The organism is Gimesia fumaroli, from assembly GCF_007754425.1.
Taxonomy (GTDB): domain Bacteria; phylum Planctomycetota; class Planctomycetia; order Planctomycetales; family Planctomycetaceae; genus Gimesia; species Gimesia fumaroli.
Genome location: NZ_CP037452.1, coordinates 5857777 through 5915447, shown reverse-complemented (window position 1 = coordinate 5915447; position 57671 = coordinate 5857777). Strand labels below are relative to the sequence as shown.

Here is a 57671-nt window from a genome sequence, read left to right as displayed (position 1 = left end):
CCGCACGCCGCTGGACAGACGACATACAACGGTTCCCACTTGGACAATCAGGGACAGACCGTGGTTCGGGAAAGTTAATGAAGTTTCAACGAAACGGGGGAAGCGGTTTGAGAATCAAACGGGTCGGGGCTAATCGTCTTGTGCTTCCAGGGCCCGAATTTTCGTTTCGATCATGTCGAGCAGATGTTCTCCGTCTTCACCGGTCATTTCGCTGAACTGCTCCCGTACTGGCTGACTGGCTTGACGGAATAATTCGCGTTGTTCGGGTGTGAGTTCAATGACGATTTTCAGCTTAGGTTTATTCTCACGAATCAAGTCCAGACGCTCACGGTTGAACTGTTTCTGTACTTCAAGAATGTAACCGTTCAATTCGTTGACGACTCCTGTGATCAATTTCTGGCGTTCCGGGGGAAGTGAGTCGAAGAATTCCCGATTGGTGACCGAAGTGGAAATGAACGGGGCATGCCGGGCGAAGATCATCCAGTCCGTGACTTCATAGAAACTCATTTCCTGAATGGCAAACACTGGATTTTCCTGGCCGTCGATCATATTCAACTGCAGTGCTGAATAGACTTCGGAATAAGGCAGGGGAGTCGGGCTGGCCCCGTAGGCTGCATAGGCGGCGAGCAGTAACGGTGAGGTCATCACACGCATTTTGACGCCTTTGAAATCATCGGGGGTCTGAATCGATTTCTTGGTCGTCCAGACCTGCCAGCCTTCCGAGAAGATGGAGAGTAGTTTCAAATTCTTGCGAGCGTAAAGTTCGTTGAACGTTTCCCGCAGCTCGGGATCTTCATTCAGAACTTTGTTATTGATTTCGTCATCGTCCGAAAAGAGGAAGTGTAAGAGAAAGACCTGTACTTCAGGTATCAGCTTGCCGAGATGCCCCGGGGACGCCATGGCAAATTGAATCACGCCCATATCGACCAGTTCGGTAATCTGATCTGATGTTCCGAGCGTTCCATAAGGGTAAATCGTAACTTCAATATTTCCTTCGGAGCGTGCTTCGACGAGTTCCTTGAATTTGAGTGCGTATTTGTGCTGGACGCTGCCGACGGTTTCTTCAATTGCAAAGCGCCACTGAACCGGTTTTCTTGATTGCGACATCGTTTCTGAACTGCAGGCAGGTAGCAGGGCAATCAAGGTCAAAAGACTGACAGTGAGGAAAGATCTATAAAGAGGCGAAAGATTCATGTCGTGTCCACTTCGATCAACCAAAGGCAAGATTGCGCAGAAACAGGGAAATGCCGGGGAAGGCAATCAGCAACACGGCTGCAAATAACAGGATGGCAATAAATGGGGGAGTACCTCGAATGACTTCAAGATAGGGGCGTCGGAAGATGGCAATCGCCGTAAAGATATCACAGCCAAACGGAGGCGTCGCGGACCCGATGGCGACTTGCAGTGTGACGACGATTCCCACCAATACGGGATCAATACCGGCGGCAGCGGCCACAGGATGGAAGATGGGAGTCAGGATCAAAATCACTACGATCGGGTCGACAAACATGCAACCGATGAAATAAGCGATGGCAATTGTCAGCATGATCGTCCAGTAACCAGAGGCGGCAGAGAGCCCCAGCCAGTCATTGATGAGTGCATCGGGTAGCTGTGCAAATGAGATCACCCAACTGAAGGCGGCTCCTGATCCTACGAGGATAAACACCACGGCTGTGACTAAGCCGGTCGAAAGGGCAATTTCCGGGATGTCTTTCAGCGAAAGTTCGCGGAAAAAGAGGATTTCCAGAATCGCAGCATACAGCACCGAAACGGCTGCTGCTTCTATGGGGCTGAATATTCCTGAATAGATGCCGCCAATGATGATCAGGGGGAACCCCAGCGGGAGCAGGGCGCGTTTGGCTGCTGATTTGCGTGTGGATGAATCAGCTTTGGGTTGTCGCGGAATCTGCATCCGTATCGAAGCGATCCAGCAATAGACACAAAACAGGAACAGCACCAGCAGTCCGGGGCCGATTCCGGCGATAAACAGTTCCCCGATCGAAGTGCCGGATACAACGCCATACACAATCATGCCGATACTGGGGGGAATGAGCAGGGCGATATCGCTGGCATTGATAATCAGAGCGGTAGTGAAAGAATCAGAATAGCCGGCTTTTAAAAGCTGCGGACGTAGCGGCCCGCCTATCGCGACCACGGTGGCCTGTGTTGAACCTGACATCGCACCGAACAGCGTACAACTGATGGCGCTGGCAATTGGCAATCCGCCGCGCAGGTGTCCCACGAACGCCGTCACAAGATCCAGTAACCGATTCGCCGAGTGTCCGCGCGTCATAATGTCGGCAGCGAAAATGAACATCGGAACGGCTAATAACGCAGCCGGTTTAATCCCGCCGATCATTTGCTGAATCAGGACGGCCGGTGTGACATCCGGATGGAAGACCAGTAGAACAGCGAAGGCTGCTGTAATGAGCGGGACCTTCATTGGGAATCCGGACATCAGCAGTATGAGCATAACCCCGATGATGAGTAACGCTTCCACGGAATTACCTCTGTTCGGAAAAGTTCAAGTTACACTTCTCCGATGACAGGGGATTCATATTCGTCTTTCTGATTGAACGAAATATAAACGTCGGGAGAAATTACGTTACGCACAGCCGTTAACGTGTATTGGATGGCGGAAAACGTGAAACCCAGTGGGACGCATAAATAAACCAGATACAGGGGGACCTGTAAAACGGGAGAGACCGTCTCGAGGAAATAGACGGTGGAAATATACTCAAATGAGTACCAGGTCAAAGCAAACATCAACAGTGCAGTGAAAATGCAGATGAGAATCATCAATCTCTTCTGCCAGCGTTTGTTGAGTTGGTCGTAGAGGGCCGTCATCCGAATGTGTCTGCCGCGGCTGGTCGCATAACTCAGACCGATGAATGTGACGATGATGATGAGAAATTGAGAGAGTTCGCCGGTGAAGGCCAAGCTGAAGCCGAGGAACGCGCGACAAAATACATTACCGATAGACAGGACGGCAATCGCGATGATCGACCAGGCAAGTAGAAACGCTTCAATACGCTGTATGATTTGGGAGAGTCGGTGCATCACAGGCCAGCCTTGGATTTGGGGAGCGTATCAGGATAAATGATCGTCCCGTGATTTCCGATATGGGATTCGAGGCGGATCGCACTCGTATAACAGAACGCGAACTTCATCGAAATTTCAGAAGATGAGACTGGCATCAAGGTCGCTTTCCTGCTGGTCGTTGATAAAACGGGACTGCCTGATTAATCATGAGTGATGGTTTGTGGTACAATCGGTTCGCAATCTTCACGCGATGCGATGAATTCCGGTCTTTGGTTCTGGTTGCCAAAGGGTTGGACCAGATAGTTTGATGTGCTGTTGTAAACAAAAAACAGATTGGAACGTGGCAGTGGGGTAATATTACTGTTGGAGCCATGCATGATGTTGCAGTCGAATAGAAGAATCGAACCTGCCGGGCCAACGCCTTGCACGATGCCGTATTGGTTTACCATTTCATCCAGCGACTGGTGATCCGGAATACCGACTTCCTGACGACGCAATGAATTCTGATAGTGGTCATCGGGAGTCTCACCGACGCAGGCAATATACTCTTGCTGAGATCCGGGAACCAACATCAATGGTGCATTGAATTCGTCGTTCTGATCCAGGAGTAAGGAGCAACTGACGGCACGCATGCGAGGCATTCCGTCTTCAACGTGCCAGGTTTCGAAATCGGAATGCCAAAAAAATTCTTTGCCGGCAAAGCCTGGTTTTAGGTTCACACGCGACTGGTGAATATAGACCTCACTCCCGAGAATCTGATTTGTCATCTGGACAATTCGTTTGTCAGATGCCACTTTGGAAAACAGGGGGCTGATTTCTGGTCTGTGAACGGAAAATAATGAGCGCAGTTCAGAATGATCTGGTTCCAGAATCGCTTCGGGTTTTTGTTTCGTTTCCTGGCAATCTCGTAAGGCAGACAGTTCTGCACGAAATGCTGCCACTTCATGATCTGAGAAAAATGCGGGTAAAATCAGGAAGCCATCACGCTCATACTGATTCAACTGTTCCTCGGTCAGCGGGCCATCTTGTGCAGTGCCATAGACCACCGGGTCCTGCCTGTCTAACGTTTCCGGATATGATTTCACTCGGGAAGGATAGAGATCTTCGAAGTTCGTCGTGGCAGCTGGTGTGGTTCTCGCGGTCATCGCCTTTCCCTTTTCTCGATGTGGCCACGTATCTGTTGTTTCTTGATTTTATGTGTCGTGCCTGCAGATGAGACAATCTAAAATCACGCGTCAGTCGCAGCAGCAGCCGGGTAGGCGCCGTTTTCATCATGGACTTCCTGCCCGGTAACGGGTGGGTTAAAGACACAGATCATGCGCAGCTGCGTTTTGGCTCTTAACAGATGACGATCATTCTCATCGAGCGCATACATCATGCCGGGAGAAATCGGATGCGTGGGGCCATCGGGGATGAGTTCAATCTCGCCTTCCCCTTCAATGCAATAGACGGCTTCCAGGTGATTCTGGTACCAGATTTCCGTTTCGGTTCCCGGATGAATAATCGTATCGTGCAGGGAAAATCCCATGTTTTCATTCGCGAGCAGTAACCGTCGGCTATTCCAGGTTTTGGCCTTGATATCGCGTTCGGTTCCGAGAATGTCATTCAGTTGACGTACAATCATGATGTATGGCTCTCTTCTTATCTTATTTTCTATACTGAGATCAGTCTGCGTGTACCAGACCCAGTTCTTCCAGAATGCTGTCATCGTTGAGTACCGCTTTGAGGCTGTCCGCAACAATATCCAGTCCTTGCAGAAGTTGGTCATCTTCGATGGTTAATGGCGGGAGAATTTTCAAGACGTGGCTGTCTGTGCCACTGGTTTCGATAATCAATCCGCGTTCGAATGCCGCTGCCGAGATTTTTTCAGGTAACGCAGGACATTCCTGGCAGGCCAGTCCCCAGATCATGCCGGTACCGCGCACTTCCAGTTCAACGTCGTTCACGTTTTCCGCAATCTCTTCCAGTCGATTCTTAATCAAGGCTCCTTTTTGAAGGACTTCGCGTGCGAAGCGGTAATCGCTCCAGTACAGTTCAATCGCTTCGGCTGCTGAGACAAAAGCCAAGTTGTTGCCACGGAAGGTTCCGTTGTGCTCACCTGGTTCCCATTGATCCAGGTCCGATTTCATCAGCACCAGCGACATGGGTAAACCATAGGCGCTCAGAGATTTCGAAAGCGTGACGATGTCAGGTACGATGCCCGCTTTTTCAAAGCTGAAAAAGTTCCCCGTTCGTCCACAGCCAACCTGGATATCATCGATAATCAACAGAATGCCGTGTTCCTGGCAGAGTGTTTCCAGTTGTTGCAGCCATTCTGTACTGGCGACATTCACACCACCTTCGCCTTGTACCGTTTCTACAATCACGGCTGCAGGCAGGTCCAAACCGCTACTGCTGTCTTTGAGAATAGTTTCAAAGTATTCCAGTGTATCCATGTTGGAGCCCATGTAACCGTAGTAGGGCATAAAGGTCACATTATTCAGTGGAGTACCTGCGGCATCACGAAAATGGCTGTTTCCCGTAGCGGCAACTGATCCCAGGCTTACGCCATGAAAACCATTGGTGAAGGAAATCACGTTCGTCCGTCCGGTTACTTTTCGCGCCAGCTTTAATGCGGCTTCAACCGCGTTTGTTCCTGTTGGTCCAGTGAACTGAACTTTGTAATCGAGTTCCAGTGGCGAGAGAATTCGTTTTTCAAATACTTCCAGGAAGCGAGCTTTCGCATCCGTTTGCATGTCGAGTCCATGTAACATTCCATCTCGTTCCAGGAACTCGATGAGTTTCGCTTTCAGTTTTGGATTGTTATGGCCGTAGTTTAAGGTTCCCGCGCCCGCAAGAAAGTCGATAAATTCGTTACCCTCAGCATCGCGCAAATTGGCGTTCTGGGCTTTAGTAAATGTGGTAGGGAATGAGCGACAGTAACCGCGAACGTTTGATTCGAGTCGGTTGAATATAGTCATGATACTGGTGATTTCTCTCCGTAATTAGGTTTTAGTGAGAAGGGGCCAATCTGGTACAATTCTTCGGGTTCGTGTTCTTCAGCTTCACCAAACAATTCCGAAGAAAAGCCATTACAAGTTCGGCACTCCGTGTTAAGCCGTTTTGCGAGTGAGCGAAACAGCTTTTGGGACGATTGATTCGAGGGAGTAATCGTCGTTTCCAGGTAATTCACATGGGAGTTGATCTGGCGGGATAGCAGAGCGTCAAGCATTCGCGATGCAACACCGCAGGAACGCGCGCTGCGATCAACGGCGGCTTGCCAGATGAAAATTGTGTTCTCTTGTTGAGGAGGGTGATAAGCAGAAAGAAAACCGACGATTTTCGAATCGGATTCTGCAATCACGCAAGTGTCATGAAAATCACGACACAACAAGAGCGAGACGTAATGGGAGTTAACGTCAAGGGGGGGGCAACTCTTGATCAGGTTGGTTATTGCGAGGGCATCGGTCAGCCGGGGCTCGCGAAAAATCAATTGGGTGGCCTGTTCCATTGGGCTATTTACTTATCAGCTTCTGAGAAAAATTCTCGTTCGATAAGATATTTAGTGTCCAAAATATATATGGGGGTTTATTTCTTCATTGCTTAATAAATTAGTTTGTGACCAATAAAAGGCGTTTTGCTCTTTTATTCAGTTAAAATGCTTTTATGTATGGTGTTAAGGAAAATTCTGTATTGAACTAACAGAACGTATGTTCTGTTTAAAAGCTTTGTGTGCAATGTTTTGTATGCAAATAATATGGGAATGTCAACCCCTACTATTTTTAAATGCACATGAAAGTGACATCTCACTACTTGAATCGGAGTGACTCTGAGTGCAAAAAGAATGCGCAGAAAATGATGTTTGAGAAACCGAGAGAGCGAGTGATTACTCGTTTAGGTAAGCGGTGTTTTCGTCTTCTGCAGTCGGTGTGACTTCACCGGCTGACAAGACGGGCGATGCATCGATATCTTCTGCGTCCATCATGGAAGCGATCCGCTGTAAGGTAGACAGCATCTGGGTCTGTTCCCATTCCTGCAGTCGCAGCAGTTCACGCCGAAATCGGTCTTGTAACAGGGAAGGAGCATTTTTCAGCATTGCCTGACCTTCTTCGGTGAGTTCGACAACAACCGTACGTTTGTCCGTACCTCTCCGCGAGCGGGAAACGAGGTTGCGTGTTTCCAGTCGACTAAGAATACCGGTTATTGTGGCCTGACTTAGATGAATTGATTTTGCGAGTGCCCCTACCGTGATGGGTTGCATACGGGCGATGGTTTGCAAAGATGCCAATTGGGGGGCTGTGAGTCCGATTTCCTGCATCAGGCCGCGGGAGTGTAAGTCAATCGCACGCGTAATTCGTCGCAGCGCGACTAGGACCTGATCCTCAATGCTGAGAGGCGACATGGGATTCTCGATATTTTCAATAGATAAATAAAGCGCAGAGCAAAGCGTACTCGATATTATGCACACAAAGCAATTGTTTTCAACTTGGTTCGAGACCTGATGTAAAAAGCGATCTGAACAAGACGCACGACCGTTGTTTGATGGAACTGCGCTTAGGCCATCAAAAACAGAAACGCCTCGTCGGCTTTTTGCTTTGTATTGTCATTTTCGATGAAACGCCGGATCGTGTAATACCCATACAGTGTTTTGATGCGGTGTGTCAGGCGGGCTTCATCCCGTTTCAGCATGCCTTCCCAATAAGCTGGCTTGCGGGGATCATGTGCGGATTTGACCTGCGCTCCAAGCTCACTCTCGACATTTGGCAGTGAACGCCACAAGCGGATGTGCTGATGATGCGCTGGTAACGCCAATTCAGCCACCTTTTCATAGCCGAAACGGTTCAGTTCGGTAATTGCAGCGGCATGGTTGATGATATGCCATAACCCGCCGAAGCCCTGCTTCTTGATCGCAGCGCTTGAAATCAACTCGGCGATTGTTACATCGACCATACCTTGAACGGAACCGTACATGGGAAAGTTGTCGATCTCAGCAAGCTTGATCTGTCTGCCGGTCCGCCAGCCTTTCTCTTTGCCGTAATAACCACGGCCGGCATGTGCTTTGTTGAAACCCGCGGTCAATTTACGGATACCCTCAATGATTTGAGGCGTGGCAAAATCACTGTGGTCATGCAGTGCACGGATGCCGATGGAAGCGAAAATAATATTATGTCCCGATTGCCGGGTCTCTCCGACATTCTTTTGCAGGGTTCGCACAATTGAGTTGATTGCGGCTTCATTGGATGCTTCTTTGGGGTATGGCTTGAACAGCTCGGTGGGCGTGATGCCTGCTTTTTTCGCGTTGAACCAGAATGATTCCTCACCCGCGATAATGCGTTTCAATTCTCCGGTGATACCGATGAAGACTTCATCGGGGAGCTGACTCTGATCTTCGCCGAAGAAATATCCGGCGGCGACCGCAGCACCCAGATGCCCGGCCATCTCTCCTGCCTGGTGTGAATGGGCCAGTCCGCAGACGCCTTTATACAGATATTCGAACTCAATCATGGTTTTGCGCTCCCGTTGATCTTGTATTATATCAATCATCGCTTATCGGTTGATGGTGGTCAAGCAATTTACGGATGCGAAACCTTTTTACTTTAGTTTCTGGCTGCTTTCTGTTTGAGTACAGCCCGTAAGTCCAGAGGAAAGTCGGTGAGAATCGCATCAATGCCCACCGTCGCTGCTTCTTGCCAGTTTTTGGGCATCTTCCCGCCTACGGTCGGTCCCGCGATGAAGGCCCGTTTGCCGGCTGCATGCACGCGTTTGATTTCTGAAGCGGAAGGGATGTAGCGGACATAGACCCAGTCGGCACTGGTGTCGGCCAATGCCGCAGGAAACTCAGTTGTATTATTGGCGACGGCTGCTGTTTCGGCTTTCGCAGAAGTCGCTTTGATGTTAGCGCGGACCTGGGGTTCTTGAATTGTTCTGCCGATGAAAATCAGGTGGCTTAAGATATCATGTTTTTTTGCGAGACGAACGACGTCCTGTTCGACGTTCGCATCTTTGAAATCGACGGCGATCAAAATCGGGTGTTGGTTAAAATCAGAGGCCAACTGCAGAACCTGCTCTACCGTTGGCACTTTTTCACCTGCGAAGCGAGGATCAAACCAGCTTCCTGCGTCAAGCTGCTTGACTTCTGCCAGTGTCAAGTCACTCACGTTTCCGGAGCCGTTTGTTGTGCGGTTGACAGTACTGTCGTGGATGCAAACCAGATGACCGTCTTTTGTGCGCTGTACGTCAAATTCAAAACCGAGCCGCAATTCCAGGCACGCTCGGAAATTCGACAGCGTGTTCTCAGGGGCGGCTTTTAACAGTCCTCGATGTGCGACGATCAAAGGTGGAGCGGCATTGGCAGAATGGACGTTCAGAGTTAAGCAGAGAACTGCAATTGACGGAATCAAAAATGGAAAAAGCCGGCTCATGTTTGCTTACTTTCTTCGTGGTTGCAATTGGTGTTTTCGTTCAAACAGATGGATTCAGCCTACTTCTATAGAAGCAATTGTTCAATCATCTGAATGTGAAATTTGGTGGTCTGAAACGCTAACTCAAAAACCTGCTGGTATTTGGAGATCGTTTCTTGTCTAAAAGCCTGGGATGTCTAGAATTTGACGAGAATCATTTTGGGGGCAGACGGGCGTAAGTTTTGTGGGAGGTCATGTCGGAAATGGACGATAGATAATAAAAGCTTGCTACAGCGGTTTAGTCGTCATGTGTTTATGTTATCTGTGGTTTCCAAATACTTCGTATACGAAGTATTTGGGCTTTGTTCTTTTTCTGCTGGAGAACGTATTAGCAGGTTCTGTTGAATGTTTCGCAGAGGATCAAGTTCCTGACACACTTTCTTTTCTAATCTTGTACTTACGAAATTTTCATGTCGACCTTACAACCTGACAACGCGGACAATTCAGCAGACGCTGATCGAAAGTCGGTCCAGACCGACATCAAAGCGGCCGCCTGGCTGTTTGAGCAACTGGCCGTGGATGCCGGTCACTCTGCTGATCGATCACGGATTCGACGTGCATTGATCGAGGCAGCGTCTGCAAGGACATCTAAAACAGACGACGACTGGTGGAATTGGTTAGTCGAAGCCAGCCAGAGTTTAGAGCTGCAATACAAGGTCATGGATTGTACCTTCCGTGAACTGGTCGCGATCACCAGTGAAGGGGGACGGGTGATAACTCGTGTCGGCGAAGAGCATCGCTGGACTGCCATTCTTTCCACCAAGCGTCGACGCTTCCAGATTCTACAGCCTCAACGGGATCGAACCCGGATCTGGATTAGTGCCCGCAGAATGCGGAGTACGTTAGAGGTTTCAAGTCGAGAAGATGTGGTCCGTTGTCTGGTTATCGAACCGGAACTTACTGCTTCCGATATGAATTCGGGAGAAATACACGAGCATAGTCCGCTCGATCGGGTGCTGAGATTATTAAAACCGGAATTCTCGGATATCTGGATCATCATGGTTTTTGCGCTCGTTACCGGGTTGTTGGCTTTGGCGACGCCTTTAGCAGTGGAGACTTTAGTTAACACTGTTGCCTTCGGTCGGTTGCTTCAGCCCGTGATCATTTTGGCTTTGATGCTGCTGGCTTTTCTTTCTTTTTCAGCAGCGTTGCTTGGCTTGCAGACTTATGTGGCAGAAATCATTCAACGACGACTTTTTGCGCGCGTCGCCGCTGATCTATCTTATCGCTTGCCGCGAGTGGTTCCTGCTGCACTGGATGGTCAATCGGGGCGGGAACTGGTGAATCGCTTCTTTGATGTCATCACAGTTCAAAAAGCAACCGCATCACTCCTGCTGGACGGAATCTCGCTGGTACTGAGCACGTTGATTGGTATGACGGTATTGGCTTTTTATCATCCCTGGTTGTTGGGCTTTGATATCGTTTTGCTGGCGTTGATTGCCTTTGTGATTTTAGTTTTAGGGCGCGGCGCTGTTAACAGTAGTATCAAAGAGTCTAAGGCAAAGTACAAAGTGGCTGCCTGGCTGGAAAACCTGGTGAGCTGTTCGACAGCGTTTCGTTATCGGGGAGCTGCAGAGTATGCTTTGGATCAAGCCGACCATTTAACCTTTGAATATCTGAGTGCCCGCAAGAAACATTTCCGGATTGTAATGCGCCAGATTATTTTTGCTCTGGGCATGCAGGCAGTCGCGAGTACTGCTTTACTAGGCTTAGGTGGATGGCTGGTTATTTCAGGTCAATTGACCCTCGGGCAGCTTGTGGCAGCCGAGTTGATCGTGACGGTGATCGTCGGTTCTTTTGCCAAGTTGGGAAAACATATGCAGAGCTATTACGATCTCTTAGCTTCAGTGGATAAGCTGGGGGCATTGTTTGATTTGCCTATGGAACGCCGGGATGGGCTTCTCAAAATGTCTCATGACAAACCAGCAGAAGTGACGTCCAGCAATGTCAGTTGTGCAATGCAACATCATTCCGACCATGGGGCACAGATTAACCTGAATGTTGAGAGTGGGGCGAGACTGATGCTGATGGGGCCCAGTGGAACAGGAAAGAGTCTGTTTCTGGATTTATTATTTGGATTAAGAACGCCTGCGGATGGACATGTTTCAATTAATGGAATTGATCCCCGTGATCTGCGACCTGACGCTCTCAGAAAACATGTTGCTCTGGCCCGGGACATTGAAATATTTTCAGGGTCTCTGGAAGAGAACGTGCATCTGGAACGTCCTTCTGTTTCCACCAGTGATGTCCGTGAAGCATTGGAACGAGTCGGACTGATTGATGATATTTTAAGTCTTCCCGAAGGGCTGAATACGCACCTTGTCGAGACTGGTTACCCGCTGACATCAAATCAGGCGCGCAAGTTAATGCTGGCACGGGCCATTGTTGGTCGTCCCAGATTGTTATTGATTGACGGTCTGGTTGATGCGTTACCCGATCAGGAAGCGGAACGGTTGACACAAATGCTGGTCGATCCAGAGCGTCTCTGGACTCTGATTATGGTCACGGGGCGGAGAAGTCTTGCCGAACTGGGAACAGACGTTTATGAATTAGGCGAACCTGCCATTGCATCTGCAGAAGGGAGTGGTCATGGCAGCTAAAAAACCGCTTGATACGCCCGCATCCCAGACAGAGCAACAACGTTGGTCAATGCTGGTGCCGGTGGCTTATAGTGAATCCAGTATGCCCGCGTTGAGGTTGGCAAGATCATCACGCCTGGCGCGTCGGATCGCCCGTTATTTATTTGTGACGCTTGTATTATCGATCATATTGATGGCATTTGCTCCCTGGCAGCAATCGGTAACCGGAACAGGAAATGTTCTGGCGTATGCCCCCGATCAGCGACAGCAGGTCATTCAAGCACCGATTAAAGGAAGGCTGGCTCAATGGGGAGAGGGGATCTTTGAAAATGCCCGGGTCAAAAAAGGGCAGGAAATTGCTGAAATTCGTGATTTGGACGAATCGTATGCAGCTCGTCTGGATCTGCAGTTGATGAATTCCCAGCAGGGAGTAACGGCATCAGGCCAGCAACTGGAAGCCAGTCAGCGCGCGCTGGACGCAGCGAAGACAATCGTCGAATCCTATCAGGCCCAAGTTCAGGCTTATGAAACTGTCAAGCGGGAGACGATTGACGCCCAGGATGCTTATATTGAAATGGCCGCTAAGAAAGTCAAGGCCGAGAATCAGAAACTGGTTGAATATGAGGCCGCATTACCTCAGTTGCAGGCCGAGTATAACCGAATGAAAACTCTTCAGGCTGAGAATAATATCTCTCTACAGAAATTGCAGGAAGTGAGTCGGAAGCTGAAAGAAGCAACCAGCAAAGCAAAGGGGGCTGAGTTCTATTATGGTGCTGCTCAAGATGAATTGTCTGGTAAGCAGAGTGAGCGAAAAGCCAAAATTGAAAAAGCGCAGGCCGATATCGATAAAGCCAAGGCGCTGCTGCGTAAAGCAAACGGGGATGTTTCAAAAGCAGAAAGCGACATCGCCAAGGCGCAGCAGGAGCTGAATAAAGCCGAGAAGGAACTACTTGATATGAAGGTCAAGGTTTCGCGGCAGGAAAAACGGGTGATCAAGGCTCCCTTTGATGGTTATATTGTTCAGATCACGCCCAATCTCGGAACCGCAATCTTAAAACAGGGAGATCCCATCTGCACCATCGTACCTTACACGACGGATCGTTCGGTTCAGGTTTGGCTCGATGGAAATGATGCACCACTGGTTGAGCCGGGGCGACCTGTGAGGCTGCAGTTTGAAGGTTGGCCTGCAATCCAATTTGCCGGTTGGCCTTCGGTAGCCGTTGGGACCTTTGGGGGAACGGTGGTTTCTGTCGATGCGACCGACAATGGGAATGGAAAGTTTCGAATACTGGTCCGCCCGGATCCCTCAGATGAACCCTGGCCTCAAGATCGATTCCTCAGACAGGGGGTTCGCGCCAATGCGTGGGTTCTGCTCAAACGCGTTCCTCTCTGGTATGAAGTCTGGCGAAAATTAAATGGCTTCCCGCCCGCAGTCTCAATCGATGAGCCAGGTCAGAAAAGCAGCAAATCAAAGCCTCCAAAGTTGCCGAAGTAGGTATGGGTAGAATAGGTTGTGTTTGCTGCCTTCGTCGTCTGTTGCGAAAAACCTGCAGTTTTCTGCAGTATCGTGGAGAGTAGCCTGACTCTGAATCAATCCGCCCTTCTACTTATGCCGAATTCTAAGAGAGAAGGCTTTGTGCCGATTATAATAGCTGTATTAATAATTCAGGTTGCTGGTTGAACCGGCGGGTAGAGTGATTAAGTAATGTTCAGAGTTTTAGTCCCATTAATGTCCGCAATGGCAATCGGATGTGCTGGCACACAACAGAAAGTCTCTCAGACTGATTCTGAAGTGCCTGCAGCTGTTGCGCGGATTTCGCTTGGGCCTGCACCGACTGAACCGGTTGAGTTGTCACAAGTTCCACCGAACATACAGCGTGATGAGGAAGCGCTGGCCAAATTTGAAGAGAAAAGTGAGCTACCACAGACTTCGCAGGAAGTGTCTCTCGTTTCATCTGAAGCGATTAATGAGGAAGTCATCGCCATTCCTCAAATTCCTCCTTTACCAGACGAAAACTTTGCTCCCAGCCGAACGGGTCTGGCTCTCGAAGAGGTCATCGATTCAGTTTATCAAAGCTACCCATTGCTTGATGCGGCCCTTTATTCCCGTGAGGTTGCTGCTGGTGATCGTTTGCAAACATTAGGAGAATTTGACCGTAAATTCAAAGCGGCAACTGAAAACGGGCCGATGGGGTATTACAAAACGTATCGTCAGCATATCGGTCTGGTGAAGCCCTTGTATCAAGGGGGAGAAGTCTTTGCCGGCTATAAAATTGGTCGGGGAAATTTTCAGCCCTGGTATAAAGAACGACAGACAAATGAAGCAGGGGAGTTTAAAGCAGGCTTTTCGGTGCCACTCTCTCGAAATCGGGATATTGATGCTCGACGGGCTGCGTTGTGGCGTGCGACGTTTGGCGTCGATGCTGTTGAGCCGGATATCCAGGCGCAACTCATCGGGTTCGTTCAGGAAGGGACCTATGCTTATTGGGATTGGGTCGCAGCGGGGGCCAAGCTTGTGATAGCCGATCAAATTCTCAAGCTGGCTGAATCGCGGACGGACCGGATTCGGAGTCAGGTTGAGAATGGATTTCTTGATCCACCAGAATTAACCGATAACCTACGATTGGTTGCTGAGCGTTCGGGGAAGCGTGCTTTTGCCGAACGAAAACTCCAGCAAGCAGCTGTGAAACTCTCCTTGTATTATCGTGATGCGTATGGCAACCCGCTGATTCCAGGACCTGATAAGATACCGACCTTTCCCGATTTAAAATTGATCGATCCAGAACAGGTAGAGCATGATTCCCTATTAGCACTGGAACGACGGCCGGAAATTTATGCGCTGGATCTCTTTCAGCGTCAATTAGACATTGATCATTCTGAGGCGATGAATGACTGTCTTCCTGCAGTGGATTTAGTGATGGCGGCCGCTCAGGATGTGGGTTATCGAACCGATCCCAAGAATGATAAAGGCCCTTTTCAACTTGATGCAATGCTGTATGTGGATGTTCCCATCGAACGTCGTAAAGCCCGCGGTAAGATTCAGTCGGTGAGTGGCAAGATCTCCCAGCTCAATGCAAAGCGAAAATTAACTGAAGAGAAAATTGTTGCCGAAGTCGAATCTGCCTACGCCGGGTTGATCGGAGCTTTTAAACAGGCCAAACAGGCAGAGCAGGCCGTGGGATACGCGGAAGATCTGGCACGACGTGAACGCCGCAATTTTGAAGAAGGGTTGTCTGATCTGTTAAAAGTAACGTTGCGGGAACAATACGCAGTTGAGTCAGCAGAAAAAGCAGTGGATGCGAAACTACTGTATTTCAAAGAGCAGGCGGACTACAGAGCCGCACTGGCAGAAGATCAGCTTCCGGCTTCTCGAGGTGAGTGACAGTCATCGTATCGTTCAGTTGAGATTCGTTGATCAAGATCAGTCAGGTTGTTGACTAGACAGATAAAATGTTCAGCAGAGAGCCATCACGATGATGAGACATCGGATCCACCATTTGCTCTACCTGTTGATATTTGGTTCAATTTGTTATCACCCTGTATTATTGCTTGCAGACAGCGAACCGGTTTTGTTTGAGCAGAGCCTCTTGGGGAAAATGTGGGAAGAGACAGGCGAAACGGATTGTCAAATCTGTATTGAAAAGGGGCTCTTCTATGCTCCAGAATGCGGGACGCTGTTTCAGTGGACCGCAGGCTGTGGTTGCGCGGGAGGCCCGCAACTCGATGAACCTTTGCAGACGGATCGTCCGAATTTCACTTCGACTTCAGTCACCGTAGGAAAAGGCGTTACACAGCTCGAATTTGGTTACACGTTTGCCGACGACAGCCCAGCAGGGCAAGAAGTCAGCTATCAGTCGTTTGGAGAATTTCTGTATCGGCGAGGAATACTGGCGGACTGGCTCGAATTTCGTCTTGGCTTTTCACCTCTACAGCAAACGGAGCAATTGGGTGCGTTTCAGAATACCACAGCCGGAAGCGAAGACCTGTCTGTTGCACTCCAGTTTGCATTGACACCCCAGTCGAGGCTCTTGCCGGAATCGGCGCTGATTGTACAAATGAGTGTGCCGACTGGCAGTACTGCATTTACTTCGAATCAAATTGAGCCGGGAGTCAACTGGATTTATGCCTGGAAAGCGAATGATTTCATTTCACTTTCCGGCTCCACGCAGGGTAATCGCAGTTTCGATGAAAATCACCGTTCCTATCTGGAGATGGCACAGTCCTGGAATGTGAATTACACATTGACGAAGCAGTTGAGCGTCTTTACCGAATGGTTCGCACTGATTCCCTGCGGCTCGAATACCGAACAGACCGAACATTATATGGACGGCGGTTTCACGTATCTGATTAACAATAACCTGCAGCTTGATCTCAGTGCCGGCGTGGGGCTGAACGAAGCCGCCATCGATTATTTTGTCGGCGCAGGTTGTTCGATTCGCTTTCCCTGAAACAACATGGAGACCGGTTGAATCAGCGTTTAACGCCTTCAATGATGCTGAGTTCGGTTGCAGTGGGGAAAATCGTTGTCAGTTTGAAGCCGGCTTGCTGAAACAGAGATCGGAATTGTTCCGCCTTGCGTTCCTTACCGCCTGTGACCAGTAGCATGACCAGATCGACGAATTTACCCATGAAGGGATCGTTGCCTGGATTGATGACACTTTCCAGGATCAGTAGTTTTCCGTTCTCAGGCAGGGCGTTATGACAGTTTTTGAGAATAGTGAGCGATTTTTCGTCGTTCCAGTCATGGATGATGTGACGCAGGAGACAGGTGTCTGCTCCCTGGGGAATCGATTCAAAAAAATCGCCGCCAATGAGGTCACAGCGACCAGCGACTCCGGCTTGTTCAAACTGCACCTGCGCCCGTTCGACGACGTGGGGACGATCAAAAAGCAGGCCCCGCAAATGTGGGTTAGCTTGAAGAATGCTGATCAGGTTGGAACCATTTCCTCCGCCGACGTCTGCGAGAACTTTGATTTTGGAAAAATCATACGCGTCGGGAATCGCTTCGGTTCCTCGACCATGGATACCGATCATAGCTTTGTCAAAGATGCGGGCCTTGTCCGGATGCTCGGAAAGGAATTCAAAAATCGATTTTCCCCAGATGCTGTCGTAGGCCGGCTTCCCGGTCTGGAGGCTGTAAATGATTTCACACCAGGGGCGAAACTGGTCTTCTCCATTCATAAGGGCTAAGGCCTGTTTTGAATTCGGGTGATCGCTGCGCAGTGGTTCTGCCAGAGGCGTTAATGAGAACTCACCCGCTTCATTTTCTTCAAAAATATCGATACTGGCCAGAGCGCGTAACAGGCGATACAGGGATTCCGCATCAGTTTGTGTCACAGAGGCGAGTTGCGCAGGCGTTTGAGGACCGGCGATCAGCAGGTCGGCAATTTCCAGTTTCGCGGCGGCATAAATACTCTGTGATTTCCAGTAACCGGTAATCAGTTGCTCAAGTTGTTGGTAGTTTACCTGATCCGACATCTCGTTTCCTCCAGGGACGTTTCAACTTGGCTATCGTTTACAATACTCCAAAATACTGAGTTCGGATTCTGTGGGAATGATGCGTGTCAGGTCAAAGCCCGCCTGTGCAAAGAGAGACCGAAACTCCTCTGCGGTACGTTCCTTGCCGCCGGGAATCAATAACATAACCAGGTCAAGAAACTTGCCGGCAAATGGGTCGTTCCCTGCAGGAATGACGCTGTCGACGACCAGCAGCTTGCCATTGTCCTGCATCGCGGCATGGCAGTTCCGGAGAATCGTGAGCGATTTTTCATCGTCCCAGTCATGAATGATGTGACGCATGAAATACACATCCGCTCCTTCGGGAACCGATTCAAAAAAACTACCGCTAATTAACTGGCACCGATCCACCAATCCTGCCTGTTGAATATGAGCTTGAGAGCGTTCCACAACATGAGGCAAGTCGAACAGAATCCCTCTCATCTCAGGATACTTTTGGAGAATTCTGGCGATGTTCGAACCGTTTCCACCGCCGATGTCCAGCAGGGTTTTTACCTCTGAAAAATCGTATGCTTTCAGAATGACGTCAGATTCTCTTCCATGAATGCCGGTCATGGCTTTGTCAAAGGTCTGTGCCTTGTCGGGATGTTCCGGCAGATAATCGAAGAACGGTTTTCCAAATACTTTATCGAATGATGTTTTGCCTGTGCGAATACTATAGAGAATCTCGCCCCATGCCTGGAAATGTTCGTCGCCCGACATCATGGCTAGTGCCCGTTTTGAGCCCGGAACATCACTGCGTAAGTATTCGGCTAAAGGAGTGAGTGCGAATTCCTTTTGTTGATTCTCGGCGAAGATGCCCACGCTGGCCAGCGCACGTAACAGACGATACAGTGCCCCGGGATTGGTTTTTGTAGCAGTCGCCAGCTGTTCTACTGTTTGTGGTCCTTCAGCGAGAAGGTCGGCAATTCCCAGGCTGGCGGCGGCATAAATGGCCTGCGATGACCAGTAGCCGGTAATCATCTGGTCGAGTTGCTGATGGGAGGCGGTCTCGGTCATGGAACTTTACTTCTCTCAGAAGGTGTTATTATTTTTTCCCGACTGGCGGTGGTTGCGGTCGGGAAAAGATCAATTTCTCGGCAGTTGATTCATCGGTCTGGTATTCGTAACCGTCTAAATTGAAATCGGTCAGTTGATCCGGTTTGTCAATACGGTTTTGCATCATCCAGGCCGCCATTCGTCCGCGGGCCTGCTTGGCGAACAAGGCGATCGTGCGTGATTTGCCGTCTTTGATTTCCTTGAAGACTGGCGTGATCACCGGGCCGTCCAGTAATCGGGGTCTGACCCCTTTAAAGTATTCATTTGAAGCAAGGTTGACAAGTGCTTGCTGTTTCTGTTTTGCCAGATCACGATTGAGTGACTCCGTGGTTTTGTCGCCCCAGAAGTCATACAGCGATTTCCCGCTGCGTGTGATGAGACTGGTCCCCATTTCCAGCCGATACGCCTGCATCAGGTCCAGCGGACGCAATACGCCGTACAGGCCTGAGAGAATTCGCAGGTGATCTTGCGCGAATGCCAGATCGCGGGCTTTGAAGCGTTTGGCGTCGAGTCCCTGATAGACGTCGCCGTTGAATGTGAGGATTGCCTGCTTGGCATTCTTTGTGGAAAAGGGGCGTGACCACTGGTTGAAGCGGCCGTGATTCAGTTCGGCCAGGTCATCGCTGATGCCCATTAATTCGCTCAATGATTTTTTGGACATCCGTTTCAGTTTTTTGACGAGCGTTTCTGCTTCATCCAGAAATTCGGGCGTCGAGAATTTCGTAGTCTGTGTTTGCGGTTCCAGATTCAGAGATTTGGCGGGAGAGAGTACAGTCAACATGGTCGCGATCCGTCCTTCTGCAGTTTGATGTGTATCCGCGTTGGTTATAGATCGCTCAAGTCGGATTGTCAACAAACTGAAAACGAACCCGCTACGGTTTGCCGCTAAGGTTTGATAGTCCGGTAGTATTCGATCATTGCATCCACTTTGTCTGTTTGGGGATGCAGTGAGCCCCAGCGGAAGACCATCACGCCGGTCGCCGGCAGACGCGTACCATGATCGAGGACAGGTTTCACCTGTTCGACAGGTACTTGTTCTCCCCAGTCTGAGAGTTGCACGATCGGCCAGATTTTGAGCCGTTCTCCCGGTTCGCCTTTGATGTCCAGGTGTCGGCCCAGCCAGGCGGTCTGGCGGGAGATCCAGGCGGGGTCCTTCGGATGATTGAAGCGAGCGTGGTAGGGCATGATACTGAAGACATCGACATATTTCGCTTGCGCTTTCAAATCGATGGCGAGTTTATTCTTGAGGGCGCCGTTGAACTCGGTCTCGGTCCAGGGACAGTGAAATGTTCCCAAGAGTGCCTTGGGGCGTGTTTCATCGAGGATCGAACGAAACTCGCGGACCCAGTCTGAAAATACATCACAGCGCCACTGCACCCAGGCCGCTTTCTGTTTTCCTAACAGAAGCGAAGAGAGTTCGGAAGTAGGGGCTTCAGGCAACGAAACTTTCGTATCCCGCTGAAACTGTTTCAGGCAGCGATCACAAAAACAGGTATCCGGCATCTCGGGAACAGCGCGTTCCCAGCTGGCGTGGCTGTGGTGGTAATCGAGCCAGATGCCGTCGATTTCATATTCCTTGAGCACTCGGCGAAACTCGTCCATCCGATATTTGCGATAACCGGGGTGCGTCGGGCAGATTCCCTGCCAACCCTGCGGTGCGGGGCAAATATTTCCGTCAACGCCGATCGGTCTGGCATCCGGGTGGTCTTTAAGATAATTGGCAACATGCAGCGTATTAAATTCAGCAAAGACTTTTGCACCCTGCTGTTTCAACTGGGCAATGCGTTTGTCGGTCAAGCTTCCTGATCCCATGAAAATGGCATTCACACCCAGTTCGGGCAGCCTTTTATTCTGTTCCAGCAATTGTGTGGGCGCGCCGCCATAGATGCCGCGAATTTTGATGTGGGATCGAGGTTTGGGTTCTGCCGACTGCAAAAGGGCATCCTGAGCCAGGAACAGGCCAATCAAGGAAAGTAATGTCCACTTTAAAATTCTGGTCATGGAAATTTCTCAAATCAGGAAAAAGTTATTCTGCTGAATTCGTGTTTACGATTGTTTGAAGCCACGCTCTTGCCCGGGTTCGTTCGGGAATGTCTTTCATAACCCATTCATCGGAATGATTGGGATAAGGGAGTGCCATGAACGTGAATTGGCCTTGAGATTGTGACGCTTTCAGAAAGTCTTCTGTTGCCTGGGTACTCCGTTCATGACTGATGAATTGCGGGCGCGTGCCCAGACGCGCCAGTCGTTTGCGGGCGGACGCGGAGTCGCTGTCGGCGTAATTCCATTTACGCACGCCGTCGTAATGACTGTGCAGCAGCATGGCTTTCCAGAGGGCCGCGATTTCATCGTCACGCAGGCCAATATAATTGCAGGCGATGGCGCCGCGTGAGAAACCGACGAGGAATACATTTTTGGAGTCGCCACCATATTCCCGACAGATACGGGCAACGGTCTGTTTACAATAGTCTGCGGTGGCGTCGGGATTGCCCCACCATTTGATCGCGTGTTTGCCGGTTTCGGGATCGACAAAGGGGAGGCTGACCCAGATCATGCCTTTGCCGCCCGACAGACCATATCCCAGCTTACAATCCTGTACGCGTCCTTGACTGCGATCGCCGAGGGCATTTTTGAACCCGCCGTTCCCCGGGTATTCCATAATCACGGGATAGGTTTTGCCCGGTTTCCAGTCCGAGGGGAGATAGAGGGCATGTGCGATTTTCGTGTTTTCAAAGCCGGGGTTCGTTTGCCAGACCCGTTTGCCGTCCTGGGGTTTATCATGTGTGACTGTGGGAACGGTTAAATCGGAGGGCAGACTGTTCAGGTTGGCCGGTTCTGCAGCGTCTAAGTCGACGGACTGACAGAACAATAGCAGTGCGATTCCCAGATGTTTTATGCCGTTTTGTACTGACATATTACCGTTCTTTCCGAATCATTTTATTCTTGAAATGCATCCGCGTGGGGATCGCCGCCCGTTTTGAGGTAGGCCAGCAGATCAAGGATTTCGTCTTTCGTGAGTACATTGATCAGGCTGGCAGGCATCGGCGATGTTTTCGAAAGGAGCGATTCTTCAATCTCGTTCCGCGCGACGGGCACTGTTGTCTGTTTGATTGGATCGGTTTCGACGGTGATCGTGGTCTTGTTCACACCAACGGGGCGTCCCGTGACGACCTTTCCGCTCTCGAGGATATAAACCGTGTGAAGATATTTTTCGTCCATAACTTTGGATGGGGTGATGATCGATTCCAGAATAGCACGGCTGTCGAAGCGTTTGCCCACATTGGTCAGATCTGGTCCGATTTGGGCACCTGTAGAACCGATGCGATGGCACTTTAAACAATTAGCGGCCAGCAGTGCCTGCCGCGCACGTTTATAGGAACGGTTCGTGGTGACCGATGCCAGATGCGGTTCTAGATCGTTGAGTTTCCAGTCCTGCACCATGGGGCGTGTGGGGACCGTTTCTTCTTCGACCAGCGGCTTATCCAGTGCAGTGATTTCTTTGCTGAATTGCTGACGTTGTTGTTCGGTGAGCGTATCCAGGAAGTCGACGCGGATATCCCGCATGCGTTCGGTGAGTTGCTTCCCGCCCGAGAAGGTACGGGCATGACCCAGCCAGGCGAGGAATTTTTGTTGCAGGTTTTTATTCCAACCCTGTCGCGCATGTGTTAGTGAGCGCGCTGCCCGAATTTGTTCTTCTTGTGTAGAGGTATCGGTCAGCAGAGCAACGGTTTGGGGTACGACCGTTTCCTCTTTCAGGTAGACCAGAAGATCACAGAGCAGGTGATTGGCACTGCTGGTGGCGTGGGGATACAGCGGCTGCAGGCGTTGTCTAACGATATCGGCCTGTGAAGTCGTGGGAGCACCGAGTCGAATGAAACACAGCTCGTAGGCCCGCAGCAGAGCGAGCAACTGTTGTTGATTTAATTGCTTCAGACCAATCCGGTTCAAAGCCGCGAGGACCGCGTCTTTGTCTTCAGCGATTCCCTGATAGCATAACGCAATCAAACCGGCAATCGCGGCGGTGGGCTTTGTTTCGGTGAGTGCTCGTTCGCGCCACCTGGAAACATCCTGATTTTCAATCGCCCGTCGGGTGGTAAAACGGAGCCAGCGATCCGGGCTGTTCAGGTGAGGCCAGATTAAGTTGATATCGGTAACGGGACTCGTTTGATATTGCGCGATCTGGCGACGCAGTAATCGCGCCGCCTCTGCCAGTGCTTTTGTTTTCTCATCGATTTTGGGGGCCGTTGATTTTGTATTTTGCGTTGCCGTTGGTGTGACGCGGTATAAGCCCGATTGCGATCCCCGGCCGCCTGTAATGAAGTAAAGTGCGCCATCGGGACCGAACTGTATGTCACACACATTCAGCGGGCCCCCTTCGAGAAAAACTTCGTATCGGCAGGTATAGCTGGCACCGTTGGGGATCATGTCGACGAGCAATATTCGCCCATTTTGCCAGTCGGCGATGTAGAGCGCCTGTTTAAAACGCGCGGGGAACTTGCCGTTGGTTCCAAATACCATGCCGGTAGGAGAACCCAGGCCGGTATTGAGTGTGCTGGGGAGACTGTCGGCGTAATACTCGGGCCATTTCCCGGTACCCCAGCGCCAGCCATATTCGCCGCCTGGAATAATATGGTTCACACGTGTTGGACGATACCAGGGCTGTCCGATATCCCACTCCATGTCGGCGTCGTAGGTAAACATTTCTCCTTCCGGATTGAAGGCCATGTCGACCTGATTCCGAAAGCCACCCGCCAGTATTTCCCAGGTTTTTCCATCAGGGTCCGTTTTCAGAATATAACCGACGCGATCATCCTGGCCTGCGTCGTGCGGATTCGGCAGCAGGTGATCGTTGTGTGGATCGCGGTAAGGAGAAGTGGGCGAAACGTCTTCCGGAAACGCGACATCGTTGCCGACCACGAGGTAGATGTTGTTGTCGGGGCCGAGGACGATCTGATTGCTGCCATGCCCGAAACGGCTGCCGTAATCGAGCTTTTTCAAGAGTTGTCGCTGATCAAACTGACCATCGCCGTTGGTATCTTTGAAGCGATGCAGACCTTGGCCGTTGGTCTCGCTGACATACAAACTGTTATGGGCATACAGTACGCCGCGACAGTGCTTGAGTGCATTGTCGATTTTTTCGAACGAGCTTTTTGGGGGATCGTCGTTCAGAGTGAGCCTTCCCAATCCGACATCGTCGAGACCCAGAATGAGCCGTCCCTGATCGTCGAACGTCATGCTGATCCACGAACTTTCTCCTTTTTGTGCAGAACGGAGCAACTCGACCTGAAAGCCGGGTTGTACGCGAATCGAGCTGACAGGCGTCGCTTGAAATTCTTCGGCGTTCATCTGACTGACAAAACTAATGCAGAGTAAAACGCAGGCGACAGCGATTCTGTTTAAGATTATCATCTCAGTAGGTTCCGATGTTTAATCGAGTGAAGTCAGGGTTCTAGGTTGCGTTTGTTATTACTTCTGTTTCAATTTCAGGATCGCAAAAACGGGGCGATGATCAGACGCCAATGGTTCGGCGATGACTTTCGATTCCACCATTTCGAATCGTGTTGCGGGCCGGTAGAAAATATAATCAATGCGAGATCTTGGTTTAGTGGAGGGTGCCGTCGGTGTGGCGTCGTCATCGATGGCGTTGGTCCATTGTTTGAGTAAAATCGTTATCGGCTCGGCGTCTGGCTTCGCATTCATGTCGCCGGCGAGAATTGTGGGGACGCCATCATCGACGGCGAAGTGTTTATTAATGGCTTTGGCTTCTGCCACTCGATCTTCAGGCAGGTTATGTTGAAAGTGTGTGCTGATAAAACGCAACGGCTTGTCGCCGGGACCACGGACTGTGACAACAATCGCACCGCGTGGGTAAGTGACCAGCTTCGGTGTGCTTTCGGTATAAGGCAGTGGTTGAATCATCACATCCAGAATGGGTAACCGTGTCAGAACCGCGTTGCCAAACAATCCCCCTTCATAATGCTGTGTCGGGCCAAAGCGGACTTCCATACCGGTCAGCTCTGAAAGTCGCTGCGCTTCGTGTACTCGGCCCGATCGTTTGACGCCGACATCGACTTCCTGCAATGCAACCAGATCCGGATGCATGCGCTCAATCACTTTGGCCAGGCGGGCGACATCATATTTGCCATCGGTGCCCTGACCGTAGTGGATGTTATAGCACAAGATGCGCAGTGTATCCGTGTTTTCGGCACTCTCTACTTGATGAGAGAACAGGCAGAGAAGACAGAGGGCACTCAGTGTAATTAGACAACATTTCTGCATGGTGGTCGGCTCCTGCGCGAAAAAGTCTGGCTGTCATTAGGCGCTGTCCAGGGAAGACAGAGCGGTAAGCTTCACTTTTACTATGAGTGAACCGTTCACTTTCGTCAATCCATGACGTGCGTTTCCTCAAAAGGTGAGAGACTTCCCCAGAGGCAGAGTTCCCCAAGGAGTAGACCAAACAGAACCGCTTGCCAGATTTCGAGGAGATACATGAGAGGGGCCTAGGTTTAAACACAATATTCGTGAGAGCGTCTATGGTTGATCCATAAGGAGTTCGATCCGGTGAGTAATGATTCTGTTCAGGTGTTGCCTGCTGTCAACTCATTCATCGTTACATGAAAAATGATTAATAATCCGATATTGAGATTGTTCTGAAATTTGATACGAGGCCGAATGGCAGACTGGCGGAGAGTGAAGCGACCATTGTCCACGCTTCGTTTTGGATTCAAGCAAGTATTCATTTTTCGGTCATGTAATCTTCACAATTTGAATGTACTATCTGCCCAACTTCGGAGAGCGAATCAATCTTCCTTCCGACAATTGGTCAGACAAGACCGACACCGGCATCAAATGCCTTGAAATGCGAAAACAATTAATTCTTATTTTTTCCTTTTGAGGAGTCTGTTGATGCTTCTTTCTTTTTCGCGCGCTACTGGTGCGCGTGTTGACAAATCCGTTCGTCGTCCTCGTGGATTTACTCTGATTGAATTGCTGGTGGTGATTGCCATCATCGCGATTCTGATTGCTTTACTGTTACCAGCCGTACAACAGGCGCGCGAAGCAGCCCGCCGCAGCAGCTGTAAAAATAATCTCAAGCAATTGGGACTGGGATTGCAAAACTACCATGATACCCATGGCGTGTTTCCTCCCGGAGGAGTGATTGGAACTTGTGCCGGGAACCCTCCGACTAATATTTCCGGCATTCAGGAATGCAGTGGACAGAGTCTGGGAGGCAACTGGTTGCTTTTTATTCTGCCGCAGATGGAACAAAGTCCCCTGTGGGAAAAAGCAGCACCGATTTTAAATACCAATAATCCATTGGATAGCATGAATAATGTTTTTGGACACTTCTCCCCCGCTGTGTATCGTTGTCCCAGTCATCCCTGGGATCGCCGCAGCAATGTTGCCTTCCGTGCTTTGGAGCATATGTCTCGCGGGAACTATGCGGGAAACTATGGCTCGGGAGATTTGACTGCTTCCTATAATGGGCAGACTGCAGGCGTTTTTACCCTGAATTCAGCGACCAGTATCCGGGATATCAAAGATGGTACTACGAATACCTTGTTGATCGGTGAAGTCAATTACATCAATGATGTAACTTCTGATGCACGCGGTGCCTGGGTCTATTCGGGAATGGGGGGGTCAGCTTTCAGTGCAGGGCGAAATCCCAACAGTACGATTGCCGATATTCTGGCCAGTTGCAGTAACACCACCGAAATGCCTTGTTCGTCAGGAAATGATGGAACTCAAATTGCCGCACTGAGAAGTTTCCATACCGGTGGTGTGCAAGTCTGTCTTGTCGATGGTTCCGCTCGATTCATTTCCGAGAACATCAGCCAGACAATCTGGCAAGCTTTGGGAACGCGAGCCGGACGAGAAGTCATCGATAACTTCTAATCCATCAAAAACCTGCTGATCGGTTATTTTTTCTATTTAACCGGAAAACGGATTTACGGATTCGTTTTCCGGTACTTCTCTTTTTTCTAACTGTTTGGAGAAATGCTCAATGAAACATTCTTTGTTGCTCATGATCTGTCTGTTCTGTCTGACGTTGGCGCTGCCCGGTTGCTCCGGTGATTCGGAAGAGGGTGTGCCCGGAGATTCCACGCCAACCCCGGAATATACCGATCCCTAAGATTAACTCTCTCATGAGATTCCAATTGCCTGTTCCACTCGGGGCAGGGTAATTCAAGCTGAATTGAGAAAAAGAAATGCTGTGTACTAATTATTTTTCTATTTTACTTTAAGGAGACGATAATGCTGACCCCATTTTCATTGCTGACTTCTTCTGCATCGAAACGGGCTGTAAAAAACCGTCGCGGATTTACGCTGATTGAACTTTTAGTCGTGATTGCCATCATTGCCATTCTGATTGCTTTATTATTACCCGCTGTACAACAGGCGCGTGAAGCAGCCCGCCGCAGTAGCTGTCGCAATAATCTGAAACAGCTGGGCCTGGCACTTCAAAATTATCATGATACGCATGGCGTGTTTCCTCCAGGTGGTGTGATTGGTCCTTGTGGCGGGAATCCTCCCACAAACCTCACGGGACTCCAGGAATGCGGTAACGGGGAAAGCCTGGGAGGCAACTGGTTGCTTTACATTTTACCTCAGATGGAACAAAGCCCTCTGTGGGAAAAAGCGGCACCTGTTCTGAGCGGACGAGATCCGCTGGACTATATGAACAATATCTTTGGTCATTTCTCTCCTGCTGCTTATCGTTGTCCCAGTCATCCGTGGGATCGTCGCAGCAATGTCGCCTTCAGATCGATCGAGCATATGTCTCGTGGAAACTATGCGGCAAATTATGGTTCTGGTGATTTGACTGCATCCTATAACGGTCAGACTGCAGGTGTCTTTACGATCAATTCCTCAGTCGCAATTCGGGATATTAAAGATGGAAGCAGTAATACACTGCTGGTTGGCGAACTCCAATACATCAATGATGTGACTTCTGATGCACGCGGTGCCTGGGTCTATTCGGGAATGGGGGGTTCGGCATTCAGTACAGGGCGTAACCCAAACAGTGTCACTCCCGATATCCTGTCAAAGTGCAGCAATACCACGGAAATGCCTTGTACCGAAGCCAACGATGGAACTCAGATTGCCACTCTGCGTAGTTTTCATACTGGTGGTGTGCAGGTCTGTCTTGCCGATGGTTCCTGTCGGTTCATTTCCGAAAATATCAGCCAGACGATCTGGCAGGCTTTAGGAACACGAGCCGGGCGTGAGGTGATCGATAACTTCTAACACGACGAAATCAGAAGTTGATGATCTCACTTGATGCAACCGGAGAATGCACTTCCACTCATTCTCCGGTTGTCCTGTTTTTGACAAATGATGATCAGCATTGATGCCCGCTCGCCGATTGTACAGTGTTGGCGGCAACTTCATATAAAACTTAATCTATGGGTTTTGTAATGGCTGTGTGGAACGTAATATAAAGAGAAACAATTTATTCGGTTTACCAACAGAGGGAAAATAAATGAGTCGATTATCATTTGTGAAATACGGTCTAACTTTACTGTTGATTGTTTCGTGTCAGGAAAACGGGCAGGCAGAAGCGAAAGCAGAGCAGACCGCCACCGGTTATGTATTTCACGATGCCAATAACAATCGCAAGCGAGACGCCGGCGAAAAAGTTTTGCCGGGGGTCCGTGTTTCGAATGGCGTTGAGATTGTCAGTACCGATGAAAAAGGCCAGTACCAACTGCCGGTGACGGACGATACGATTCTGTTTGTGATTAAACCCCAGGGATGGCGTACGCCGCTGAGTAAGAATCTGACACCAGAGTTCTACTACATTCATAAGCCCAACGGTTCGCCAAAAACAAAATACGCCGGCGTCAAGCCAACCGGGCCTCTACCCGCTTCGGTCGATTTTCCGTTGTATCCTCAGAAAGAGCCCAGCCAGTTTCGGGCGATCTTCTTTGGCGATCCACAGCCACGCGACCAGAAGGAAATCGATTTTATCGCACATGACGTAATCGAAGAACTGGTTGGTACCGATGCTTCCTTCGGTGTGACTCTGGGTGATATTCTGTTTGATGATCTATCCCTGTTCGAATCGCAGGCACGCGGGATCGCGCTGTTGGGGATACCCTGGTACAACGTCATCGGCAATCATGACATTAACTATGACGCGCCCAATGATAAATTGAGCGATGAAACATTTGAACGTGCTTTTGGTGCTTCCTATTATTCCTTCGATTACGGTACTGTGCACTTTATCGCACTGGATGATATTGACTGGATTGTTCCCGAAGGGAAAAAGAAGGGCAAATATCAAGGCGGGCTGGGCAAAGAGCAGATGGCGTTTATCAAGAACGACCTGAAGCAGATTCCTGAAGACCAACTTGTCGTGTTGATGATGCATATTCCATTGGTGGATGTTGAAGATCGTCAGGAACTGTATCGGTTGATTGAAAAACGTCCCTTCTGCATGTCAATTTCCGGGCACACGCATCATCATGAGCACCGTTTTATTACGAAGGCCGATGGCTGGCGTGGACCGAAGCCACACCATCATGTCATTAACGTCACTGTCAGCGGCAGCTGGTGGTCGGGAGCTCCGGATGAGCGAGGCATTCCCCACACCGTGATGGCCGACGGCGCCCCCAACGGTTATTCGATCATTACCTTTGATGGGAAAGAATACAATCTGGATTTTCGCGCCGCGGGACGGTCTGCGAAATACCAGATGAATATCATGGCTCCCGAAGAAGTCACCACAGATCAGTTGGCCGAGACTGATGTACTGGTCAACATTTTCAACGGATCAGAACGATCCAAAGTGGAAATGATGATTGGGAAATCGGGAAGCTGGGTTCCAATGCAGCATCATGAAGGCATTGATCCCAGCTTCAAAAAACTATCTGAGTCAGAGAACGGCGTGAAAGAGAAAACGTATCGCAATTTGCCGAAGCCCAAAAAGTCAACCCATCTCTGGCATGCGAAATTGCCGAAGGGATTGAAACCGGGTACACATCTGCTGCGAATTCGTACGGTGGAAATGGATGGCGACAAGCTGCAAAGTGGTCGCGTGATTCGGGTTCTGCCTGCTAAAGAAACCGCTGCTACAGAAGTGACCGAAAAATAAAGCGGTCAATGAGTTGATTATTTAAAACAGGGGAATGCGAGTCGGTTTCGCATTCCCCTGTTTTTTGAGGGAGCATCGTGAGTGCTGTTTAGCGCTGGGAAATCAGGACTTTATTGACCTTTTTGTGACAAGCAATGCAGGTCATCGTCAGGTGCAGGTAACTGAGTGAGGCACCATCGATATTCTTTTCTTTGGCGAACTTAATGACCTGTTTTGCGGCGGAACGAAACTCTTCGCTTTGTCGTGCAAAAATGGGGCCTTCGATCACCTGCCATTCGGTGGCGTTACTCATTTCGATCATTTTTTTGGCACCCTTCTGCATCATGTCATAGTCTTCGACCATGAGCCCTTCCAGAACGAGTTGTGAGTTGGTCAGCTTTTCTCGCATGAATTTGCTTAGCTTTTTCTCACCGTTACCGTCATCTTCATTTTCTTTTGACTTACTTTCACATTTATCGGAATCGACGGCGTGAGCAAATTGCGACTCTTCAGTCCCACCCCAGAATCCTAAAAGTAGAGCACCGCAAATCAACAAGCAGATCGTTTTACGCATGAGTGTGTCCTTAATGTCTATTTAGTAGAAGAACCTCTTCACGACACCGACAATAGGATGTCGATATCCTTTATTGTAAGAGATTTACTCAGAGGAAATCAATCCGGGTTCTCATGTGGTATTGAGAATCAAGGGTGACGCTCGTTTCTGGATTGAGATCAGTGTCTCACACGAGTTATTCCGGCAGTTTGATTTCCAAAGGAAGCAGGGAAAGCTTTTTGTCTTTCGGAATGAAATAGGGAATCGACTCTGCCATCAGTCGGTTTTGTAATCCTTCAAACATTTTTTTGCGTGCTTCTTCCGCAGTGGCATCCCGCAGGATCAGAAAGCGGGGATTAACATATGCCTCTTTGGACCAGAGGGTCCTTTTCGAGGTTTTCTCAAACCATGAGAGTTTAAAGGCGGCTGCCGTCGATTGCAAAGTCTGTCCGGTGTCGACCCGGCCGAGGGGATTCCCGGGTGTCGGCCTTCCGCGTTGGGTCATTTTCAGTTTATTGCCATCTTGTTCCTGATATTCGATCTTGAGTACCAGCGGTTGGTCCGCAGTGACTTTGAATCCATCGGATTCCAGACGTTGCTGCAGTACTTCCGTCAGGACCGTTTTCACTTCATCGTTATTACCGAATTTCAGATTTCCGATATTGACATCGATACTGATTTCCTGACCGGCTGATAAAATCGCGTCTCCCTGACTGCTATAGGCAGCCAGACTATCAGAGAGTTTCTGTTCTGGAATCCGGACCGGTACCAGTTTGGGTTTTCGGTTTAACAGTGGACGCCCTTTTTCATCTCTTAAGGCAGTTGCTGTTTCCGCCAGCAGATAGTTGGGGGTCACATAAACTTCATTTCGAACGATCACACGGGGCACAGGTTTCAGTGTCCAAAGTACCTGTTTTCGCTGGCGGTCGACAAACCAGGCACCATAGAGTAACCAGCCTTCCCCTTTGGGAAACCAGACCAGATGATCTCCGCTATAGCTGGGATCACTCAACGCATCTCGCAGAGCACCGGTGATATGATAACCGTTTGTCGTTTTCCCGCTGGCCAGATCCATGGTCCAGACGGATGTGCCATCGGAGCTCGAGAGTAACAGCCCCAGTTCTTTACCATCGACAGAAAAATTCATCCCATTGTAAATGTAATACGAGTCTCTACCAAATTCCGAACCGGTTGCTTTCAAAAGATCTGGTACGACAATCGTTTGAACTTGCTCGAGTGTTTGCAGGTCGTATACCGCAATCTGATTCCTTAAATTATAAGTAAATACATACTTACCTCCAGGACTGATTTTGTAATGCTGTTCTGAAAAATCAGTTGCCTGGACCTCTTTTTCACTGATCAGTTTTCCGGATGTCAGATCCCAGACTTTTAATAGAGTCTGTATTTTATTACCGGTTTTGGAACGTAGTTTCGCGAAGGCAAATGTTGATCCGCAGATTTCAAATTTGGAGAGATGCGAGTCAGCGGGAGCGGCTTCCCATTCTGCCAGTTTTTGTCCCGTTGCGACATCCCAGCTGGCCAGTTTGGGCGTTTTAGTGTCTTTGGTGACGAATGCCAGCAATAGATATTTTCCATCCGTACTCAAATTGATAATGGGGGGGGAGACCCTCCAGTTTGATTCGATTTTCACGGCAATCTGTCCGGTTTTCTTTTCGGTTGCCAGGTTCCAGACATCAATTTGATAGACTTCACGTCCTCGGTCGCGAAGGCCGATGAAGGGACTGAACGAGTTCGGGATGAGTTTCTTTGAGTCAATATTTCGCAAGTCAATCGACAGCTTCGACGATTCAGGCCAGTCGGCAACAACGAGCGGTGGGTCAACCAGAGACGTCCATTTTGGGGGAGCGACTGTCGGTGCCGGCTTGGCGGGAGTGCCGGGGTTTCCGCTCTGAGCTGTCTTTGTCTCACTCTTTCCCGTTAACTCTTTGACGCGGGCCAGAGTGGTTTCCATTTTCGCGAGCAAGTCTTTTCGGCCTTCCGGCGTCGCTGTCTTGATTGCTTCAGAATAAACCTTCATTTGTTTTCTGAGTCTGGTGAGCTCTGCATTTCGTTCCTGCGGGGTAAGGGGAGGTGGTCCGAATGAATTAGCTTCCGTGCTGGCCTGCTGCGGACTCGTGGCGGTGGCAGGCTTTGTATCTGACGCGATTGAGGAATTATCAGCTTCATTCTGGACTATGGCCGGTGGATCTGCTGCTTCCTCTTTTTCCTTTTTCCCAAACAGACCGCTGACAAACGTGGAAGAAAAATATAAGGCAACTCCAAAGGCGATCACGCCTGCAATGATATTCAGAGGGGAGTTTGTCTTCTTCTCGGGGTTCTTCTTTTTAGACGTACCAGATGGTTTCTTTTTTCGGGTCGGACGTGTGGGGGCTTCAAAGTCATCATACATTTCGTCCAGCAAGTCGTCTTCACCCGCAGGAACCCGCATTTTATGACCGCATGATTTGCATTTTAGAACCTGGCCGGCTCGTTCATCTCGTACTTTATATTCCTGCAAACATGTGTCGCACTCGAATTTGATCATCGCGAAGCCCTTAAATATGTATGAGACAGGAGATGAATTTGACAGGAAGACTTCTTAATGAAAATCATGTAGTATTTTGTATAGAATCGCAAGCAGAAAATATTAGTTTTGGATATTTCAGTTCTTGACGGGGCTTTGGAAAGTAGTGAGTCCCTGCTGGCGGCATAAATCTGCTATAATAATTAATCAGGCACATCAACGTACATCTTATTTTTGAGAAGAATTGTAGAGGAATATCACCGTGCGCGATCTCAGGATTCATCGTTCATTAATGCGGATACTCTTAGTCGCTTTGTGTCTGCTCTGTTTGCAGGTTAATTTGATTGCAGCTGTTCGCGCGCCAGGAGATCAGCCGAATCTAATTGTGATCATGGTCGATGATATGGGCTACGCGGGAGTGAGCTGTTTCGGTAATCCCTATTTTAAAACGCCCGAGATTGATCGTCTGGCTAAGGAAGGATTGAAACTGACTGACTTTCATTCTTCAGGTACGGTCTGCTCTCCGACGCGAGCCGGCCTGTTGACAGGTCGCTATCAACAGCGCTCTGGGATTGAAGCCGTGATTCATCCTGTCAGCGATCATCCCGAACACCGTAAGGGCTTGAGAAAAATTGAAAACACGTTTGCTGAGCCACTTCAACAGGCCGGCTATCGGACGGGATTGGTCGGGAAGTGGCATCAGGGTTATCCGCATAACTCTGATGAGTTCCATCCGGACAATCATGGTTTCGATACATTCATTGGCTATCACAGCGGCAACATTGATTTCATCAGTCATGTCGGCGATCACGTGAAGCACGACTGGTGGCACGGTCGCAAGGAAACACGGGAAGACGGCTATTCGACGCATCTCATCAATCAATATGCGTTGCAGTTTATCAAAGAGAATCAGGATCAGCCGTTCTGTTTATATGTTGCGCACGAAGCCATACACAACCCCGTGCAGGTCCCCGGCGATCCGGTTCGCCGCAGTGAAGCAGAAGGTTGGAAACGCTGGAAGCCGGCGAACGAGGAAGAGCGGATTGAAAAGTATCGAGGAATGACACTGCCTGTTGATGAAGGGGTGGGGCAGATTCGTGATTTTTTAGTGAAGTCCGGGCTCGACAAAAATACGTTTGTGTTGTTCTTCTCAGACAATGGACCCTCGCGGGATTTCCCCAGTGGCAGTCCGAAGTGGCGGGGCGGCAAAGGTTCGGTCTATGAAGGCGGCCATCGTGTGCCGGCGATTGCCTGGTGGCCGGGAAAGATTGAAGCAGGCACCGTCTCGGATGTGCCGGCGATCAGCATTGATGTCATGCCAACACTCCTGGGAATCGCCGGCGTGAAGGCGCCCGCGGATCGACCTCTGGACGGTGTCGATCTCGCGCCGGTTCTATTCCAGCAGAAAACACTTGCCGCAAGGCCTTTGTTCTGGGCTTCGTTGTCGAATCGAGGGGGACGTTCCGAAGCAATGCGGCAGGGGCCTTGGAAGCTGGTTGTGTTACATCCCCGTGCCAAACCGGGCACGTTTGAAAACGAAAAACTCGAACTCTATCGACTCGATCGGGATCCCGGTGAGCAGAACAATTTGCTGAAACAGGAACCAGAGCAGGCCGCGAAAATGCTGAAACAGCTTAAGGACTGGTACCGCGATACGCAGTCAACCGCCACGCCGCAACCGGGAGGTTGGTTGTCGAAAGGGAGTTAATCAGCCTCGGAATTTCTCAAAAACTGGGGTTGTTCTGTTTATCGTAAAACGATAAAAATTCGCCGTCTTACATTAAAACCCTTTGGAAAGGATTCCTGAGATGGCTCGAAAAGATCGTACCAGTGTTATTTGCCGTATTCTGTATTATCTGTGTGCACTGTCCCTCTGGGTGTTGCCCGCATTTTTAATCTGGGTCTGGTTTTGTGCCGACCTGATCGCGATGCAGAATGGCAGAATTCCTGTCAAAGCCATTCCCTTTCCGCTGCCGGTATCGACTAAAGTGGGCATGGTTTTGCTCACTGCCTTGCTGATGGTACCCACGTACTGGGGGCTGATTTCGCTACGTCGTTTTCTCAAAGCCTGTTGTGCCGAAGATTATCTGGGCACACAAAACAGTCGACTGCTTAAACGTTTTGCCTTGGGGCTGATGGGCTCTGCTTTATTATCTCCTGTCTGCGGAGCGGCTCTCAGTGTTGTATTGACGATGCATAATCCACCCGGACAGAAAATGCTGGCGATCAGCATCGGTTCGAATCAGTTCATCCTGGCGGGAGTCGGAGCACTGATCTTTCTGCTGGCGAATCTGTTAAAACGGGCCAGCCTGATTGCGGAAGAACACGCCCAGATCATTTAGACGTCTGGTGACCCGCCGGGAATTCAGCTATAGTAGAATCAGAGCTTAACACGAGTTTTAGCGAGCGAAGCAGGAATCGATGCGAATTTGTATAACACTGGATGTCATGCTGGCCCGACGAAAAGTCACCTCACGTGATCTGGCGAAACACGTGGGGATTACCGAGCAGAATCTTTCGTTGCTCAAGTCGGGAAAGGTCAAAGGGATTCGGTTTGCGACTCTGGAAAAGATTTGTGAGTTTCTGGAATGTCAGCCCGGTGATATTCTGCAGTATGAAGTAGAATCGCAAAGTCAGGCAGCCTGAGAGGGAGTAGAAACAGTGAAAGTGCACGGCGTTCTGGAAACAGCCATTTATGTGGATGACCTGCAACTGGCGGTCGACTTCTATCGACGGTTGTTTGAGTTTGAAATTATGGCCGAAGATCAGCGGTTTTGCGCGATGAATGCCGGTGACCGCAGTGTGTTCCTGATCTTTAAACGGGGTGCAACGCATACAGCCGCTCATCTGGAAGGGGGCGTGATTCCGCCGCACGATGGATCGGGGCCCGTGCATTTCGCCTTTGCGATTGAACGCGACGATCTGAAAGAGTGGGAAGAACGGCTCATTACTGAGGGAGTCGAAATCGAAAGCCGCGTCAGCTGGCCTCGCGGCGGTGAAAGTCTCTACTTCCGCGACCCCGACAACCACGTGCTCGAACTCGCGACTCCCGGCATCTGGCCCATTTATTAAGGGGCTGATATCAACTTACGAAGGGGACAAAAGCGCTAGACGGCGTATACCTTTTCACTGTTGGCAAGCCAGCAGTGCCACACATTACCGTGAAAAAATCGGTTTTTACTACCACGAAAAACACGAAAATACAGGAAAAATAATTAAACAGGGTAGCTCTGAATACAATTCAGAGTTAGTGGAAACTATCAGGGAATGCGAGTATCTTTACATCTATGTGACGGTGCAAGTGCTTCGAAGAAGCCGATCTCTGTGCCTGCTCGAAGTAACGACTGAGTCGGGTTGATCGCGACTCTATCATCAACTGCCGTGTTCCACCGCTCGGCTTGTCCGACGGTGCCGGTTCAAGAGCAGATTTGCGGTAGCGGCGGCCCTATGTGGCCGCCCGCAGTGTTTACATTAAATGCACGATTGACGTGCGCAGGTTTGATCTGGTGCCATCGGTAAAGTAATAAACCATTGAGTCTTGCAAGGCGGGCACATAGGGACCGCCCCTACGTCAGAGTAGACGGAATGTCTGATGTTACAGCGTTTCGTTGTTTCTAATACGGGGTTGCTATCAAGGCGTAGAATGTCATTTCTTCCTGATACGTTCCGCTGCTGTTATAGTCGAGCAGAGTTTTCCGCAGATCAGCTTCAAACGCGGATTGCTTGTCTCCTAAAACAGCAGGGGAAGCGAACGAAGTCGAATACAGATTGCCGATCAGTTCGTCGAGCGTCCAAGTATGAGGGTGCTGGTATTCGAATTCGTCCAGTGTATAGCCGGATTTGGTCAACACCAGTTCGTGAGGATCAATCGCATCAGGAAATTCTCCCGAGCCGGCACGTCGTTTTTCTCCCAGCCATTTTTTGATCACCGTCTGCACAAGAGGTAGCCAGTCGGCAGTGCCACTCCAGATACTGGTGTAACCTAAAACGACCAGCGGTTTCCCCGGCTGTAGCCATTCACGCACTCGCTCTGCGATGGTACGTCGGTCCATCCAATGAAAGGCCGCGCCGATTGTTACCAGCTCAAAGGAATCAGTGTCTGCAGAAAACTGCTCGGCAGATTGATTGAGCCACTGTATTGTTTCAATTCCCCGTTTCTGGGCTTTCTGCTCTGCAGCAGCTAACATTTCCGGATCGATGTCCACTGCGGTGACGTCACGAAAAAACGGGGCCATGCGTAGTGCGATTTCTCCCGTGCCACAACCCAGGTCCAGCAGAGAACCCTGGCCAGAAAGAGCGGATTTGGTACGAATCTTTGCCAGCAGCGGTTCGGGATAGGGTACACGGTAGCGTGAGTAATAGGGGACGGTCCCTCGAAAAAGGTCTTTGGACACAACCGGGCTCCAAATGGAAAGCATTTCGACAAGAGAAATCGCAGACGTCAATCTTTATATTTAAAGACAGTGTAGTGATTGTGAGCCAGAGATCAATCGAACAATTGCCCCTGGCGCGATTCCCGGCAATAGCGTTCGAGATAACCGGACACGCTGAATTTACGAGCCGTGTTTTTGCTGCACATATAGCGGATTTTTCCGAAGATAGGTCGTTCCGGCCCCCAGGCACGATCATATCGGCCGAGACACCAGAAAATGCCGCTGTAAGAATTCGGATTGCGACCGTCTACGGCGTATTTGTTGTTGAGATAAATCATCGTCTGCAGTGCTTCTTGCGGTGAGACGGACCAGTGCAGAATTTTTTTGCCCCAGACCATGCGCATGTAATTATGCAGGCGGCCTTCGGTGACGAGTTGTGTCTGGGCAGCATTCCATAGTTCGTCATGCGTCTCTGCATTTTCAAATTCTTCCCGCGTATAACAGGGATCACGCGGATCGCGGGCGTGCTCTTCCAATGTTTTTTGTGCCCAGTCGGGTAGTGACTCATATTGATCATAATCGGCACGCTGCCAGCACATATTATATCCCAGTTCGCGCCAGGTGATGAGTTGATCGAGAAAGGCTTCGGCGGTTTCGCTCATGTTCCACCAGCCGGCCCGCTTCCCGGTGGCTTTCTGATCTAGCACTTTCTCTATCGTCCAGTGTTCGCAGTTGATGATCTGGTCAAAAATTTCATGCGCCGAAATGTGGCCGAAGTGCAGATAGGGAGAGAAGCCGCTGGTGACGTCCTCTTCAGGCAAATTTCGTTCATCGAGATAGCGGTCGAAACGTTTGTCGAGAAACTGCTTTAACCTGGATTTCGCAGCGTCCATGCCTCCCTGAAACACGGAGGGGCCGACCTGATGGTCAATGGGGAACTCAGCCAGCGTTTCCGGCGTTGCCTGCAATGTTTTCTCAGTAGCCTGCGGCCAGCGTTCAAGGATCTTCGTCGGGATCTGCTTGAGCGGAGGCAGCTTGATGCGGGCCAGGGGATTGGTCTGTGGACGCTCCAACAAATGCGCCGGCAGCTTCTTGTGCAAGTATCGACGAAAGGAGTAGGCGGTCGGGAAAACCTGGGAAGCCGCTCGCATAGGTAACAGGCCGTTCGAATCAATGGCTTCCAGACTGACAGGCAACCGTGGTGCAACCTGCTCCAGCATGCGGGGGATGAAGAAGCAGGGAAAGTCATCGGTGATGACGGCACACGCGTTCGTAGCCAGTGCTTTCAACAGCCCCGAACCATGACCAGCTTCAGGCTCGACATAGCAATAATAGGTGGCGGCAGAATCTTTGAGACTTTTCTGATTTGCAGCCATACCCTGTAGGACAAATTGATGCAGGCGGTCGCTGGCCCATTCGTAGCCGCAGCGCAACGCCTCGAAAACCAGCAACGGTTTGTTTAATGCCTGACTCAGCTCGACGGCGCGCTGCAAACTATAGTTATAGCGGGTGCGACGATTGGCGATCATCCAGTAGAGAACGTAAGCACCATCTCCTTTCAGCGGGGCCTGATTAAGTTGTCGGATACGAATATCCGGGACGTTCATGGTGTTGGATCGTTCGTTGATTTGAATTCATTCCCAGCGATAAAGAGTGAGGTGATTTAAGTCGCGAATCAGGATTTCATTCCCGCTGATAGCGATATGAGCCCAGGAATCATTGGCGACTTTACGTTGGTCAATGAGATCGAACTTTTCAGGATTGGCTCGAATCAACAGCAGATCACCTTTTTGATCGAGAGCCAGTATCTTTTCACCATCGGTAACGGTGCTCCAGTATTTGCCAAAGGGAGTGGTTGTCCAGCGTACTACGCCCGTCTTCAGATCGAGGCAGGTGAACCGCTGATTCCGCAAGTGTAGATAGAGATGACCGTTGATGATATTCGGCGAAGACATGTAGGCTTGTGTTTTACTGGTCCATTTCTGCTCAAGGTTCCAGCCGGATTCGTTTTTGGAAGTCGTGAAAAGAAAGGAGCCGCCGCCATAGCTGCTGGTGAAAATCGAATCATCAACAACAGTGGGCGTTAGAATATTCATGCCACGAAAAGCGGGGATTTCCTGTTTCCAATAGACAGTTCCGCGATCGGGATCTACGCCGGCGAGGGTGGTACGGGTCTGTACGATAATTTGAGGCACACCGTTCAGGCTGGTGTAAAACGGGGAAGAAAACGCGCTGCCAAACATGCCGCCCCCGTCTTCAAGGATGCGCCAGACGATTTTTCCTGTTTTTTGATCGACCTTACAGAAGCCGCCGCCCGCCTGGACGAACACTGCATCGCCGACGATCAGGGGGGAAGAAGCGAAACCAAAGGCAGGTGGATTGGCTCCCGTTTCTTTGACGAAATCGAGGCGCCAGAGTTCTTTCCCGGTATTGGCATTGAGGCAGACCAGCACATCGCGAATGCCGGCCACAAACAGTCGGTTGCCATCCAATGCGGGTGTTGCTCGAATCCAGTCACCGTTCGCTTTGGCAAAGAACGGGACGCTGATGGCGCCCGGCCAACTCTGTTTCCATAATTCCTTTCCGGTTTTTCGATCCAGGGCGCGGACGACTTCGGTTTTCTGATCCACGGTTTCAGTGACAAAGACTTTGTCTTCACTGACAATCGGACCTGAATAACTCGGACTCAATTCCACGCGCCAGATTTGTTTCAACCGACCTTCTGCGAGACTCTCTGGCAGCTTTGTTTGGGAAATCGATCCATCACGATTCGGGCCGCGCCATTGTGACCACGATTGAGGTGCCGCTTGATCACCTGCTGTTACAGCAGGGATGAACCCCATTATCAGAAAAGCATAGAACAGATGCGCCAAAAGTCGTGATTGCATGATCATTGCTCTGGGGACCTTGAAAACAGGAATGCAGATCAGAGAGAACTACTTCTCCCTATTGTTGTTATAGCGCACAAATTTGTTTTTAAAGAGGAAAAATCAGATAGGAGTCTGAAAATCTCAGAATGAGGTAAATGCCATTTGTAAAAAGAGGTTACTGCGTATAATAAGGAAGCAAAAGTATAGACGAAGCCTGTTGATTACGCTAAAAAACGGTTGAAACGTTTTTACACTATATCTGAGCAAGTTTATTTCTCTTCAGGAAATCAATTCGTTAGACTGATTTTGCTCTCAACCCGCCAACTAAGTTTTATGTCTGAATGAATCACCATGGATGAAGCCCGTCTCTCAAGTTATCCAATTTCTTATCTGCCACGCGATTTGACATCGGGGCTGGTGGTCTTTCTGGTGGCACTCCCCTTGTGTCTGGGGATTGCACTAGCCTCCGGTGCACCACTGTTCTCCGGTATTTTGGCCGGGATTATCGGCGGAATTATAGTCGGATCGATCAGTGGTTCCAGTACCAGCGTTAGTGGCCCAGCCGCTGGTCTGACGGCGATCGTGATTGCGCAGATTGCAGCACTGGGTTCCTTCGAGGCATTTCTGCTGGCGGTGATGATTGGTGGTATCCTTCAGATCGGTCTGGGAATTGTCCGCGCTGGTTCATTATCTGCCTTTTTCCCCTCAAGTGTGATTAAAGGGCTGCTGGCGGCTATTGGCGTAATTCTGATTCTCAAACAGATTCCACACATTTTAGGTCACGATACAGACCCGGAAGGGGAAATGTCATTTACGCAACCGGACAAGCAGAATACGTTCTCCGAGATTCTGACACTGTTTGAAGGAGACATTCACTTTGGTGCTGCTGTCGTCGGAATCATGTCGATTGTGTTGCTGACAACCTGGGGCCGCGTCAAACTGCTGAAGAATTCGGTCATTCCTGGACCGCTGGTGGTGGTACTGCTGGGGGTAAGTCTGCATCTGTTGTTTCAGCGGCTAGGCGGACCCTGGGCCATTGAAGCCAGCCACCTAGTGCAGATTCCGGTTGCGGAATCCGCCAATGACTTATTGACGTTTTTGAAATTTCCCGATTTTTCCCAGTGGGCCAATCCCGCGATTTATCTGGCAGGGGTGACGATCGCCATTGTTGCTTCTCTGGAAACGTTATTGAATCTGGAAGCGGTTGACAAACTCGATCCCGAAAATCGCAATTCGCCCGCCAGTCGCGAACTTGTGGCACAGGGTGTGGGAAATATGGTTTCCGGACTGGTGGGCGGCTTGCCCGTGACGTCAGTGATTGTCCGCGGATCGGTGAACGTGAACTCGGGCGCCAAGACCAAGGTTTCCTGCATCTTTCATGGCGTGTTGCTGCTGATTTGCGTCGGCCTGTTTCCCGTTTATTTGAACATGATTCCGCTCGCTGCCCTGGCGGCAATTCTGTTCGTCACCGGATTTAAGCTGGCCAGTCCCGCTCTGTTTCGACAGATGTGGAAGGAGGGCCGCTATCAGTTTGCGCCGTTTCTGATCACGTTGTTGTCAATCGTCTTTACTGACTTGCTGACAGGAATTCTGATTGGTCTGGGCGTGAGTGTGCTGTTTATTCTCAACAGTAGTCTGCGTCAGCCAATTCGGCGGATTGTCGAAACGCACCTCGGGGGAGATATCCTGCATATTGAGCTCGCCAATCAGGTTAGTTTTTTGAACCGGGCGGCGTTGGACCAACTGTTTAACGAGGCAGAACCGGGCATACACATGCTGATTGATGCCAGCGATACCGATTATATTGACCCTGATATTCTGAGTCTGATCCAGGAATATAAAACCAAAATCGGTCCCGCGCGCGGTGTCTCTGTCAGTCTTCGCGGCTTTCGCAAAAAATATCAGTTGCATGATGAGATTCAATTTGCCGATTTCTCCACACGTGAATTACAGGATCGCGTGACGGCAGAGCAGGTACTGGAAATATTGCGCGAAGGGAACCGGCGGTTTTACACTGGCAACAGGCTCTCGCGCGATCTGGGCCGTCAGGTGAATGCGACGGCGGGCGAACAGAACCCGATTGCCGTTGTGTTGAGCTGCATCGATTCCCGTGTGCCGGCTGAATTGGTATTGGATCTGGGCATCGGAGACATTTTCAGCGTCCGCGTTGCCGGGAATGTGATCGGGAATAAATCACTAGGCAGCATTGAATACGGCGTCGCAGTCGCGGGAGTGAAACTGGTGTTAGTGCTGGGGCACACGCGCTGTGGTGCCGTCACTTCGACCGTGGAACTCATGTGCGATCAGAACGACACCACGCAGGTCACAGGTTGCTCACATCTGGATTCGATTGTGAATGAGCTGGTTCCCTGTGTGGACGAAGAAGCCTGCGAACATTTAAACGAGATGACTTCCGAAGAACAGGAATTGTTTATCGACGAAGTCGCCCGACGGAACGTCTATCGCAGTGTGCACGAAATCACCGCGCGCAGCAAAGTGATCCGCGATCTGGTTGAGGCCGGTAAGGTGATGGTGGTCGGTGCATTGTATGACGTGAAAAGTGGCGAAATGGAATTTTTCACGGAACAGTCGGCGGAGCAGGAAACGGAAGAATCGCCTCAAGCCTGATAGAGTCTGTCGGGAAGCCTGTAATTGACTGTCAGTTTGCGTTAGCCGATTTTAGTGGCGAATTGCGAGCGAAACCTGTTGAGCGTTTGCCGCATTTGCTGTCAGTTAGCCGTAAAACTAAGGAGAGAGAACGATCAAAATCAGGATCACCACTAGAACGTTTCCACAGTTTTTCCACTTGGGATTCTCTGCGCCAGTTTGTGATTGATGCGTCGTGTTCTGCTGTTTATCGGCCATACAGACTCCGATGATGCCTTGCTTCTCTGATTGAATGGATCTGTTTGGCTATTTCTGGATCACAGTCTTTGGGAGTCATGTAGATTGATTCAAGGGTTTCATGATCCTTCAGCAGTATTAGCATCTCCTCGCCGGTTAAATTCGTGCCTGTTACATCCAGGCTTTCCAGCTTGACCGGCCAGAATTTCACAGCAAAAAATGCTTTACCTGAAATATGACAGTTTCGAATTGAAAGCCTTTTCAATTCAGGACAACCTGCGAGCAGAGTCTGCACGCCTTGATCGGTAATCTGAGTATCATTAAGCATCAGTGAATTTAATTTGGGAAGCGATGCCAGCGCCTGGCAGACCTGATCGCCCACTTCCGTTTCGTTGAGATACAATGTGCCCAAAGATTTCATCTGACGTAAATATGGAGCTGCTTCCTCATCCAGAAAGGTACCATTCAATTCCAGCATATGTAACCGCGGAAGTTGGGTCAGATATTGCAGGTCAGTAGATTTCACATTTGTGCCTTGTATGTCGATTCGAAACAGCTCTTGGTGGTTGGCAAACTGCTGGAGGGTACTCGTTCCCAGTTTGGCGTCTGACAGAAAGAGCCAGGACAGTTGAGTACAACGGTGAAGCCAGTTCAGTCCTTCGTCGGTGGCCTGTGGTGCATACAGCTCAAGCCGTTCGAGATCCTTCAGGTCGGATAGCGCTGAAACTCCCTTATCTGTTAAGTCTGGCCCATAAATTTGTAAATGTCTTAATGAATGCATTTTGCCGATGACAAGTGCATCACGGTCTCGAACTTTTGTCAATCCACAACTTAAGTATTCAATAAACGGAGCTAATGCGTTGAGTTCCGCGGTGACTTCCAGTATTTCCTTTTCTTTGTACCATTCAGTCTGGGAAACTCGGATTTCTTCCATTTTTAAATAACTTTTGAGACTCAGTAATGAATCATCTATGAGATCAGACCGGGTAGCCGGTCTGATAGAAAATCCTTTGGCCGTGAGTCGTTCTTTCGCGAGCGAAATCGAATCTTCTTTGAAGTAGAGTGCAGCTCCCCCTCCGCAGAGCAGAATTGCCAGAAACAGAAACCATTTATTGAAGCGTCTTCGTTTCAAATTCACGAGGCACTTTCATATTCGATGATTAGTTACGAATGTTACTGAAGCGAACTACTTTCTGGTGTCCGTTAAAACAGATCTTCCCTCGGGAATGATCTAGAATAATTTCCAGTTGATAGTGGGGGGCGGTCCCGCGTTGTGTGAAATTTTGTTCTGACTTCATTTCTTTAAGCAGACCCACGACGAACTCTTCCAGAATTAGTCGAAAGGCAAATCGATCTCTGTCGGAAATTATTTGCTCAATCTCAGGGGGAATGTGGGCCAGTTCTCCCTGCACTAAACCGCCGATTTTTTTCTCGGAATCGGTCTGTATCAGAATTTTGTGGATCGGGAAATTCATGAAGATGCTCCCCAGAAAACGAACCTGGAGCGTGTGATCTGACTCTTCAGTCAGCTGTTCTCTTTTTGATTCTTTCTGGCACGCATGACACGTGGTTTTTCAGTTAAGATAAACTTTTGATAAGCAGGATCTGTATAGTCTTTCCAGTCGAACGAAGCCCAGATTAAAGAGTCATGATCGCGATAGATTTGCAGAAACTCTGTTTCAGACAGTTTTGTCCCTTTGAGACTAAGGGCAATCAGGTTTGCTGGCCACTTGTTTGATGCAGTAAACGCGTTGCTCGAAATTTGACATCGGTCGAGATTCACCCATCTTACATTGGGACATCCCTCAAGAAGTGCCTGAACGCCACTGTCTGTGATGGGAGTCTGCTTCAGGTTTAAGAGTTGCAAACTGTTGATTTTCGAAACCTGACGGCATACTTCATCTCCGACGTTCGTTCTGCTGAGATTCAATCGGTGTATTGTTTTCAGATTCTTGAGGTAAGGTGCCGCCCGGTCGTCTACCTGCGTCCTTGCAAGGATGAGTTCTTTTAAGTTGATGTTCGAAAGCTGGTTGCATACATTGGCTCCGACATTCGTTCTACTGAGATCCAGCTGGTGCAGCGCCTTCATTTTTTTCAGGTAAGGTGCAGCCTGGTCATCCACCCGTGTGCCTGCAAGAATGAGCTCGCTTAATTGGGGAAGGTTCGTGAGAGATTGCAGGTCATCTGATTTAATGTTTGAATTGATCAGACTAAGCTTCTCAAGTTGTTTCAGTGCTGCGAATTGATGGTACGTTTCAGGACTGAGTTCAGATTTGGCGAGATTGAGTTTCCATAATTCTGTGCAGTTCTGTAACCAGATGACCTTGCTGTCTGCTAACCGAAGCTCATCTATAGTAAGTGATCCAAGTTGTTTGAGACTCGATAAAACCTCAATTCCCGATTCAGTCAATTCAGAACCGTTCAGACTGAGGTATCGTAAATTTGGCATTTGACGCAAGGCTTGCATATCCTGGTCAGTGAAGACGGCGCCTTCGATTTCGACACCTCTGATCGCTGGTGCCAGTATTTTTAAGTCCTCAATAAAATCAGATGCCCTGTGAGAGGTAAAAGGATTGACATGCGAAATCCGGAGTTCTTCTGTGTCAAATACGTATTCCAGTTTGAAGGTTGACTCGCGGATGGGGTTAAAGCGATAGATTTCCGTGATATTTACTCCCTTAGAACGAAGTCGTTGTTTGGCGAATGCGATCTTCTGGTGTTCCGAGTACATGACGACCCAGTGCACAAAGGCGGCTAATACTGGAATCAGCAACCATTTGCATATTCGCGAGAATTTCATAGTGATCTCCCCCGTCTGCCTGAATTGGGTACATTTAGATAGTATAGCAGGAAGGGGCAACGAGCGTGCATCTAAATTCAATAAATAGAGACGCTAGTCGATGTTTTCAAATGTGCGTGAGGCTCCGTTGTTGAATCGCGAACAGGCATGAAATGACGGTCACATCTTCCCTGTCAGAGCCGAAGACGCTGGCGGGTACGCCCAGGACATTCTGTTCCTCTAAGAGTTGTGTAAAGGGAATGTTAACTGTCGAATAATAGCCGGCTTGCGGCGGTCGCCAGTGAGGGGCGAAGTTGTGAATCGCGGGAGCCAGTCGCTTCCATTCTTCACTGAACGCGGAACGAAGCTGCGTTGGCAGTGCAGCGTGTAGGCGAATGGTCTCGACCCAGTTGCAGGTGAAGTCAGCTCGCGGTTGCAAATGCGTTCCGAGTAACTCTTGGGGGCCGACCGCGAGCCCCCACTGTTCGGGCATCAGCCAGGGTTTTGAGAGAGAAAACAGGCAGATGCATTGTCTGGTTTGGATGAGTTGCGAGTAAATGCTGTGATTGGGTTCGTAAGCATACGCGGCATCGATGATCAGTGTGCGAGTTTCGTCAGCGGTTAACCAGTTGATGAGGGCCGTGGTTTCGTATGGATTCAGGTAACGTCCCACAGGAACCGCGGGTTGCGTCAGTAGCAGAACTTGTCGTTGTTCAGATGATTCCCTTAAATAATCGAATTCCCATTCGGGCAGGGTGCGGTATGTTCGGCAGGGGTAACCCTCTAAAATCTGATGATAAACGGGATAGACATCCTGCGGGAAAATGAAAGAGGCCTGTTGCTGTTTGAACTGTTTTACGAGTTGCGTGAGCAGATCGCGGACGCCTTTTCCGGGGAAGGCATGCAGGTGATCAAGGTTAAATCCAGTCACGTCCTGCCAGACGGAGAGCGCGTCCTGCAGTGAAGCTTCTTCTCCCGCTGCGCTTGCCGGGGGAGCAAGATGACTCAGTGCTTTCTGTGTATTCATACAGTCGAGCCGTAGCGGCTCGGATTTCAGATACGTTTCTTTGGCGGCCCGGTATTCCTGAAAATTCATGATATCTCGATTTCACTCCTGCGATCTTCCAGTGAGGTTAAACAGCGACCGTCGGCCATGATGTTCCAGCTACGACATAAGCCCTGGCTCAATTCCCAGAGCAGGCTTGGTTCGGTATAGGCGGCGACTTTCATCGGGACACCATTGATGTGGTGTTCATAAAGGGCCGCACCCCAGGGGAGTTGGCCGACCTGGTTCCAGTTTTTCGCTTGCAGATAGTCCAAGAGAACTCGGAGTGGCACCTGATGTGCTTCGCTCCACTCGTTGGCAGGCCGGGAGTAATACTCGGACTCGACACTGGTGGAAACATACAACTCTTTAAAGCAGACTTCCCGCACGTTTAGAGATGCAGCCCAGTTAAGATAATTCTGGATGGCGATTTCGTCTTGAATGCCCCCTTTCTGTAACACGCAGATCAGACGCAGGGAAAGTGTGGGGAATCGATCCGGATTCTGAGCAAGGCATTCTGCGATTCGCGCGACGTCAATATCCAGACTCATAATTCGCCGGTTCACCTCAAGGTCATGATGATGGTGAGAGACGGCGAGTGTAGTCAGCCCGGCGGTCTGAAGTTCTTCCAGAAAAACGAGCCGTTCTGTCGCGGGCATCTCGGTCAGAAGATAACCGTTTGTAATCAACACGACTTTTTGCGGGAAATAGTCGGCAGCCAGGCGAATCAATTCCAGTAGTTTAGAACGGGGATAAAGCGTCGGTTCGCCTCCGCCGGTGATCACGGCCCGCTTTGTACCACGTGATTTCGCGGCCTGCATCAACCTCGCGATCTGTTCCAGTGATAACGTTCCCTTGTCCTGTTCCACGGATGCAGAGGATTTGGAAAAACAGAACGAACATTTCGCCTGACAGCCGATGGCAACTGGTAATAGGGAGATGGAGCGGGGTGTAAGTTCGCTATACTGAGGTAAGTTTCGTTGCAGAACCGAGAGCGAACGGGCCATCGCTTCCTCAATCGAAATTTCGCGCAGCGTCCTGTCTGGATTGAACAGGTAGACGCGTTGAACGCGAATGGAATCTCCTTTGATATAGTGTCCCAGCCCCGTGTGTTCGGTTTTGAACAGCCGGCTTTCTGCAACTTGTGTCTCTAAAATGAGTAGTGCATTGCCCGGCAGATTCAGCTTGGTTAACAGCCTGTTGTTTTTCTCGATGCCGATATTGAGCTGGTCGAGTTCCAGCAGATGGAATTTGTCCGTAAATTTGCTTTCCGGAATCCGCGTTTTGGAATATTCGTGGCTATACTTGTCATAACCACGCGCAAAATTGGAGAGAACGATGACGTGATGCCGCGAGCATAGTCGGTCGGCAGGCGAGTGTCGAGAAGCCCTTTGATTAATTTCTACCAAGGTTGTCTGCATGGTCTTTCCTGTTCTGGTGGCAAGTTTGCCTCAACTTGATTCAGGAAAACGATAGTGTTTAATAGACACTAAGTCAATGGTTTGTTTTCTATTTTGTGAAAAAGGGCATGGAGGAGGGGATCAGGGCGCCTGCAGCAGGTGATCCATGTAACCGGGGTTGAATACGCCAGTTGTGAGCCAGCGGACTCGCCCGTCGTCGTATAAAGCAAAGGCACCGTGAGGAGCAAAACGATCAGTCCGGGTTAAGTTGATCAGCTCATCAAGGGAAATGTCAGTGGGCTCGTTCCATAACCCGGGCAGTTCGGGGACCTCTATCAGAACAATTCGGTTTTTCCCAATCTGACGCGTCTGGTTCTCGGGCCAGTAGCTGCTATTGTCAATAACGGCGACCAGCTTTGAGTTTCTTCTTTCTTCAGTAGGGGAATTGTTTTTAGAAATTTTCCAGTCCCCGCGAAACAGTTTCGGGTTTTTGTCTGCCACCCGTTGATTGTGGGGACTGCTCCAAGGTTCGTCAAACCGATAGTCGAGTTGATATTGTTCAAAAGGACGCTTTGTCTTTAAGTAAGGCAGCAGGATTGCCCGCCAACTGTGCAGCGGGTTACCTTGTTCGTCTCTGACTACAGCGGGAGGCAGACAGCCATGTTCATTCTGATATTCATGTAACGCCAATCCAATCGCTTTCATCTGATTTTTAAAATATTGACGCCGGGGATTGGAACCTGCCTGCTGGACTTGGGGAACGAGCAATGCAGCAAGAATGGTGATGATCACCATAATGGTGAAGAACTCAGTCGTGCTGAGGGAATGGTTCTTCATATTTTTCATACCGTGGCCCCGGTTTGAATATGATTCCAGGTTCGAACACAGAAAAGTGTGAGAAAATGAGTGACATACCTGCTTTCTATCCTAATAACCGTTTCAAAAAAGGCGAAGAAAATAATCCGAATCTGAACAAGATTGGTAAAAATAAAACACGCCCCTTCTCAATCGAGAGAAGAGGCGTGTTTGTTTTAAATTAATGATTGAGAGCAAAACTTATCTACGACCGCCGCGTGAGCGACCAGATGATCCACGGCTGCTGCCTCGTGAAGAACTTCCCCGAGAATAAGACGAACTGCCTCGCGAGTATGCGGGGGTTCTGTTTGAGTAGGAAGACCGGTTTTGTGAGCTGCGCGAATATCCGGACGTCGAACGTTGTGATGAAGAGGATGATCGTCCGTTGTGTGAAGCCGCAGCCTGAGACGAACGATTGATCTGCTGGCTGAGCTGTCCCCAGTTTTTCTGCATGCTCTTTAAGCCGGAGGCAATCTGTTGACTCGATGATTTACTATAGCGCGAATTCGCGGCAGACGACTGGCGGCTGGAGCGATATGACCCACTCTGGCTGCTGCGATTGTTAGACGAACGGGCGGCCTGTTGGCTACTGCTCGATTGACGACTGCTGGCTGTAGAAGAACCCTGGCCGACCTGTCCGTCTCCCAGCGTGCCTGTTTTCGTGCCATTGTCTGTGGTGACCGTGGAACTGACTTGACCATTGGCAGCTGTCGTGTTGACCGAGGCCGATCCTTTGCTGGAATCGATGGAGGTCGAACCGTTGTAGGTGCCGTTTCCATTACCGGTTGCGGTGCCTGAGCTGTTGTGTTGTACGTTAGCGTAACCGTTGGCGCCTTGCACCGAAGTAGATGAAGAGCGGACTCCACTCACCGAACCGTCGGCGTTCTGATTGACGCTGCCGTTGGTGCTGCGGCTTCCATAGGCATTCACGCCGGTGTTGGTTGCGACAGATCCGCTGGCTTGGGTATTGTAGTTGGCTCCGGTTTGTGTTTGTGTTACTGAACCAGTGACCTGACCGGCGCCGGTCGCGGACAGTCCGTTCGATGTGTTTACCGTTCCCCCGCCTGCTGCACCGAAGTAGGTGGTGCTGCCGACCGTTGTTTTGCCGGCAATGCCCGTTCCTGTGGCGGTCGCGGAATTTCCTTGAGGACCCGTGACGGTGGTTGTGGCAGCACCCGCACCAACGGTCGTTGCGCCATTTTGATAGACGACACTTCCCCCTTGTGTAGCTCCCGTAACCGTATTCCCGTTCGGGCCGGTGTAAGTTGTGGAACTGTTGCCTGTAGACGCGGTCGCATGACCATAGGGGCCTGTGGTTGAAGTTTGTGTGGCGGAACCGCTGACATTTTCACCATGATAGGTTGCGGTCGTTGTTGTCTGATTTGGATACGCGTAAGCGGCATACAGTTCAGAAACAGTCGCGGGTACGAAATAGCGACCAGCAACATAACCGGCGGCTGCCACGTAAGCTGCTTGACCCGTTAAAGGTGCGCCGCTGGCATCAACGAATTGTTCTGGTTGTTCTTCCAGAGCCGCGTCGACTTCAGCACGCAGCTTATCGATGGCGCGCCAGACATCATCGGGTTGTGTCTTATAGGCCCGTCCCAGCAGAGTGGTAGTGGCGATGTTGTCGCCCAACTGTGCCAGGATTTCCGGGTACTGCTTCAGTTTCTCGACGTTTGGATCGCTTACTTTTTTGAATTGCTGAATGCGTTGTGCAAAGCGACCGCCGCCGATTTGAACTCCGTTTTGTCTGGTGGCCTGACGGATCGCCAGAGGATGTTGCGACGCCTGCAGAATGGTTTCGACGAGGTCATCCGGATAGAAGGCGATACCGGTGACCAGGCTTTCGAGCGCACGTGGTGATAATGTTTTTTGTTGCAAGATGGCCCCAGGTTGTTGTGCACTGATGGCTCCGGGTTGAATCATGAAACAGACTCCGGCTGTGATGGCAAGCAATCCTTTGATGTAACTCTTTGTTGCTGATGTCATTCGTTTCCCCAACTCTTTTCTGGTGTTGTGAATAATTGTTTCTTGATTCACATCTTGCCTTCTCTGATGTTTTGCGACCTGTGGTTGCGCCTGGTCAGTATTGATATAGCTTAGTTTTTGGGAGTTGTCGGAAATGGATTTTAGAAAAAAGTAGATTTCCATGAACTCCCTCAGTGTTGGCTTTCTAATACCTGTAAAACGATGATCAAAGACAACATGTTGCGAAAAAGAAACGTCACATGGCTCTTCTCAAAACCATGTTGTTTGTCCCGCGTCTTGAATACTCAAGGCTGTGAAAAGAGGTTTCAGAAACCGGAGAAAAAATAGAAGAAATGAGGATTCACATTGAAAATTATCGGAAAAAATTTCGAAACGAAACCGGGGGTCGTGTGTTCGATTTGTGTCATCAAAGAAGAGTGCATCGCAGATGCATGTTTGAGGCAGCCTGCTCTTGTTTTCCGCGGATCGATCTTCAATTTCCATGCAGCCGCATCGTTTAATTATTTCCTGTCGAATTCAGATCGCGGACGAAATTTGCGACAAATCAAAAAAGTCGCTGAATCCAGTCGAGTTGTCACCTGTTCCCTGATATAGTATGAGCAGTAATCTCAGTACTATCAGGGAGCCTCTGGTATGACATTCAAAGAATCGCGCGCGGATCAGTCTACCTCGTATTCGACACCCGGATTTTTGAATCGGCGGGAGTTGTTAAGAACCGCTGGTGGCGGCATTGGACTCATGGCATTAGAGTCTCTGCTGAAAACCGATGGTATTGCTCAAGCTTCAGGTTCTGGGACTCTCCAGCCGAAATCACCCGATTTTCAACCACGTGCCAAACGCTTGATCTGGCTGTTTATGCATGGCGGCCCGAGCCACGTTGATCTGTGGGATCCGAAGCCGGATCTGATGAAATATTCGGGACAGCCCTTGCCTGACAGTTTTGGTGAAGTGATGACGCGACGCAAGGTCGCGAAGAATCCGTTACTGGCGCCGATCAAACCATTTCGCCGTCGTGGAGAATCTGGTTTGGAAGTCAGTGATTTCCTGCCGCATACGGGCGCGCTGGTGGACGATTTGTGTGTCGTGCGTTCGCTGCACGGCGACAGTGTGAATCATCCGCAGTCGGTCTACCAGATGAATACCGGCAGTATCTTGATGGGGCATCCGAGTGTGGGGAGTTGGGTCGCGTATGGACTTGGTTCAGAAAATGCTGACATGCCGGCGTTTGTCGTTATGCCCGATCCCGGTGGCGGGATCAAAGGGGGACCGCCTGCGTGGGGAAGTGGTTATCTGCCGGCAACGTTTCAGGGAACGACGATGCGTCCGGGAAAGACGCCGATTTTGAATCTGAAACCTCCTGCTTCGATTTCAGCGCGTCAGCAGCGAGCAACGCTGGATCTGATTCAATCGATGAACCGGCGGCATTATGATAACCGGGATCAGGACGATGAACTGTCGGCGCGCATCTCAGCCTACGAACTCGCCTTTCGGATGCAGACAGCAGCGCCGGAGCTGGTTGACCTGACTCAGGAAACAAAAGAGACGCACGCGATGTATGGACTTAATGATCCAAACACGCGTGATTTTGGGGAGCGATGTCTACTGGCCCGGCGTATGATCGAACGAGGTGTGCGGTTTGTACAACTCTATTCCGGCGACACCGTCGGCTGGGATGCACACAGTGATGTGACCCGCAATCATACAACTTATTGTCGTAAGACAGATCAGCCGGTAGCGGCGTTGCTGAAAGATCTCAAACGACGTGGCTTACTGGAAGATACCCTGGTAGTCTGGTGTGGTGAGTTTGGTCGGATGCCGATGAGCGAGCAGGGCAAAGGTCGCGATCATAACCCGTGGGGATATTGCGGCTGGTTAGCCGGTGCCGGGATCACTGGCGGCCGCGCGTATGGAGCCACCGATGCGATTGGCCTGCGTGCGGTGGAGCAGAAGGTCCATGTGAATCAGTTTCATGCGACATTGTTGCATTTGATGGGCCTGGATCATGAAACCCTGACCTATTTCCATAACGGTCTGGATGAACGGCTGACGGGCCCCGCGGAGGTCGAAGTGGTGAAAGGACTTCTGAAATGAGACAGCGATTTCGAATTCCAGGGTTGTTTGTGGTGACCTGTTGTATGTGGATTTCTTCTAATACGACCAGCGCCCACGAACGGTTCAAGCTGAAAGAAGAACCGATCACTGAATCTGACCGCGCGCACTGGTCGTTTCAGCCGATCCGAAGACCTGACTTGCCGGCTGTCAAAAAGCGTGGATGGTCGCGGACTCCCATCGATCGATTTATTCTAGCCAGGCTGGAAGCGGAAGGTTTGCAGCCGGCGCATGCCGCTGATCGGACAACACTCATTCGCCGTTTGTATTTTGATGTGATCGGTCTGCCTCCGATGCCGAAAGACGTTGATCGGTTTCTGGCGGATCAGTCAGATGATGCCTACGAGAAGCTGGTAGATCGGTTACTCGCCTCAGATCATTTTGGCGAGCGCTGGGCACAACACTGGTTGGATCTGGCGCGTTTTGCAGAGACGGATGGCTATGAACATGACAAGATCCGGCCTCATGCCTGGAAGTACCGTGACTGGGTGATTAAAGCGTTAAACGCCGACATGCCTTATGATCAATTTGTTCGCTGGCAACTGGCGGGTGATGTGATTGCACCGGAGAACTCGGACGCGAAAATCGCGACCGCCTTTTGTCTTTCCGGTCCCGATATGCCTGATATCAATTCTCAGGAAGAACGCCGACATACCTTGTTGAACGAGATGACATCAACGGTTGGCTCGGTTTTCATGGCACTGCAGATGGGATGTGCACAATGTCACGATCACAAGTATGATCCCATTAGTACAATCGACTTTTATCGTATGCGTGCTTTTTTTGAACCGGCGGTCAAACCGGTGCGGAATCAATCAGTATTGATGCTGGCGTCGACAGGGAAGCCGGGTAAGCCGAGCCATGTGATGATTCGAGGAGACTGGCGACAGCCTGGGCCCAAAGTTCAGCCTGCGTTTTTACGCGTTGCGAATCTGAAAGATCTGAATGTCGAATCCAGCGATGCCAGACAGCAGCGGTTGGCATTTGCCCGCTGGCTTACACAAGATGAGCATCCGCTGACGTCGCGCGTGATCGTGAACCGGATCTGGCAGCATCATTTTGGGCGTGGTCTTTCCACGTCGCCCAGTGATTTTGGCACGATGGGCGAATCACCTTCCCATCCGGAATTGCTGGACTGGCTGTCGGCAGAACTGATTGCATCCGATTGGAAAATGAAATCGCTGCATCGTTTGATTCTGACTTCTAGTGTCTATCGTCAGGCTGGCAAACCGGCTTTGGATTCATCGAATTCTAGCAAAGCGTGGCAGCAGTCATTAAAGGTCGATCCGGAGAACACGTTACTCTCGCGATTCCCGCGCCAGCGACTGGATGCTGAAGTGATCCGGGATGCAATGCTGGCGATCAGTGGTACGCTTTCCAGTAAAACCGGCGGTCGAGGCGTGATGCCTCCTTTGCCGCATGAGTTGCGGGCAACGCTGCTCAAAAATCAATGGAAGACAAGCCCGAATCAAGACGATCATTATCGACGCAGTATTTATGTCTTCGCGCGACGCAATTTGCGCTACCCTCTGTTTGATGTGTTTGATCGTCCCGATGCGAACACGAGTTGTTCGCGACGCGGCACCTCGACGACGGCACCACAGTCGTTGCTGATGTTGAATTCAGAAAGCTCTCTCAAGTCGGCACGGGAACTGGCCGGTTTCATCTGGAATCAGGTAGGCTCTGATGTGAACGCACAGGTGACATTGCTTATTCGTCGTGCGTTGGGACGTGTGCCCACTCAAGCAGAACAGGCAGAACTGGTTGCTTTCCTGAAGTCACAACGTGCTCTGCTTTCTGCTGAAAAACGAAGCACCTCAAAGCTGTTGCTCCCTGTTTCGACTGCAGAGATGAAAGACGTCTATGCAGGGGCGGCTTTGACAGATCTCTGTCTGGCGATTCTGAATACGAGCGAATTCATCTATATCGATTAGAATCGCTGGCGATCCTTGTTTCAGAAATAACTGATTTTTTAGCGGTTTAATTTGTAAGGAATCCTAAGGAATGTTATGGTCAATACAGCGTTTGTGATTCATTTAAAGAAAGAAAATTCCCATGAGAAAAATGATGTACCTGCTGTTGTTGGCTGTGTGCTGGGCAACGGTGTTGAATGTGTCTGATGTCAGAGCGGAAGATGATGCGTTGCTTGGTGAATGGCGCTTGCAGGGAGATGCCCGCGATCAGAGCCGTTTTCAGAATCATGGTGTGAATCGAGGCGTGATGCTTCAGCCCGGGCAGCCAGCGAAATTTGACGGGCGAAAGGCATTCATTCAAGTTCCCGATTCAGAGTCGTTGCATTTGGGAACTGGCGAGTTCTCGATTGCGATGACAGTGAATACGAGTGCGGACCTGGACGATGTGATTGGCAGTCTGCTCAGCAAGTATGATTCGAAGGCCCGTCGCGGGTTTCAGTTGAGCATTAAAAATCATGCCGGCGTGACCAGTAGTCAATCGAATGATCGGCATCTGCAGTTTGGAATCGACAATGGAAAAATTGATGCAGGCTGGACGGATCACGGTCAATTAGGAGAGGCAGTTCTGGTTTACAGTATGGCCGTTTATAACGGGCAGCTCTTTGCCGGCACTTGTGTTCCGGGAGAGAAGGCCGCCGGTCGTGTGTTCCGGTTTGCTGGCGGGAAGAAGTGGATTGATTGTCGTGCGCCGGATTTATGCAACGCAGTGAATTCTCTGGCGGTCTATAACGGGCAGCTGTATGCGGGGACGGGCAAGTATCGTTTGAAAGGTTCTTCGCTGTCTGAATCAGACAACCCGCATTTCGGCGGTAATGTGTACCGCTATGAAGGAGACGGCAAGTGGGCACACTGTGGTCAGTTACCGGGAGTGGAAGCGATTAACGGGATGGTCGTTTTTAAGGGCAAACTGTATGCCTCTTCGATGTATACACCGGCTGCATTTTTTCGTTACGACGGCGGTACAAAGTGGACTTCGTGCGGTGTGCCGGATGGAAAACGTGTGGAATCGATGGCCGTCTATAATGGCGATTTGTATGCGACCAGCTATGATGCCGGCGCAGTTTTTCGCTATGACGGGAAGCACTGGACGCCTGCGGGGAAGGTCGGGGAGTCCACACAGACTTACGGCTTTACGGTTTACGCAGGGGATCTCTATGTGAGTGAATGGCCACACGCGGAAGTCTATCGCTATGCAGGCAAGAATGAGTGGAAGCTGGCGGGGCGGTTGGGTAACGAGAAAGAGAGTATGCCACTGGCGGTGTATAACGGCAAGATGTATGCCGGCTCATTGCCGCTGGCGGAAGTCTATCGTTATGACGGCGGCGTAGACTGGACGAATACCGGTCGCCTCGACATGACGCCTGATGTGAAATACCGTCGTGTCTGGTCGATGGCCGTTTACCAGGGGCGGTTGTTTGCAGGCACGTTACCGGCGGGGCGAGTCCATTCCATCGAGGCCGGCAAGAGTGCAACTTATGATACTGCACTCAAACCGGGGTGGCGCCAGATTGTAGCAGTCAAAGAGAAGAATCGGTTGAAGCTGTATGTTGATGGCGCGCTGGTGGCAACGTCATCCCGCTTCGATCCGGCCGACTATGATCTGACGAATGACAAGCCGCTTGAGATCGGGTTTGGGGCACACGATTACTTCAACGGCAATATGAAAGATGTGAAACTTTATCGGCGTGCTTTGACGGCGGATGAGATTCAGCAATACTATGCTGCGAGTGCGGATTGATCTCTCTGTGAATAAAAAAAGAGCCATCCAGATGACTGGATGGCTCTTTGGATTTTGTCATGAAGTCAAAGTGACTTACTGAGCTCCCAGATCGCGACGTAAATCGTTTTGCAGTTCTGGTACACGACCTTGCTCTTTGATCCAGAGTGGTTTCAACGGGAAGCTTTCCGGAACGGGCAGACCCTTGAGTTCATGAATGTAACGCCAGAGGAGAACTGCTTTCAGTCCTTCTTCGATGGCCAGATCTTCGGTCATCAGGCTGGGGTACTTGTTCAAGACTTTTGCGTACAACGCCATCCCTTGTTCCAGTTGAGTTTTCGCTTCGTCAAAGTTACCTTCACCGAATTTCTTCTCACCATCGAAGATTGCCTTATGGGCATCAATGGTGTCAGTTTCTGATTCGGAGAGGGCACGTGTTCGCCAGAAGCGATAGTTGGACGTATCCTGATAGCGATTGGTCCAATGACGTACATCTGCTTCTGTGATGTTCTCATCACGGGCGGCGAGATCTTTAATATCGTCTTCGGTCCATTCCAGAACGATCGGGCCTTTCGGAGTGATGAATTCTTCCCGGCCAAAAATCGTGGTCCAGTCTTTAAAGCCTTGCGCCCAGGCATCGGTTCGTTGTTTCCCGAATTTTCCTTCGCGCTGCATGGCATTGGCATAGTCAAACTGAGCATGCCAGGGAGATGCCCGGAACAACATTCTCATCTGCAGATGTTGTTTATGCTTCAGTTCTTTTTCGTTTGCGATCAGGAACTTTTCCTTGGCGACTTGATAGTTGTCGAGTCGTTCGGGATTGATTTCCGGATCGGGGCCACCTTCATAGCGTTCTGCATCAGGGTCAACCTTATAATACTTTCGGAAGAGTCTCCATTCATCAGAGCGGCCGACTTTTTGGCCGTGGAGGTTTCCGACTTTCC

At 50.1% G+C, this 57671-nt stretch carries 47 protein-coding genes (1 of these 47 running past the window's edge); 16 read left to right on the top strand and 31 right to left on the bottom strand.

Annotation, left to right across the window (positions count from 1 at the left end; all coding sequences use genetic code 11):
- Positions 1-129 precede the first annotated feature (129 nt).
- The 11 genes from Enr17x_RS22390 to Enr17x_RS22345 form a co-directional block, all read right to left on the bottom strand.
- Complete coding sequence (locus Enr17x_RS22390) at positions 130-1107, bottom strand: TRAP transporter substrate-binding protein (protein ID WP_232100816.1); 978 nt, start codon at positions 1105-1107, stop codon at positions 130-132.
- A 103-nt stretch (positions 1108-1210) separates the two neighbouring features.
- Positions 1211-2473, bottom strand: a complete 1263-nt coding sequence (locus tag Enr17x_RS22385) for a TRAP transporter large permease (RefSeq protein ID WP_145314106.1) — start codon at positions 2471-2473, stop codon at positions 1211-1213.
- 56 nt (positions 2474-2529) lie between these two features.
- Positions 2530-3060 (bottom strand): TRAP transporter small permease, encoded by a 531-nt coding sequence (locus tag Enr17x_RS22380; protein ID WP_145311916.1) that lies wholly within the window; start codon positions 3058-3060, stop codon positions 2530-2532.
- Positions 3060-3197: a hypothetical protein gene (locus Enr17x_RS29740; RefSeq protein WP_198000743.1), complete on the bottom strand. Its 138-nt coding sequence runs from the start codon at positions 3195-3197 to the stop codon at positions 3060-3062. The genes Enr17x_RS22380 and Enr17x_RS29740 overlap by 1 nt, the downstream gene beginning before the upstream one ends.
- A gap of 45 nt (positions 3198-3242) precedes the next feature.
- On the bottom strand, positions 3243-4187 hold the full coding sequence (gene thpD / locus Enr17x_RS22375) for an ectoine hydroxylase (protein ID WP_145311915.1): 945 nt from the start codon (positions 4185-4187) through the stop codon (positions 3243-3245).
- A gap of 83 nt (positions 4188-4270) precedes the next feature.
- On the bottom strand, positions 4271-4666 hold the full coding sequence (locus tag Enr17x_RS22370) for an ectoine synthase (protein ID WP_145311914.1): 396 nt from the start codon (positions 4664-4666) through the stop codon (positions 4271-4273).
- Positions 4667-4706: 40 nt separating this feature from the next.
- Positions 4707-6002: a diaminobutyrate--2-oxoglutarate transaminase gene (gene ectB, locus Enr17x_RS22365; RefSeq protein WP_145311913.1), complete on the bottom strand. Its 1296-nt coding sequence runs from the start codon at positions 6000-6002 to the stop codon at positions 4707-4709.
- A complete protein-coding gene (gene ectA, locus Enr17x_RS22360; protein ID WP_145311912.1) occupies positions 5999-6532 on the bottom strand; it encodes a diaminobutyrate acetyltransferase in 534 nt (177 codons plus the stop codon). The genes ectB and ectA overlap by 4 nt, the downstream gene beginning before the upstream one ends.
- A 375-nt stretch (positions 6533-6907) precedes the next feature.
- Positions 6908-7423, bottom strand: a complete 516-nt coding sequence (locus Enr17x_RS22355) for a MarR family winged helix-turn-helix transcriptional regulator (RefSeq protein WP_145311911.1) — start codon at positions 7421-7423, stop codon at positions 6908-6910.
- 152 nt (positions 7424-7575) lie between these two features.
- Positions 7576-8526, bottom strand: coding sequence for a hypothetical protein (locus Enr17x_RS22350; protein ID WP_145311910.1), 951 nt, complete (start codon positions 8524-8526; stop codon positions 7576-7578).
- 92 nt (positions 8527-8618) lie between these two features.
- A complete protein-coding gene (locus tag Enr17x_RS22345) occupies positions 8619-9443 on the bottom strand; it encodes a glycerophosphodiester phosphodiesterase (protein ID WP_145311909.1) in 825 nt (274 codons plus the stop codon).
- Between the two features lie 449 nt (positions 9444-9892).
- On the opposite strand from Enr17x_RS22345, the gene Enr17x_RS22340 reads away from it, so the two are divergent.
- The 4 genes from Enr17x_RS22340 (at position 9893) to Enr17x_RS22325 (ending at position 16509) form a co-directional block, all read left to right on the top strand.
- Positions 9893-12082 carry a peptidase domain-containing ABC transporter gene (locus tag Enr17x_RS22340; RefSeq protein ID WP_145311908.1) on the top strand — a complete coding sequence of 730 codons (2190 nt, stop codon included), beginning with the start codon at positions 9893-9895 and terminating at the stop codon, positions 12080-12082.
- Positions 12072-13556: an HlyD family secretion protein gene (locus Enr17x_RS22335; protein WP_145311907.1), complete on the top strand. Its 1485-nt coding sequence runs from the start codon at positions 12072-12074 to the stop codon at positions 13554-13556. Before Enr17x_RS22340 ends, Enr17x_RS22335 begins: the two co-directional genes overlap by 11 nt.
- Before the next feature lie 210 nt (positions 13557-13766).
- Complete coding sequence (locus Enr17x_RS22330) at positions 13767-15443, top strand: TolC family protein (protein ID WP_145311906.1); 1677 nt, start codon at positions 13767-13769, stop codon at positions 15441-15443.
- A gap of 91 nt (positions 15444-15534) precedes the next feature.
- Positions 15535-16509: a transporter gene (locus Enr17x_RS22325; RefSeq protein WP_145311905.1), complete on the top strand. Its 975-nt coding sequence runs from the start codon at positions 15535-15537 to the stop codon at positions 16507-16509.
- A gap of 22 nt (positions 16510-16531) precedes the next feature.
- On the opposite strand, the gene Enr17x_RS22320 is transcribed toward Enr17x_RS22325, so the two are convergent.
- From Enr17x_RS22320 to Enr17x_RS22290, 7 genes are all read right to left on the bottom strand, one after another.
- Entirely contained in the window at positions 16532-17539 is a 1008-nt protein-coding gene (locus Enr17x_RS22320) for a methyltransferase (RefSeq protein ID WP_145311904.1), read from the bottom strand.
- A gap of 30 nt (positions 17540-17569) precedes the next feature.
- Positions 17570-18577 (bottom strand): methyltransferase, encoded by a 1008-nt coding sequence (locus Enr17x_RS22315; protein ID WP_145311903.1) that lies wholly within the window; start codon positions 18575-18577, stop codon positions 17570-17572.
- A 28-nt stretch (positions 18578-18605) separates the two neighbouring features.
- The gene (gene yaaA, locus Enr17x_RS22310) at positions 18606-19397 is read right to left on the bottom strand and encodes a peroxide stress protein YaaA (RefSeq protein ID WP_145311902.1); all 792 of its coding nucleotides are present in this window, start codon (positions 19395-19397) and stop codon (positions 18606-18608) included.
- A gap of 104 nt (positions 19398-19501) precedes the next feature.
- Positions 19502-20617: a glycoside hydrolase family 10 protein gene (locus Enr17x_RS22305; protein ID WP_232100814.1), complete on the bottom strand. Its 1116-nt coding sequence runs from the start codon at positions 20615-20617 to the stop codon at positions 19502-19504.
- 25 nt (positions 20618-20642) lie between these two features.
- Positions 20643-21530, bottom strand: a complete 888-nt coding sequence (locus Enr17x_RS22300) for a hypothetical protein (protein WP_198000741.1) — start codon at positions 21528-21530, stop codon at positions 20643-20645.
- A gap of 23 nt (positions 21531-21553) precedes the next feature.
- Positions 21554-24025 carry a c-type cytochrome gene (locus Enr17x_RS22295; RefSeq protein WP_145311901.1) on the bottom strand — a complete coding sequence of 824 codons (2472 nt, stop codon included), beginning with the start codon at positions 24023-24025 and terminating at the stop codon, positions 21554-21556.
- Between the two features lie 57 nt (positions 24026-24082).
- Positions 24083-24895 (bottom strand): endonuclease/exonuclease/phosphatase family protein, encoded by an 813-nt coding sequence (locus tag Enr17x_RS22290; RefSeq protein WP_145311900.1) that lies wholly within the window; start codon positions 24893-24895, stop codon positions 24083-24085.
- A 627-nt stretch (positions 24896-25522) separates the two neighbouring features.
- Between Enr17x_RS22290 and Enr17x_RS22285 the strand changes: the two genes are divergently transcribed.
- The 4 genes from Enr17x_RS22285 to Enr17x_RS22275 all read left to right on the top strand — a co-directional run bounded on the left by Enr17x_RS22285 (position 25523) and on the right by Enr17x_RS22275 (position 29714).
- Positions 25523-26512, top strand: a complete 990-nt coding sequence (locus Enr17x_RS22285; protein ID WP_145311899.1) for a DUF1559 domain-containing protein — start codon at positions 25523-25525, stop codon at positions 26510-26512.
- Positions 26513-26621: 109 nt separating this feature from the next.
- Positions 26622-26750, top strand: coding sequence for a hypothetical protein (locus Enr17x_RS30280; RefSeq protein ID WP_261343396.1), 129 nt, complete (start codon positions 26622-26624; stop codon positions 26748-26750).
- A gap of 122 nt (positions 26751-26872) precedes the next feature.
- Complete coding sequence (locus Enr17x_RS22280; protein WP_145311898.1) at positions 26873-27865, top strand: DUF1559 domain-containing protein; 993 nt, start codon at positions 26873-26875, stop codon at positions 27863-27865.
- Positions 27866-28100: 235 nt separating this feature from the next.
- Entirely contained in the window at positions 28101-29714 is a 1614-nt protein-coding gene (locus tag Enr17x_RS22275; RefSeq protein ID WP_145311897.1) for a calcineurin-like phosphoesterase C-terminal domain-containing protein, read from the top strand.
- 88 nt (positions 29715-29802) lie between these two features.
- On the opposite strand, the gene Enr17x_RS22270 is transcribed toward Enr17x_RS22275, so the two are convergent.
- Complete coding sequence (locus Enr17x_RS22270; protein ID WP_145311896.1) at positions 29803-30267, bottom strand: hypothetical protein; 465 nt, start codon at positions 30265-30267, stop codon at positions 29803-29805.
- 175 nt (positions 30268-30442) lie between these two features.
- Positions 30443-32791 (bottom strand): hypothetical protein, encoded by a 2349-nt coding sequence (locus Enr17x_RS22265; protein WP_145311895.1) that lies wholly within the window; start codon positions 32789-32791, stop codon positions 30443-30445.
- 241 nt (positions 32792-33032) lie between these two features.
- Between Enr17x_RS22265 and Enr17x_RS22260 the strand changes: the two genes are divergently transcribed.
- From Enr17x_RS22260 to Enr17x_RS22245, 4 genes are all read left to right on the top strand, one after another.
- Positions 33033-34478, top strand: coding sequence for a sulfatase-like hydrolase/transferase (locus tag Enr17x_RS22260; RefSeq protein WP_145311894.1), 1446 nt, complete (start codon positions 33033-33035; stop codon positions 34476-34478).
- A 100-nt stretch (positions 34479-34578) separates the two neighbouring features.
- A complete protein-coding gene (locus Enr17x_RS22255; protein ID WP_145311893.1) occupies positions 34579-35112 on the top strand; it encodes a DUF2975 domain-containing protein in 534 nt (177 codons plus the stop codon).
- Positions 35113-35191: 79 nt separating this feature from the next.
- On the top strand, positions 35192-35416 hold the full coding sequence (locus tag Enr17x_RS22250) for a helix-turn-helix domain-containing protein (RefSeq protein WP_145311892.1): 225 nt from the start codon (positions 35192-35194) through the stop codon (positions 35414-35416).
- Positions 35417-35431: 15 nt separating this feature from the next.
- On the top strand, positions 35432-35842 hold the full coding sequence (locus Enr17x_RS22245) for a VOC family protein (RefSeq protein ID WP_145219906.1): 411 nt from the start codon (positions 35432-35434) through the stop codon (positions 35840-35842).
- Between the two features lie 542 nt (positions 35843-36384).
- On the opposite strand, the gene Enr17x_RS22240 is transcribed toward Enr17x_RS22245, so the two are convergent.
- From Enr17x_RS22240 to Enr17x_RS22230, 3 genes are all read right to left on the bottom strand, one after another.
- Positions 36385-37164, bottom strand: coding sequence for a class I SAM-dependent methyltransferase (locus Enr17x_RS22240; RefSeq protein ID WP_198000740.1), 780 nt, complete (start codon positions 37162-37164; stop codon positions 36385-36387).
- A 92-nt stretch (positions 37165-37256) separates the two neighbouring features.
- On the bottom strand, positions 37257-38750 hold the full coding sequence (locus Enr17x_RS22235; RefSeq protein WP_145311890.1) for a cryptochrome/DNA photolyase family protein: 1494 nt from the start codon (positions 38748-38750) through the stop codon (positions 37257-37259).
- Positions 38751-38777: 27 nt separating this feature from the next.
- The gene (locus Enr17x_RS22230; protein WP_145311889.1) at positions 38778-40031 is read right to left on the bottom strand and encodes a PQQ-binding-like beta-propeller repeat protein; all 1254 of its coding nucleotides are present in this window, start codon (positions 40029-40031) and stop codon (positions 38778-38780) included.
- Positions 40032-40364: 333 nt separating this feature from the next.
- On the opposite strand from Enr17x_RS22230, the gene Enr17x_RS22225 reads away from it, so the two are divergent.
- Entirely contained in the window at positions 40365-42641 is a 2277-nt protein-coding gene (locus Enr17x_RS22225) for a bifunctional SulP family inorganic anion transporter/carbonic anhydrase (RefSeq protein WP_145311888.1), read from the top strand.
- Between the two features lie 226 nt (positions 42642-42867).
- Here the strand turns inward: Enr17x_RS22225 and Enr17x_RS22220 are convergent, their stop codons facing one another.
- The 7 genes from Enr17x_RS22220 to Enr17x_RS22190 all read right to left on the bottom strand — a co-directional run bounded on the left by Enr17x_RS22220 (position 42868) and on the right by Enr17x_RS22190 (position 50979).
- On the bottom strand, positions 42868-43995 hold the full coding sequence (locus Enr17x_RS22220; RefSeq protein ID WP_145311887.1) for a leucine-rich repeat domain-containing protein: 1128 nt from the start codon (positions 43993-43995) through the stop codon (positions 42868-42870).
- A 22-nt stretch (positions 43996-44017) separates the two neighbouring features.
- Positions 44018-44332, bottom strand: a complete 315-nt coding sequence (locus Enr17x_RS22215; protein WP_145311886.1) for a hypothetical protein — start codon at positions 44330-44332, stop codon at positions 44018-44020.
- A 50-nt stretch (positions 44333-44382) separates the two neighbouring features.
- Complete coding sequence (locus Enr17x_RS22210; RefSeq protein ID WP_145311885.1) at positions 44383-45657, bottom strand: leucine-rich repeat domain-containing protein; 1275 nt, start codon at positions 45655-45657, stop codon at positions 44383-44385.
- A 106-nt stretch (positions 45658-45763) separates the two neighbouring features.
- A complete protein-coding gene (locus tag Enr17x_RS22205) occupies positions 45764-46732 on the bottom strand; it encodes a PLP-dependent aminotransferase family protein (protein WP_145311884.1) in 969 nt (322 codons plus the stop codon).
- Positions 46729-48102, bottom strand: coding sequence for a radical SAM protein (locus tag Enr17x_RS22200; protein WP_145311883.1), 1374 nt, complete (start codon positions 48100-48102; stop codon positions 46729-46731). The genes Enr17x_RS22205 and Enr17x_RS22200 overlap by 4 nt, the downstream gene beginning before the upstream one ends.
- A 120-nt stretch (positions 48103-48222) precedes the next feature.
- Positions 48223-48918 carry a DUF1559 family PulG-like putative transporter gene (locus tag Enr17x_RS22195; protein WP_232100813.1) on the bottom strand — a complete coding sequence of 232 codons (696 nt, stop codon included), beginning with the start codon at positions 48916-48918 and terminating at the stop codon, positions 48223-48225.
- A gap of 219 nt (positions 48919-49137) precedes the next feature.
- Positions 49138-50979, bottom strand: a complete 1842-nt coding sequence (locus Enr17x_RS22190) for a DUF3300 domain-containing protein (protein WP_198000739.1) — start codon at positions 50977-50979, stop codon at positions 49138-49140.
- A 582-nt stretch (positions 50980-51561) separates the two neighbouring features.
- Between Enr17x_RS22190 and Enr17x_RS22185 the strand changes: the two genes are divergently transcribed.
- From Enr17x_RS22185 to Enr17x_RS22175, 3 genes are all read left to right on the top strand, one after another.
- Entirely contained in the window at positions 51562-53019 is a 1458-nt protein-coding gene (locus tag Enr17x_RS22185; RefSeq protein ID WP_145311880.1) for a DUF1501 domain-containing protein, read from the top strand.
- On the top strand, positions 53016-54971 hold the full coding sequence (locus tag Enr17x_RS22180) for a DUF1549 and DUF1553 domain-containing protein (protein WP_232100812.1): 1956 nt from the start codon (positions 53016-53018) through the stop codon (positions 54969-54971). The genes Enr17x_RS22185 and Enr17x_RS22180 overlap by 4 nt, the downstream gene beginning before the upstream one ends.
- A gap of 121 nt (positions 54972-55092) precedes the next feature.
- Positions 55093-56748 (top strand): LamG domain-containing protein, encoded by a 1656-nt coding sequence (locus Enr17x_RS22175; RefSeq protein ID WP_145311879.1) that lies wholly within the window; start codon positions 55093-55095, stop codon positions 56746-56748.
- A 75-nt stretch (positions 56749-56823) separates the two neighbouring features.
- Here the strand turns inward: Enr17x_RS22175 and Enr17x_RS22170 are convergent, their stop codons facing one another.
- Positions 56824-57671, bottom strand: partial view of a hypothetical protein gene (locus Enr17x_RS22170; protein ID WP_145311878.1) — the 3' portion only. Its footprint extends 481 nt past the window's final position; 848 of the gene's 1329 nt are visible here — the last part of the coding sequence; its start codon lies off the right edge, out of view; its stop codon occupies positions 56824-56826.

What these genes read in the sequence shown, in the direction of transcription:
- Enr17x_RS22180 (WP_232100812.1), top strand. Translation starts at nt 53,016, where the DNA reads ATGAGACAGCGATTTCGAATTCCAGGGTTGTTTGTGGTGACCTGTTGT.
- Enr17x_RS22205 (WP_145311884.1), bottom strand. Translation starts at nt 46,732, where the DNA reads ATGAATTTTCAGGAATACCGGGCCGCCAAAGAAACGTATCTGAAATCC.
- ectB (WP_145311913.1), bottom strand. Translation starts at nt 6,002, where the DNA reads ATGACTATATTCAACCGACTCGAATCAAACGTTCGCGGTTACTGTCGC.
- Enr17x_RS30280 (WP_261343396.1), top strand. Translation starts at nt 26,622, where the DNA reads ATGAAACATTCTTTGTTGCTCATGATCTGTCTGTTCTGTCTGACGTTG.
- Enr17x_RS22175 (WP_145311879.1), top strand. Translation starts at nt 55,093, where the DNA reads ATGAGAAAAATGATGTACCTGCTGTTGTTGGCTGTGTGCTGGGCAACG.
- Enr17x_RS22185 (WP_145311880.1), top strand. Translation starts at nt 51,562, where the DNA reads ATGACATTCAAAGAATCGCGCGCGGATCAGTCTACCTCGTATTCGACA.
- Enr17x_RS22270 (WP_145311896.1), bottom strand. Translation starts at nt 30,267, where the DNA reads ATGCGTAAAACGATCTGCTTGTTGATTTGCGGTGCTCTACTTTTAGGA.
- Enr17x_RS22345 (WP_145311909.1), bottom strand. Translation starts at nt 9,443, where the DNA reads ATGAGCCGGCTTTTTCCATTTTTGATTCCGTCAATTGCAGTTCTCTGC.
- Enr17x_RS22230 (WP_145311889.1), bottom strand. Translation starts at nt 40,031, where the DNA reads ATGCAATCACGACTTTTGGCGCATCTGTTCTATGCTTTTCTGATAATG.
- Enr17x_RS22335 (WP_145311907.1), top strand. Translation starts at nt 12,072, where the DNA reads ATGGCAGCTAAAAAACCGCTTGATACGCCCGCATCCCAGACAGAGCAA.
- Enr17x_RS22315 (WP_145311903.1), bottom strand. Translation starts at nt 18,577, where the DNA reads ATGACCGAGACCGCCTCCCATCAGCAACTCGACCAGATGATTACCGGC.
- thpD (WP_145311915.1), bottom strand. Translation starts at nt 4,187, where the DNA reads ATGACCGCGAGAACCACACCAGCTGCCACGACGAACTTCGAAGATCTC.
- Enr17x_RS22200 (WP_145311883.1), bottom strand. Translation starts at nt 48,102, where the DNA reads ATGCAGACAACCTTGGTAGAAATTAATCAAAGGGCTTCTCGACACTCG.
- Enr17x_RS22320 (WP_145311904.1), bottom strand. Translation starts at nt 17,539, where the DNA reads ATGTCGGATCAGGTAAACTACCAACAACTTGAGCAACTGATTACCGGT.
- Enr17x_RS22325 (WP_145311905.1), top strand. Translation starts at nt 15,535, where the DNA reads ATGATGAGACATCGGATCCACCATTTGCTCTACCTGTTGATATTTGGT.
- Enr17x_RS22330 (WP_145311906.1), top strand. Translation starts at nt 13,767, where the DNA reads ATGTTCAGAGTTTTAGTCCCATTAATGTCCGCAATGGCAATCGGATGT.
- Enr17x_RS22235 (WP_145311890.1), bottom strand. Translation starts at nt 38,750, where the DNA reads ATGAACGTCCCGGATATTCGTATCCGACAACTTAATCAGGCCCCGCTG.
- Enr17x_RS22280 (WP_145311898.1), top strand. Translation starts at nt 26,873, where the DNA reads ATGCTGACCCCATTTTCATTGCTGACTTCTTCTGCATCGAAACGGGCT.
- Enr17x_RS22340 (WP_145311908.1), top strand. Translation starts at nt 9,893, where the DNA reads ATGTCGACCTTACAACCTGACAACGCGGACAATTCAGCAGACGCTGAT.
- Enr17x_RS22225 (WP_145311888.1), top strand. Translation starts at nt 40,365, where the DNA reads ATGGATGAAGCCCGTCTCTCAAGTTATCCAATTTCTTATCTGCCACGC.
- Enr17x_RS22255 (WP_145311893.1), top strand. Translation starts at nt 34,579, where the DNA reads ATGGCTCGAAAAGATCGTACCAGTGTTATTTGCCGTATTCTGTATTAT.
- Enr17x_RS22295 (WP_145311901.1), bottom strand. Translation starts at nt 24,025, where the DNA reads ATGATAATCTTAAACAGAATCGCTGTCGCCTGCGTTTTACTCTGCATT.
- Enr17x_RS22390 (WP_232100816.1), bottom strand. Translation starts at nt 1,107, where the DNA reads ATGTCGCAATCAAGAAAACCGGTTCAGTGGCGCTTTGCAATTGAAGAA.
- Enr17x_RS22300 (WP_198000741.1), bottom strand. Translation starts at nt 21,530, where the DNA reads ATGTCAGTACAAAACGGCATAAAACATCTGGGAATCGCACTGCTATTG.
- ectA (WP_145311912.1), bottom strand. Translation starts at nt 6,532, where the DNA reads ATGGAACAGGCCACCCAATTGATTTTTCGCGAGCCCCGGCTGACCGAT.
- Enr17x_RS22285 (WP_145311899.1), top strand. Translation starts at nt 25,523, where the DNA reads ATGCTTCTTTCTTTTTCGCGCGCTACTGGTGCGCGTGTTGACAAATCC.
- Enr17x_RS22215 (WP_145311886.1), bottom strand. Translation starts at nt 44,332, where the DNA reads ATGAATTTCCCGATCCACAAAATTCTGATACAGACCGATTCCGAGAAA.
- Enr17x_RS22250 (WP_145311892.1), top strand. Translation starts at nt 35,192, where the DNA reads ATGCGAATTTGTATAACACTGGATGTCATGCTGGCCCGACGAAAAGTC.
- Enr17x_RS22385 (WP_145314106.1), bottom strand. Translation starts at nt 2,473, where the DNA reads ATGCTCATACTGCTGATGTCCGGATTCCCAATGAAGGTCCCGCTCATT.
- Enr17x_RS29740 (WP_198000743.1), bottom strand. Translation starts at nt 3,197, where the DNA reads ATGCCAGTCTCATCTTCTGAAATTTCGATGAAGTTCGCGTTCTGTTAT.
- Enr17x_RS22370 (WP_145311914.1), bottom strand. Translation starts at nt 4,666, where the DNA reads ATGATTGTACGTCAACTGAATGACATTCTCGGAACCGAACGCGATATC.
- yaaA (WP_145311902.1), bottom strand. Translation starts at nt 19,397, where the DNA reads ATGTTGACTGTACTCTCTCCCGCCAAATCTCTGAATCTGGAACCGCAA.
- Enr17x_RS22210 (WP_145311885.1), bottom strand. Translation starts at nt 45,657, where the DNA reads ATGAAATTCTCGCGAATATGCAAATGGTTGCTGATTCCAGTATTAGCC.
- Enr17x_RS22355 (WP_145311911.1), bottom strand. Translation starts at nt 7,423, where the DNA reads ATGTCGCCTCTCAGCATTGAGGATCAGGTCCTAGTCGCGCTGCGACGA.
- Enr17x_RS22305 (WP_232100814.1), bottom strand. Translation starts at nt 20,617, where the DNA reads ATGACCAGAATTTTAAAGTGGACATTACTTTCCTTGATTGGCCTGTTC.
- Enr17x_RS22290 (WP_145311900.1), bottom strand. Translation starts at nt 24,895, where the DNA reads ATGCAGAAATGTTGTCTAATTACACTGAGTGCCCTCTGTCTTCTCTGC.
- Enr17x_RS22265 (WP_145311895.1), bottom strand. Translation starts at nt 32,791, where the DNA reads ATGATCAAATTCGAGTGCGACACATGTTTGCAGGAATATAAAGTACGA.
- Enr17x_RS22275 (WP_145311897.1), top strand. Translation starts at nt 28,101, where the DNA reads ATGAGTCGATTATCATTTGTGAAATACGGTCTAACTTTACTGTTGATT.
- Enr17x_RS22380 (WP_145311916.1), bottom strand. Translation starts at nt 3,060, where the DNA reads ATGCACCGACTCTCCCAAATCATACAGCGTATTGAAGCGTTTCTACTT.
- Enr17x_RS22195 (WP_232100813.1), bottom strand. Translation starts at nt 48,918, where the DNA reads ATGAAGAACCATTCCCTCAGCACGACTGAGTTCTTCACCATTATGGTG.
- Enr17x_RS22350 (WP_145311910.1), bottom strand. Translation starts at nt 8,526, where the DNA reads ATGATTGAGTTCGAATATCTGTATAAAGGCGTCTGCGGACTGGCCCAT.